This is a genomic window from Streptomyces sp. NPDC042336 (assembly GCF_055581985.1).
Map to the genome: position 1 here is coordinate 233231 of NZ_JBVJEA010000009.1, position 56695 is coordinate 289925.

54 protein-coding genes (2 of these 54 cut by a window edge) are annotated in these 56695 nt (G+C 71.5%); 35 read left to right on the forward strand and 19 right to left on the reverse strand.

Annotated elements, in window-relative coordinates:
• The 22 genes from thrC to ACZ6IM_RS21415 all read left to right on the forward strand — a co-directional run.
• Positions 1–531 carry the 3' portion of a threonine synthase gene (thrC, locus tag ACZ6IM_RS21310; RefSeq protein ID WP_052840679.1) on the forward strand. Its footprint begins 528 nt before the window's first position, so the window shows 531 of its 1059 coding nt (coding positions 529–1059); its start codon lies off the left edge, out of view; it ends in the stop codon at positions 529–531.
• A 330-nt stretch (positions 532–861) separates the two neighbouring features.
• The gene (thrB, locus tag ACZ6IM_RS21315; protein ID WP_052840678.1) at positions 862–1791 is read left to right on the forward strand and encodes a homoserine kinase; all 930 of its coding nucleotides are present in this window, start codon (positions 862–864) and stop codon (positions 1789–1791) included.
• Between the two features lie 429 nt (positions 1792–2220).
• A complete protein-coding gene (rho, locus tag ACZ6IM_RS21320) occupies positions 2221–4338 on the forward strand; it encodes a transcription termination factor Rho (RefSeq protein WP_052840677.1) in 2118 nt (705 codons plus the stop codon).
• Between the two features lie 213 nt (positions 4339–4551).
• On the forward strand, positions 4552–6342 hold the full coding sequence (locus ACZ6IM_RS21325; RefSeq protein WP_469558206.1) for a trypsin-like serine protease: 1791 nt from the start codon (positions 4552–4554) through the stop codon (positions 6340–6342).
• A 349-nt stretch (positions 6343–6691) separates the two neighbouring features.
• On the forward strand, positions 6692–7840 hold the full coding sequence (locus ACZ6IM_RS21330) for an LCP family protein (RefSeq protein ID WP_052840675.1): 1149 nt from the start codon (positions 6692–6694) through the stop codon (positions 7838–7840).
• Positions 7841–7964: 124 nt separating this feature from the next.
• Positions 7965–8189, forward strand: coding sequence for a 50S ribosomal protein L31 (rpmE, locus tag ACZ6IM_RS21335; protein WP_030672379.1), 225 nt, complete (start codon positions 7965–7967; stop codon positions 8187–8189).
• A 109-nt stretch (positions 8190–8298) separates the two neighbouring features.
• Entirely contained in the window at positions 8299–9375 is a 1077-nt protein-coding gene (gene prfA / locus ACZ6IM_RS21340; protein WP_052840674.1) for a peptide chain release factor 1, read from the forward strand.
• Between the two features lie 52 nt (positions 9376–9427).
• Positions 9428–10273, forward strand: coding sequence for a peptide chain release factor N(5)-glutamine methyltransferase (gene prmC, locus ACZ6IM_RS21345; protein WP_052840673.1), 846 nt, complete (start codon positions 9428–9430; stop codon positions 10271–10273).
• A gap of 56 nt (positions 10274–10329) precedes the next feature.
• Complete coding sequence (locus ACZ6IM_RS21350) at positions 10330–10977, forward strand: L-threonylcarbamoyladenylate synthase (RefSeq protein ID WP_052840672.1); 648 nt, start codon at positions 10330–10332, stop codon at positions 10975–10977.
• Positions 10974–11654: an arsenate reductase/protein-tyrosine-phosphatase family protein gene (locus tag ACZ6IM_RS21355; RefSeq protein WP_030187248.1), complete on the forward strand. Its 681-nt coding sequence runs from the start codon at positions 10974–10976 to the stop codon at positions 11652–11654. The genes ACZ6IM_RS21350 and ACZ6IM_RS21355 overlap by 4 nt, the downstream gene beginning before the upstream one ends.
• Positions 11655–11876: 222 nt before the next feature.
• Positions 11877–13133, forward strand: coding sequence for a serine hydroxymethyltransferase (locus tag ACZ6IM_RS21360; RefSeq protein ID WP_469558213.1), 1257 nt, complete (start codon positions 11877–11879; stop codon positions 13131–13133).
• Positions 13134–13263: 130 nt separating this feature from the next.
• Positions 13264–14568: an MraY family glycosyltransferase gene (locus ACZ6IM_RS21365; protein ID WP_052840925.1), complete on the forward strand. Its 1305-nt coding sequence runs from the start codon at positions 13264–13266 to the stop codon at positions 14566–14568.
• A gap of 271 nt (positions 14569–14839) precedes the next feature.
• Complete coding sequence (locus ACZ6IM_RS21370; RefSeq protein ID WP_052840670.1) at positions 14840–15274, forward strand: hypothetical protein; 435 nt, start codon at positions 14840–14842, stop codon at positions 15272–15274.
• A 225-nt stretch (positions 15275–15499) separates the two neighbouring features.
• Complete coding sequence (atpB, locus tag ACZ6IM_RS21375) at positions 15500–16324, forward strand: F0F1 ATP synthase subunit A (protein ID WP_469558216.1); 825 nt, start codon at positions 15500–15502, stop codon at positions 16322–16324.
• A 75-nt stretch (positions 16325–16399) separates the two neighbouring features.
• Positions 16400–16624, forward strand: coding sequence for an ATP synthase F0 subunit C (gene atpE, locus ACZ6IM_RS21380; RefSeq protein WP_007387656.1), 225 nt, complete (start codon positions 16400–16402; stop codon positions 16622–16624).
• Positions 16625–16666: 42 nt separating this feature from the next.
• The gene (locus ACZ6IM_RS21385; protein WP_210918043.1) at positions 16667–17227 is read left to right on the forward strand and encodes a F0F1 ATP synthase subunit B; all 561 of its coding nucleotides are present in this window, start codon (positions 16667–16669) and stop codon (positions 17225–17227) included.
• A gap of 5 nt (positions 17228–17232) precedes the next feature.
• Positions 17233–18048 (forward strand): F0F1 ATP synthase subunit delta, encoded by an 816-nt coding sequence (locus tag ACZ6IM_RS21390; RefSeq protein ID WP_469558220.1) that lies wholly within the window; start codon positions 17233–17235, stop codon positions 18046–18048.
• A 173-nt stretch (positions 18049–18221) separates the two neighbouring features.
• Positions 18222–19811, forward strand: coding sequence for a F0F1 ATP synthase subunit alpha (gene atpA, locus ACZ6IM_RS21395; RefSeq protein ID WP_052840668.1), 1590 nt, complete (start codon positions 18222–18224; stop codon positions 19809–19811).
• 21 nt (positions 19812–19832) lie between these two features.
• Positions 19833–20750, forward strand: a complete 918-nt coding sequence (locus tag ACZ6IM_RS21400) for a F0F1 ATP synthase subunit gamma (protein ID WP_469558222.1) — start codon at positions 19833–19835, stop codon at positions 20748–20750.
• The gene (gene atpD / locus ACZ6IM_RS21405) at positions 20750–22186 is read left to right on the forward strand and encodes a F0F1 ATP synthase subunit beta (RefSeq protein ID WP_052840666.1); all 1437 of its coding nucleotides are present in this window, start codon (positions 20750–20752) and stop codon (positions 22184–22186) included. Before ACZ6IM_RS21400 ends, atpD begins: the two co-directional genes overlap by 1 nt.
• A 131-nt stretch (positions 22187–22317) precedes the next feature.
• Complete coding sequence (locus ACZ6IM_RS21410) at positions 22318–22692, forward strand: F0F1 ATP synthase subunit epsilon (RefSeq protein WP_052840665.1); 375 nt, start codon at positions 22318–22320, stop codon at positions 22690–22692.
• A 142-nt stretch (positions 22693–22834) separates the two neighbouring features.
• Positions 22835–23284, forward strand: a complete 450-nt coding sequence (locus tag ACZ6IM_RS21415) for a DUF2550 domain-containing protein (protein ID WP_052840664.1) — start codon at positions 22835–22837, stop codon at positions 23282–23284.
• Positions 23285–23355: 71 nt separating this feature from the next.
• On the opposite strand, the gene ACZ6IM_RS21420 is transcribed toward ACZ6IM_RS21415, so the two are convergent.
• The 3 genes from ACZ6IM_RS21420 to ACZ6IM_RS21430 all read right to left on the reverse strand — a co-directional run bounded on the left by ACZ6IM_RS21420 (position 23356) and on the right by ACZ6IM_RS21430 (position 27165).
• Positions 23356–25185, reverse strand: coding sequence for a glycosyl hydrolase family 18 protein (locus ACZ6IM_RS21420; RefSeq protein ID WP_052840663.1), 1830 nt, complete (start codon positions 25183–25185; stop codon positions 23356–23358).
• Between the two features lie 145 nt (positions 25186–25330).
• The gene (locus ACZ6IM_RS21425; protein WP_052840662.1) at positions 25331–25972 is read right to left on the reverse strand and encodes a response regulator; all 642 of its coding nucleotides are present in this window, start codon (positions 25970–25972) and stop codon (positions 25331–25333) included.
• On the reverse strand, positions 25969–27165 hold the full coding sequence (locus ACZ6IM_RS21430; RefSeq protein WP_052840661.1) for a sensor histidine kinase: 1197 nt from the start codon (positions 27163–27165) through the stop codon (positions 25969–25971). The genes ACZ6IM_RS21425 and ACZ6IM_RS21430 overlap by 4 nt, the downstream gene beginning before the upstream one ends.
• 152 nt (positions 27166–27317) lie before the next feature.
• Here ACZ6IM_RS21430 and ACZ6IM_RS21435 point away from each other — a divergent pair, with 152 nt between their 5' ends.
• Together ACZ6IM_RS21435 and ACZ6IM_RS21440 are read left to right on the forward strand one after the other, a co-directional pair.
• Positions 27318–27902, forward strand: coding sequence for a hypothetical protein (locus tag ACZ6IM_RS21435; protein WP_052840660.1), 585 nt, complete (start codon positions 27318–27320; stop codon positions 27900–27902).
• The gene (locus tag ACZ6IM_RS21440) at positions 27899–28087 is read left to right on the forward strand and encodes a DUF5708 family protein (protein WP_052840659.1); all 189 of its coding nucleotides are present in this window, start codon (positions 27899–27901) and stop codon (positions 28085–28087) included. The genes ACZ6IM_RS21435 and ACZ6IM_RS21440 overlap by 4 nt, the downstream gene beginning before the upstream one ends.
• Here the strand turns inward: ACZ6IM_RS21440 and ACZ6IM_RS21445 are convergent.
• The 3 genes from ACZ6IM_RS21445 to ACZ6IM_RS21455 are packed head-to-tail and all read right to left on the reverse strand — an operon-like array spanning position 28084 to position 30252.
• Complete coding sequence (locus ACZ6IM_RS21445) at positions 28084–28656, reverse strand: cob(I)yrinic acid a,c-diamide adenosyltransferase (RefSeq protein WP_052840658.1); 573 nt, start codon at positions 28654–28656, stop codon at positions 28084–28086. The two genes, ACZ6IM_RS21440 and ACZ6IM_RS21445, sit on opposite strands and share 4 nt — an antisense overlap.
• 13 nt (positions 28657–28669) lie before the next feature.
• The gene (locus ACZ6IM_RS21450) at positions 28670–29419 is read right to left on the reverse strand and encodes an ABC transporter permease (protein WP_052840657.1); all 750 of its coding nucleotides are present in this window, start codon (positions 29417–29419) and stop codon (positions 28670–28672) included.
• A gap of 50 nt (positions 29420–29469) precedes the next feature.
• A complete protein-coding gene (locus tag ACZ6IM_RS21455; protein WP_052840656.1) occupies positions 29470–30252 on the reverse strand; it encodes an ABC transporter ATP-binding protein in 783 nt (260 codons plus the stop codon).
• A gap of 93 nt (positions 30253–30345) precedes the next feature.
• Here ACZ6IM_RS21455 and ACZ6IM_RS21460 point away from each other — a divergent pair, with 93 nt between their 5' ends.
• The 4 genes from ACZ6IM_RS21460 to ACZ6IM_RS21475 all read left to right on the forward strand — a co-directional run bounded on the left by ACZ6IM_RS21460 (position 30346) and on the right by ACZ6IM_RS21475 (position 35388).
• A complete protein-coding gene (locus tag ACZ6IM_RS21460; protein ID WP_469558231.1) occupies positions 30346–30987 on the forward strand; it encodes a TetR/AcrR family transcriptional regulator in 642 nt (213 codons plus the stop codon).
• A gap of 136 nt (positions 30988–31123) precedes the next feature.
• Positions 31124–31972 (forward strand): 3-hydroxyacyl-CoA dehydrogenase family protein, encoded by an 849-nt coding sequence (locus ACZ6IM_RS21465; protein WP_052840654.1) that lies wholly within the window; start codon positions 31124–31126, stop codon positions 31970–31972.
• Between the two features lie 189 nt (positions 31973–32161).
• The gene (locus tag ACZ6IM_RS21470) at positions 32162–32485 is read left to right on the forward strand and encodes an STAS domain-containing protein (protein ID WP_030187305.1); all 324 of its coding nucleotides are present in this window, start codon (positions 32162–32164) and stop codon (positions 32483–32485) included.
• 233 nt (positions 32486–32718) lie between these two features.
• Positions 32719–35388 (forward strand): AAA family ATPase, encoded by a 2670-nt coding sequence (locus ACZ6IM_RS21475; protein WP_052840653.1) that lies wholly within the window; start codon positions 32719–32721, stop codon positions 35386–35388.
• A gap of 81 nt (positions 35389–35469) precedes the next feature.
• On the opposite strand, the gene nucS is transcribed toward ACZ6IM_RS21475, so the two are convergent.
• On the reverse strand, positions 35470–36141 hold the full coding sequence (gene nucS, locus ACZ6IM_RS21480) for an endonuclease NucS (RefSeq protein WP_052840652.1): 672 nt from the start codon (positions 36139–36141) through the stop codon (positions 35470–35472).
• A 279-nt stretch (positions 36142–36420) separates the two neighbouring features.
• Between nucS and ACZ6IM_RS21485 the strand changes: the two genes are divergently transcribed.
• Positions 36421–36813, forward strand: coding sequence for an SCO5389 family protein (locus ACZ6IM_RS21485; protein WP_003973607.1), 393 nt, complete (start codon positions 36421–36423; stop codon positions 36811–36813).
• Positions 36814–36895: 82 nt separating this feature from the next.
• On the opposite strand, the gene ACZ6IM_RS21490 is transcribed toward ACZ6IM_RS21485, so the two are convergent.
• On the reverse strand, positions 36896–37924 hold the full coding sequence (locus ACZ6IM_RS21490; protein ID WP_052840651.1) for an LLM class flavin-dependent oxidoreductase: 1029 nt from the start codon (positions 37922–37924) through the stop codon (positions 36896–36898).
• Positions 37925–38180: 256 nt separating this feature from the next.
• On the opposite strand from ACZ6IM_RS21490, the gene ACZ6IM_RS21495 reads away from it, so the two are divergent.
• Complete coding sequence (locus tag ACZ6IM_RS21495) at positions 38181–38513, forward strand: hypothetical protein (protein ID WP_052840650.1); 333 nt, start codon at positions 38181–38183, stop codon at positions 38511–38513.
• A gap of 7 nt (positions 38514–38520) precedes the next feature.
• Here the strand turns inward: ACZ6IM_RS21495 and ACZ6IM_RS21500 are convergent, their stop codons facing one another.
• The 7 genes from ACZ6IM_RS21500 to mce all read right to left on the reverse strand — a co-directional run bounded on the left by ACZ6IM_RS21500 (position 38521) and on the right by mce (position 48485).
• Positions 38521–39390: an ABC transporter permease gene (locus ACZ6IM_RS21500; RefSeq protein ID WP_052840649.1), complete on the reverse strand. Its 870-nt coding sequence runs from the start codon at positions 39388–39390 to the stop codon at positions 38521–38523.
• A complete protein-coding gene (locus tag ACZ6IM_RS21505; RefSeq protein WP_052840648.1) occupies positions 39387–40667 on the reverse strand; it encodes an ABC transporter ATP-binding protein in 1281 nt (426 codons plus the stop codon). The genes ACZ6IM_RS21500 and ACZ6IM_RS21505 overlap by 4 nt, the downstream gene beginning before the upstream one ends.
• A gap of 134 nt (positions 40668–40801) precedes the next feature.
• Positions 40802–41572: an ABC transporter permease gene (locus ACZ6IM_RS21510; RefSeq protein WP_469558239.1), complete on the reverse strand. Its 771-nt coding sequence runs from the start codon at positions 41570–41572 to the stop codon at positions 40802–40804.
• 2 nt (positions 41573–41574) lie between these two features.
• Positions 41575–42567: an ABC transporter ATP-binding protein gene (locus tag ACZ6IM_RS21515; RefSeq protein ID WP_052840646.1), complete on the reverse strand. Its 993-nt coding sequence runs from the start codon at positions 42565–42567 to the stop codon at positions 41575–41577.
• Positions 42568–42689: 122 nt separating this feature from the next.
• Positions 42690–43622: a coiled-coil domain-containing protein gene (locus tag ACZ6IM_RS21520; RefSeq protein ID WP_052840645.1), complete on the reverse strand. Its 933-nt coding sequence runs from the start codon at positions 43620–43622 to the stop codon at positions 42690–42692.
• Between the two features lie 207 nt (positions 43623–43829).
• Positions 43830–47810: a polarized growth protein Scy gene (scy, locus tag ACZ6IM_RS21525; protein WP_052840644.1), complete on the reverse strand. Its 3981-nt coding sequence runs from the start codon at positions 47808–47810 to the stop codon at positions 43830–43832.
• Between the two features lie 234 nt (positions 47811–48044).
• Positions 48045–48485 carry a methylmalonyl-CoA epimerase gene (mce, locus tag ACZ6IM_RS21530; protein WP_030187341.1) on the reverse strand — a complete coding sequence of 147 codons (441 nt, stop codon included), beginning with the start codon at positions 48483–48485 and terminating at the stop codon, positions 48045–48047.
• A gap of 149 nt (positions 48486–48634) precedes the next feature.
• Here mce and ACZ6IM_RS21535 point away from each other — a divergent pair, with 149 nt between their 5' ends.
• From ACZ6IM_RS21535 to ACZ6IM_RS21545, 3 genes are all read left to right on the forward strand, one after another.
• Positions 48635–49840, forward strand: a complete 1206-nt coding sequence (locus tag ACZ6IM_RS21535) for an acetyl-CoA C-acetyltransferase (protein ID WP_469558243.1) — start codon at positions 48635–48637, stop codon at positions 49838–49840.
• Between the two features lie 67 nt (positions 49841–49907).
• Positions 49908–50864, forward strand: a complete 957-nt coding sequence (meaB, locus tag ACZ6IM_RS21540; protein WP_052840642.1) for a methylmalonyl Co-A mutase-associated GTPase MeaB — start codon at positions 49908–49910, stop codon at positions 50862–50864.
• 245 nt (positions 50865–51109) lie between these two features.
• Positions 51110–52381 carry an MFS transporter gene (locus tag ACZ6IM_RS21545; RefSeq protein ID WP_052840641.1) on the forward strand — a complete coding sequence of 424 codons (1272 nt, stop codon included), beginning with the start codon at positions 51110–51112 and terminating at the stop codon, positions 52379–52381.
• Here ACZ6IM_RS21545 and ACZ6IM_RS21550 read toward each other — a convergent pair.
• Positions 52339–53070, reverse strand: coding sequence for a PepSY domain-containing protein (locus tag ACZ6IM_RS21550; RefSeq protein WP_052840640.1), 732 nt, complete (start codon positions 53068–53070; stop codon positions 52339–52341). The genes ACZ6IM_RS21545 and ACZ6IM_RS21550 overlap by 43 nt on opposite strands.
• Before the next feature lie 124 nt (positions 53071–53194).
• Here ACZ6IM_RS21550 and ACZ6IM_RS21555 point away from each other — a divergent pair, with 124 nt between their 5' ends.
• Together ACZ6IM_RS21555 and ACZ6IM_RS21560 are read left to right on the forward strand one after the other, a co-directional pair.
• Positions 53195–53863, forward strand: a complete 669-nt coding sequence (locus ACZ6IM_RS21555) for a response regulator transcription factor (protein WP_052840639.1) — start codon at positions 53195–53197, stop codon at positions 53861–53863.
• The gene (locus ACZ6IM_RS21560) at positions 53860–55269 is read left to right on the forward strand and encodes an ATP-binding protein (protein ID WP_052840638.1); all 1410 of its coding nucleotides are present in this window, start codon (positions 53860–53862) and stop codon (positions 55267–55269) included. Before ACZ6IM_RS21555 ends, ACZ6IM_RS21560 begins: the two co-directional genes overlap by 4 nt.
• Before the next feature lie 25 nt (positions 55270–55294).
• On the opposite strand, the gene ACZ6IM_RS21565 is transcribed toward ACZ6IM_RS21560, so the two are convergent.
• From ACZ6IM_RS21565 to ACZ6IM_RS21575, 3 genes are all read right to left on the reverse strand, one after another.
• On the reverse strand, positions 55295–55771 hold the full coding sequence (locus tag ACZ6IM_RS21565; protein WP_052840637.1) for a MarR family winged helix-turn-helix transcriptional regulator: 477 nt from the start codon (positions 55769–55771) through the stop codon (positions 55295–55297).
• A 101-nt stretch (positions 55772–55872) separates the two neighbouring features.
• Positions 55873–56649 (reverse strand): AIM24 family protein, encoded by a 777-nt coding sequence (locus tag ACZ6IM_RS21570; RefSeq protein ID WP_052840636.1) that lies wholly within the window; start codon positions 56647–56649, stop codon positions 55873–55875.
• Positions 56646–56695 carry the 3' portion of an AIM24 family protein gene (locus ACZ6IM_RS21575; protein ID WP_052840635.1) on the reverse strand. The gene runs 601 nt beyond the window's last position, so the window shows 50 of its 651 coding nt (coding positions 602–651); the start codon falls outside the window, past its right edge; the stop codon is at positions 56646–56648. The genes ACZ6IM_RS21570 and ACZ6IM_RS21575 overlap by 4 nt, the downstream gene beginning before the upstream one ends.

The window sequence follows — 56695 nt, forward strand, 5'->3', positions numbered from 1 at the left end:
GGCGACGCGCCCGACATACACGTCCTCCCGGTCGGCAACGCGGGCAACATCACCGCGTACTGGAAGGGGTACCAGGAGTACGCCGCCGACGGGGTGAGCACCAAGAGGCCCCGCATGTGGGGGTTCCAGGCCTCCGGCAGCGCCCCGATCGTGCGCGGCGAGGTCGTCAAGGACCCGTCGACCATCGCCACCGCCATCCGGATCGGCAACCCCGCCTCGTGGGACTTCGCGCTCGCCGCGCGGGACGAGTCGGGCGGTGCCATCGACGAGGTGACGGACCGTGAGATCCTGCGCGCCTACCGGCTGTTGGCCTCCCAGGAGGGCGTCTTCGTGGAGCCCGCGTCCGCCGCGTCGGTGGCCGGTCTGCTGAAGGCCGCCGAACAGGGCAAGGTCGACCCGGGGCAGCGCATCGTGTGCACCGTCACCGGCAACGGCCTCAAGGACCCGGACTGGGCCGTCGCCGGCGCCCCGCAGCCGGTCACCGTCCCGGTCGACGCGGCGACGGCGGCCGAGCGGCTCGGCCTGGTCTGAGCGCCGCACCCGCGCCGCACTCGCGCGCCGCGCCCGTTCTGCGCGACCGGCGTAAGAGGGCGTAAGCGACGCCCGGCCGGGAACGTCACTTGTGGGGGGTGCACAGGGGGCTTACGACACGCATCGTGCGCCTCCTGTGCGCCCTATGTCGCCACAGAACCTTCCTTCGATAGGCTGTACCTAACCCGCCTGCCGCATATGCCGCGGCGCGGCGCCGTCCCCGCGGTCGCGCCCAGGGTTGGGTACGTCATCGTCATCGAATGTCATTCGACACTCACGACAGTCACGACAGCTTCGACAGTCACGCAGCTCAAGGAGAGTCATCGAGCGATGGCCGGTCCAGCCTTCCGCGCCGCCGCCGTCAGGGTGCGCGTCCCCGCCACCAGCGCCAATCTCGGTCCGGGCTTCGACGCCCTCGGCCTCGCGCTGGGTCTCTACGACGACGTGGTCGTCCGGGTGGCCGACTCCGGGCTGCACATCGACATCGCGGGTGAGGGCAGCGAGACCCTCCCGCGCGACGAGAAGCACCTCCTCGTCCGCTCCCTGCGCACCGCCTTCGACCTGCTCGGCGGGCAGCCGCGCGGCCTGGAGATCGTCTGCGCCAACCGCATCCCGCACGGCCGCGGCCTCGGCTCCTCCTCCGCCGCCATCTGCGCCGGCATCGTCGCCGCGCGCGCGGTGACCATAGGCGGCGAGGCCCGCCTCGACGACGCGGCGCTGCTCGACCTCGCCACCGAGATCGAGGGCCACCCCGACAATGTGGCGGCCTGTCTGCTGGGCGGCTTCACCCTGTCCTGGATGGAGTCCGGCGCCGCCCGGGCGATCAGGATGGAGCCCTCCGATTCCATCGTTCCGGTGGTTTTCGTGCCCGGGAAGCCGGTGCTGACCCAGACCGCGCGCGGACTGCTCCCGCGCAGCGTCCCGCACGTCGACGCCGCCGCCAACGCCGGCCGCGCCGCGCTGCTCGTCGAGGCCCTCACCCGGCGTCCCGAGCTGCTGCTGCCGGCCACCGAGGACCGACTGCACCAGGAGTACCGCGCGCCGGCGATGCCGGAGAGCGCGGCACTGGTGGAACGGCTGCGTGGTGACGGCATCCCCGCGGTGATCTCGGGTGCCGGACCCACGGTGATGGCCCTGGCCGACGCCGACACGGCCGACAAGGTCGAGGCGCTGGCCGGAGCGGACTGGGCGGCCAACCGGCTCGACCTGGACCAGCAGGGCGCGAGCGTCCTGCCCCTGGCGACCGCCAGTGACACCTGACGCGGACGGTTGCCGGATTTCGAGAGGGGGAATGTTTGTTGGATCCGGTAGTGTTAACCTCAAGTCTGCACCCGACCCCACCATGGCGAGGTGCCTCGTGTCCCCGTCCGGGACAGACATTCTTCCGGGAGCCCCCCAAGCCGCATTGTGCAGTGGATGCCGTACGTGATCAGTACGGCCGACACGGGTACTGAGCGGCCCGCCAGAGGGGGTTACCCCCTCTGGGGGAGTTTCGGAACCGGTGCGACCACGCCGCCTGACACAGACACCGGGTGCCACGGCTAGGGGAAGCGCCATCACCAGATATCTCTTCCGCCGTTCAGGCGGACCACCGCCCCGGCACGGTTCGCACAGCAAGGACCGAAGCCGGACAGCACAACCGGTCGCCGAGCCAGACAGGCCGACGTCCGCTCCAGGGAAGGACCCTTCGTGAGCGACACCACCGATCTGATGGGCGCACGTGTCGAGGAGACCGCTGCCGCGCCCGCCACGGACGCCTCCGCGCCTGCCACCGGTGCCGGCTCCCGGCGGCGCCGCGGTACCGGCCTCGAGGGCATGGTGCTGGCCGAGCTGCAGCAGGTCGCATCCGGCCTCGGCATCAGGGGCACGGCGCGTATGCGCAAGAGCCAGCTGATCGAGGTCATCAAGGAGGCGCAGGCCGCGGGGGGTGCCCCCGCCAAGGCCGCGTCCGCCGCGGACACCGCCGGCGAGACCAAGCCGAAGCGCCGCAGCACCTCTCGGACCCGTACGGGCGACGAGGCACCCGCCGAGAAGGCGGAGAAGGCCGGCAAGGCCGACAAGAAGGCGGACAAGGCGGCCGCCGACAAGGCCGCCCAGCAGCAGATCGACATCCCCGGTCAGCCGTCCCCCAAGGTCAACGCCCCGGCCGAGCAGGCCGCGCCCGCCGACGACGCCCCCTCCGAGCGCCGTCGTCGCCGGGCCACCGCCGACGCGGGCAGCCCGTCGGCCGGTACCGAGGCGGTGGCCGTCGAGACCCGCGCCGAGCCGAAGGCCGACGCGTCGGCCGCGCAGCAGTCGCAGCAGCAGACGCAGGGCCACCAGCAGGGCCAGGGCGACGCCCGTTCCGACGGCGAGGGCGGCGAGGGCCGTCGTCGCGACCGTCGTGACCGGGGTGACCGTGGCGATCGCGGTGACCGTGGCGACCGGGGTGACCGTGGCGATCGCGGTGACCGCGGCGGCCGCGACCGGCGCAACAAGGGCGACGACCAGCAGGGCGGCCGTCAGGACCGCCAGCAGCAGGGCGGCGGACGCCAGGACCGCCAGCAGCACGACGACGGTTACGACGACGACGGCAGCGGCCGTCGCGGCCGTCGCGGCCGCTACCGGGACCGCCGGGGCCGTCGCGGGCGCGACGACATCCAGCAGGAGCCGCAGATCAACGAGGACGACGTCCTCATCCCGGTCGCCGGCATCCTCGACATCCTCGACAACTACGCGTTCATCCGGACCTCCGGCTACCTGCCCGGCCCCAACGACGTGTACGTCTCCCTCGCCCAGGTCCGCAAGAACGGCCTGCGCAAGGGCGACCACCTCACCGGTGCCGTGCGCCAGCCCAAGGAGGGCGAGCGCCGCGAGAAGTTCAACGCGCTGGTGCGGCTGGACTCCGTCAACGGCATGGCCCCCGAACACGGCCGCGGTCGGCCGGAGTTCAACAAGCTCACGCCGCTGTACCCGCAGGACCGCCTCCGGCTGGAGACGGACCCGGGCGTGCTCACCACCCGCATCATCGACCTGGTCGCGCCGATCGGTAAGGGCCAGCGCGGTCTGATCGTGGCCCCGCCGAAGACCGGCAAGACCATGATCATGCAGGCGATCGCCAACGCGATCACGCACAACAACCCCGAGTGCCACCTGATGGTCGTCCTGGTCGACGAGCGTCCGGAAGAGGTCACCGACATGCAGCGGTCGGTGAAGGGCGAGGTCATCTCCTCGACCTTCGACCGCCCGGCCGAGGACCACACCACGGTCGCCGAGCTGGCCATCGAGCGCGCCAAGCGCCTGGTGGAGCTGGGTCACGACGTCGTCGTGCTGCTCGACTCGATCACGCGTCTGGGCCGTGCGTACAACCTCGCCGCCCCGGCCTCCGGCCGCATCCTGTCCGGTGGTGTCGACTCGACCGCCCTGTACCCGCCGAAGCGCTTCTTCGGTGCGGCCCGCAACATCGAGGACGGCGGTTCGCTGACCATCCTCGCCACCGCGCTGGTGGACACCGGGTCCCGCATGGACGAGGTCATCTTCGAGGAGTTCAAGGGCACCGGCAACGCCGAGCTCAAGCTCGACCGGAAGCTCGCCGACAAGCGCATCTTCCCGGCGGTGGACGTGGACGCGTCCGGTACCCGTAAGGAAGAGATCCTGCTCGGCAGCGACGAGCTCGCCATCACCTGGAAGCTGCGCCGTGTGCTGCACGCGCTCGACCAGCAGCAGGCGATCGAACTGCTCCTCGACAAGATGAAGCAGACCAAGTCGAACGCCGAGTTCCTGATGCAGATCCAGAAGACGACCCCGACGCCCGGCAACGGCGACTGAGCCACCGCCGGCCGGCACGCCGTACGGAAGTCCCGCCCCGTCACACGAGTGACCGGGCGGGACTTCCGGCTTGCGGGGCTTGTAGGATCAGCGCACTGCAGTGGGGGGGAACGTATTTTCGGATACGCCCACGGGGTGGTCAGTGCTGCCGTCAGGGGCCCGCACCCATGGGCTGTTCTCTCCTGCCTGCGTCTACAGCGACAGGAGACCTGAGTGACATCTACCCCTCGAAGAGCCCGGCTGGCTCTTCCCGCGGCCACCGCCGCACTCGCCCTGTCGGGCGCGGTCCTCGCGGCCGTCCCCGCCCAGGCGTCCGACGGGGCCCCCGTCCCGTCCCAGCCGGCCGTGACCGAGCGGCCCGCCCCCGCGTCGCCCGCCGAGCTGGCACAGCGGATCCAGGACTCCGGGGCCGCCCTCAGGAGCCACGCCGCCACCGCCCCCGGCGAGCAGCCGAAGGCCACGCCCAGCGCCGAGGCCCCGTCCGGCAAGGTCGACCCGAAGATCATCGGCGGCAAGGACGCGACCCTCTCCGAGGCGCCGTGGATGGTGCAGCTGCACTACTACGACGACAAGGACAACGACGACCCCGCCGACGACGAGGGCTACTTCTGCGGCGGCACCCTGGTCGCCCCGGCGAAGATCCTGACCGCCGCGCACTGCGTGTACGGCTTGGACTGGAGGGAGAACGGAGCCGTCCTCGGCGGCACCGCCCAGCTCCCCGACGGCGACGACCTGCACGGCGGCCGGTTCGTCGGCGTGTGGAGCCAGTGGGTCAACCCCACGTACCGGCCGAGCACCACCTCGGGCGGTGACCTCGCGGTGCTCACGCTGAGCGAGGCGCTGCCGTACAAGACGCTGCGGCCCACGACGAGCGACGACACGGCCTCCTACACCAACGGGGCCCCGGCGACGGTCTACGGCTGGGGGCGCACCAGCTCCACCAGCCAGGACATCTCGCCGACGCTGAAGAAGGCGACCGTGCCGATGCGCTCGGACGCCTCCTGCACGTCGTACTGGGGCGCCGACTTCGTGCCCGGTCAGATGGCCTGCGCCGGCGACCCGGCCTCCGGTCAGGACGCCGGGACGGTCTCCCCGTGCAACGGCGACTCCGGTGGCCCGCTCGTGGTCAACGGCCGGATCGCCGGTGTGGTGTCCTGGGGCGTCAAGGACTGCGTCGCCTCGGGCGCCTACGGCGTCTACGCCAAGGTCAGCTCCTACGTCGGCGAGGTCAACTCCCGCGTCGACGACACCGACCTCGACTTCGACGGCCTGGCGGACCTCTTCGCCCGCACCCCGGGCGGCGAGGCGTACGAGTACTACTCCGTCGGCGACCAGTCGCCCTACCTGGGCAACCGCGTCGCGCTCGACGGCTGGGCCGGCCTGAGCCTGGTGCGCCAGGCCGACCTGGACCGCGACTCCTGGCAGGACTACGTGGTCCGCGCCCCGGACGGGGTGCTGTACACCTTCGCGTTCAACGGGACCGACCGCTACGAGACGTTGCGCGTCGGCGGCGGCTGGAACGCGATGAACGACATCCGTGTCCCCGGCGACCTCTCCGGCGACGCCCTGGCCGACCTGGTCGCCAAGGACAAGGACGGCGTCCTGTGGCTCTACCCGGGCAAGGGCGACGGCACGTTCGGCAGCCGCGTCCGGATCGGCGGCGGCTGGACCAAGTACACGATCACCGGCAAGGGCGACTACGACCGCGACGGCAGGCCCGACCTGCTGGCGCGGGACGGCTCGGGCGTCCTGTGGCTGTACCCGGGCACCGGGAAGGCCGCGCCGGCGTTCGGCAGCCGGGTCAAGGTCGGCGGCGGCTGGAACGCCTACAGCGCCCTGGCCACCGCCGGTGACACCACCGGTGACGGCAGGCCCGACCTGCTGGCCCGCGACACCTCCGGTGTGATGTGGCTGTACAAGGGCACCGGCAAGCCGGGCACGGCCGCGTTCAAGACCCGGGTGCGGGTCGGCGGAGGCTGGAACGCCTTCAACCTCTTCGGCTGAGCCGGCGATCCCGGCGCGGGGCCGTCTCCACTTCGGGGGCGGCCCCTTCGCCGTGCGCGGGCCTCCGGCTGCGAGCTTCGCCACACGCGGCGGCGCGGCCGGTGTCCCGGCGGGTCCGCGGCGTCGCCCGCGGATTCCCAGGTCAGCGCGGTGCGCCCCGGGCACGCCGACCACGCTCCGTCACCGTTTCCCCACCGGGTCGCCACAGACGGTTGTGCAACCCTGTCCCGAGTTCCGCCGTCTGAGCTACGGAGGGACCATGGTGAGGTACCGGCGCCGAACGCGCCGGAGCCGACCGACCCGACCCTGAGCGCAGGGGGTAACCGACCGGACGAACACCGAGGAGCCCATGTCCGCCCAGAGCACGCCGGATCCCGCGATACCCGGCCCCGGCCAGTCCCGCACCCCCGGACCCGGCCACCGGGGCAAGGGCCGCCGCCGCAGGCCCAGAACCGGCCGGCGCAAGGCCCTGCTCGTCGCGGCCTGGAGCGCCGCCGGAATCGTGGTCCTCGGCGGCACCGGAGCGGGAGTCCTGTACTTCAAGCTCAACGGCAACCTCACGAGCGTCGACATCGACCAGGCGCTCGGCGCCGACCGGCCGAAGAAGGCCGACAACGGCTCGGAGAACATCCTGGTCCTCGGCTCCGACACCCGTTCCGGCGGCAACAAGAAGCTCGGCGGCGGCACCGACGACGGCACCGCCCGCTCGGACACGGCGATGATCGTGCACGTCTACAAGGGCCACAAGAAGGCCAGCGTGGTCTCCATCCCGCGCGACACCCTCATCGACCGCCCCGACTGCACCGACACCGACGGCGGCGAGCACCCCGCCGCCGACGACGTGATGTTCAACTCCGCGTACTCCACGGGCGGCGCCGCCTGCGCCGTGAAGACCGTCGAGTCGGTCAGCGGCCTGCGCATGGACCACTACCTCGAGGTCGACTTCAGCGGCTTCCAGAACCTCATCGACGACCTCGGCGGCGTCCGGGTCACCACCACCGAGGACATCAAGGACCCCGACAGCCACCTCGACCTCACGGCCGGCGCCCACCGGCTCGACGGCGAGCAGGCCCTCGGCCTGGTCCGCACCCGGCACGGCGTCGGCGACGGCTCCGACCTCGGCCGCATCCAGCTCCAGCAGGCCTTCGTCAAGGCCCTGGTCGACCAGGTCAAGGACATCGGCCTGCTCGGCAACCCCAAGAAGCTGTACGACGTCGCCGACACCGCCACCAAGACCGTGACCACCGACTCCGACCTGGGCTCGGTGAACTCCCTGATGTCCTTCGCGAGCGGCCTGAAGAGCATCGGCCCGGACAAGATGCACATGGTCACCATGCCGGTGATCTACGACCCCGCCGACGCCAACCGCGTCCTGGTCGAGAAGGGCAAGGCCCAGCAGGTCTGGACGGCCCTGAAGAACGACCGCCCGATCCCCGAGTCGGCCACCCGGGGCACGGCGACCGGCGAGGCGAAGGGCGTCGTCGACACCGGGGAATAGTTCACGCCGCCCCCCGGTTTTGGGGGATGGCGCCAGTCCTGGCAGACTGGTACGTCGGCTCCGGTTCACGCTCCCGCATCCCGCGGCTGCGACCCGGCGCCCTCCCGGAACAGTAGGAGACACCTTGAAGCGCGACATCCACCCCGAGTACGTCGAGACGCAGGTCAGCTGCACCTGTGGCGCGTCGTTCACCACCCGCAGCACCATTCAGTCCGGCACCATCCGGGCCGAGGTCTGCTCCGAGTGCCACCCGTTCTACACGGGCAAGCAGAAGATCCTCGACACCGGTGGCCGCGTGGCCCGCTTCGAGGCCCGCTTCGGCAAGGCTGCCGCCGGCTCCAAGAAGTAGCGAGCCCCCAACCGCCGGTCCACGGCCGCATCCCCTGCCCGGGGAGCGCCGGGACCGGCGTTTTTGGTCGCCCGCCTTCCCCTTCCCGAGCAGTAAGCAGGAGCCCAAGATGTTCGAGGCCGTCGAGGAACTCGTCGCCGAGCACGCCGACCTGGAGAAGAAGCTCGCCGACCCGTCGGTCCACTCCGACCAGGCGAACGCGCGCAAGCTGAACAAGCGGTACGCCGAGCTGACCCCGATCGTCGCCACGTTCCGCTCCTGGAAGCAGACCGGCGACGACATGGAGACCGCGCGCGAATTCGCGGCCGACGACCCCGACTTCGCCGCCGAGGTCAAGGAGCTGGACAAGCAGCGCGAGGAGCTCACCGAGAAGCTGCGGCTGCTGCTCGTCCCGCGCGACCCCAGCGACGACAAGGACGTCATCCTCGAGATCAAGGCCGGCGCGGGCGGCGACGAGTCGGCGCTCTTCGCCGGCGACCTGCTGCGCATGTACCTGCGGTACGCCGAGCGGGTCGGCTGGAAGACCGAGATCATCGACTCCACCGAGTCCGAGCTGGGCGGCTACAAGGACGTCCAGGTCGCCGTGAAGACCAAGGGCGGCCAGGGCGCCACCGAGCCCGGCCAGGGCGTCTGGGCGCGGCTGAAGTACGAGGGCGGCGTGCACCGCGTGCAGCGGGTGCCCGCGACCGAGTCCCAGGGCCGGATCCACACCTCCGCGGCCGGCGTGCTCGTCACGCCCGAGGCCGAGGAGATCGACGTCGAGATCAACCCCAACGACCTCCGCATCGACGTCTACCGCTCCTCCGGACCCGGCGGCCAGTCCGTCAACACCACCGACTCCGCCGTGCGCATCACGCACCTGCCGACCGGAGTCGTCGCCTCCTGCCAGAACGAGAAGAGCCAGCTGCAGAACAAGGAGCAGGCGATGCGTATCCTGCGCTCCAGGCTGCTCGCGGCGGCGCAGGAGGAGGCGGAGAAGGAGGCCGCGGACGCCCGGCGCAGCCAGGTCCGCACCGTCGACCGCTCCGAGAAGATCCGCACGTACAACTTCCCGGAGAACCGCATCTCGGACCACCGCGTCGGCTTCAAGGCGTACAACCTGGACCAGGTCCTGGACGGCGACCTCGACTCGGTGATCCAGGCCTGCGTCGACGCGGACTCGGCGGCCAAGCTCGCCGCCGCGTAAGCACCGCCGCACCACCCACACCGGACCACAGCTCAGCCCCCGGAGGACCAGCGTGAACCTGCTGCTCGCGGAGGTGGCCCAGGCCACCCAGCGGCTGGCCGACGCCGGCGTGCCCTCGCCGCGCACCGACGCGGAGGAACTCGCCGCGTACCTGCACGGCGTCAAGCGGGGCGAGCTGCACACCGTGCCGGACGCGGACTTCGACGCCCGGTACTGGGAGGTGGTCGCCCGGCGTGAGGCGCGCGAGCCGCTCCAGCACATCACCGGCCGCGCCTACTTCCGCTACCTGGAGCTCCAGGTCGGCCCCGGCGTCTTCGTGCCCCGCCCCGAGACCGAGTCGGTCGTCGGCTGGGCCATAGACGCGGTACGCGCCATGGACGTCGTCGAGCCCTGCATCGTCGACCTGTGCACCGGCTCCGGCGCCATCGCGCTCGCGCTCGCCCAGGAGGTGCCGCGCTCGCGCGTGCACGCCGTGGAGCTGTCCGAGGACGCCCTCAAGTGGACGCGCAAGAACATGGAGGGGTCCAGGGTCGACCTGCGCCAGGGAGACGCCCTGACCGCCTTCCCGGACCTCGACGGCCAGGTCGACCTGGTCGTCTCCAACCCGCCGTACATCCCGCTCACCGAGTGGGAGTACGTCGCCCCCGAGGCCCGCGACCACGATCCCGAGCTGGCCCTGTTCTCCGGCGAGGACGGCCTCGACCTGATCCGCGGCCTGGAACGCACCGCGCACCGCCTGCTGCGTCCCGGCGGCGTGGTCGTCGTCGAGCACGCCGACACCCAGGGCGGCCAGGTGCCGTGGATCTTCACCGAGGAGCGGGGCTGGGCCGACGCGGCCGACCACCCCGACCTCAACAACCGCCCCAGGTTCGCCACCGCCCGCAAGGCACTGCCGTGAGCGACCGCACCCCGCTGACTTCGATCCCGCAGTACGTGTACGAGGAGGCCCGCTAAATGGCACGGCGATACGACACCAACGACTCGACCGACCGAGTGACCGGTCTGCGCGAGGCCGCGTCCGCCGTCCGCCGTGGCGAGCTCGTGGTGCTGCCGACGGACACCGTGTACGGCATCGGCGCCGACGCCTTCAGCGCGGAGGCCGTCGGCGACCTGCTGGAGGCCAAGGGACGCGGCCGCAACATGCCCTCCCCGGTCCTCATCGGCTCGCCGAACACCCTGCACGGCCTGGTCACGGACTTCTCCGAGATGGCCTGGGAGCTGGTCGACGCCTTCTGGCCGGGCGCCCTGACACTGGTCGCCAAGCACCAGCCGTCGCTGCAGTGGGACCTCGGCGAGACCCGCGGCACGGTCGCCGTGCGGATGCCGCTGCACCCGGTCGCCATCGAACTGCTCACCGACGTCGGCCCGATGGCCGTCTCCTCCGCCAACCTGACCGGCCACCCCGCCCCCGAGGACTGCGACGCCGCCCAGCAGATGCTCGGCGACTCCGTCTCCGTCTACCTCGACGGCGGCCCGACCCCCGGCATCGTCCCCTCGTCCATCGTCGACGTCACCCGCGAGGTGCCCGTCCTGCTGCGCGCGGGCGCGCTGTCGGCGGAGGAGCTGCGCAAGGTGGTACCCGACCTCGAGGTGGCGAATTGACGGCCCCTGGGACGGGGCGTGGCATAGGCAACGGGGAACGCGCCGCGGAGATCACGACCACGTTCGTCGGCCTCCCGCGCGACAGCTTCCGCATCCTCCACGTCAGCACCGGAAACGTCTGCCGCTCGCCGATCACCGAGCGGCTGACCCGGCACGCGGTGCAGGAGCGGCTCGGTGTGCTCGGCGGCGGCCTGATCGTGGAGAGCGCAGGCACCTGGGGCCACGAGGGCGCCCCCATGGAGGCGAACGCCGAGACGGTCCTCACGGACTTCGGCGCCGACCCCGCCGGATTCACCGGCCGGGAGCTGCTCGACGAGCACGTGATCCGCGCCGACCTGGTCCTCACCGCGACCCGGGACCACCGGGCCCAGGTCATCTCCATGGGCCACTCGGCGGGCCTGCGCACGTTCACCCTGAAGGAGTTCACCCGCCTGGTGAACGCCATCGACCCGGCGACGCTCCCTCCCCTGGAGGACGGCGTGGTCACCCGCGCCCGCGCCCTGGTCCGCGCTGCCGCGGCGCTACGCGGGTGGCTCCTGGCGCCCACGGTGGAGGCGGACGAGGTGTACGACCCCTACGGCGCCCCACTGACGTTCTTCCGCTCGATCGGCGACGAGATACACCAAGCACTGGACCCCGTGGTGACGGCGCTGACAGGGGTTCCCGCGCGGGCGTGAGGCGGGGTGGGGCTTGCGGGGCGGTGAGTCGGTGGACGGAGTCCGCCGCAGCGTCGCGAAGGCCGGGAGGCCGGCCGGGGCCGAGTGGTGCGAGGGGCGCGTCGGGGACGGGTCCCCGTGGTGACGGCGCTGACGGGAGTTCCGGCGCGGGCGTGAGGCGGGGTGGGGCTTGCGGGCCTACATTGGTCGTACGTCACCGTCGACGCATGCCCGGAGCGCACCATGTCGGTCACCCACGACATCATCGAGGCCGATGACAGCTCGCTCGGAGTCCTGCTGCGCCAGGACCCCGAGCTGGCCGAGATCCTGTTCGCCGAAGGCCGCCGGCAGGCGACGACCCTCCAGCTGATCGCCGCCGAGAACTTCACGTCCCCCGCCGTGCTGGCCGCCCTCGGCTCGCCGCTGGCCAACAAGTACGCCGAGGGCTACCCGGGCGCCCGCCACCACGGCGGCTGCGAGATCGTCGACGTCGCCGAGCGGCTCGCCGCGGAACGGGCGCAGGCGCTGTTCGGCGCCGAGCACGCCAACGTGCAGCCGCACTCCGGCTCCTCCGCCGTGCTGGCCGCCTACGCCGCGCTGCTGCGCCCCGGTGACACCGTCCTCGCCCTGGGCCTGCCGTACGGCGGCCACCTCACCCACGGCTCGCCGGGGAACTTCTCCGGCCGCTGGTTCGAGTTCGTCGGCTACGGCGTGGACGCGGAGACCGGGCTGATCGACTACGACCAGGTGCGCACCCTGGCCCGTAGCCACCGCCCCAAAGCGATCGTGTGCGGCTCCATCGCCTACCCGCGCCACCTCGACCACGCCGCCTTCCGCGCCATCGCCGACGAGGTGGGCGCCTACCTCATCGCGGACGCCGCGCACCCGATCGGCCTGGTCGCCGGGGGAGCGGCGCCCAGCCCGGTGCCGTACGCCGACATCGTCTGCGCCACCACGCACAAGGTGCTGCGCGGGCCCCGCGGCGGCATGATCCTGTGCGGAAGCGAACTGGCCGAGCGGGTCGACCGGGCCGTCTTCCCCTTCACCCAGGGCGGGGCCCAGATGCACACCATCGCCGCCAAGGCCGTCGCCTTCGGGGAGGCGGCGACCCCCGCCTTCGCCGCGTACGCCCACCAGGTGGTCGCCAACGCCCGGACGCTCGCGGCCCACCTGGCCGCGGAGGGCCTGGTCGTCACCACCGGCGGTACGGACACCCACCTGCTCACCGTCGACCCCGCCCCGCTCGGCGTCGACGGCAAGGCCGCACGGGGCCGGCTGGCGGCGGCCGGGATCGTCCTGGACTGCTGCGCGCTGCCGCACGGCGACGCCCGCGGCCTGCGCCTGGGCACGGCAGCGGTGACCACGCAGGGCATGGGGGAGCGGGAGATGCGGGCGGTGGCCACGCTGCTCGCCGGGGTGCTCAGGGGCGACACGGAGGCCGCCGCGGCGCGGGACGACGTACGGGATCTGGTCGCGGAGTTTCCCCCGTATCCGGAATGAGGCAGGGTAGGCGCACACGGGTGCACAGCCACACGTGCAACCATCGTCGCTACCCGGAAGTCCTCATCCATATGCCTGCATCGCTAGGCTGTGAGGCCGGGAATGGCCAGCGAGACCTGTGGGGAAGCCCGTGCGTGAATACCTGCTGACGCTCTGCGTCACGGCCGCGGTGACGTATCTGCTGACCGGGCCGGTACGGAAGTTCGCGATCGTGGCGGGAGCGATGCCGGAGATCCGGGCACGTGACGTGCACCGGGAACCCACTCCGCGGCTCGGCGGTATCGCCATGTTCTTCGGGCTGTGCGCGGGTCTGCTGGTCGCCGACCACCTGACCAATCTGCACCAGGTCTTCGAGAAGTCCAACGAACCGCGGGCACTGCTCTCCGGTGCCGCCCTGATCTGGCTGATCGGTGTCCTGGACGACAAGTTCGAGATCGACGCCCTGATCAAGCTGGGCAGTCAGATGATCGCCGCCGGTGTGATGGTGGTCCAGGGACTGACGATCCTGTGGCTCCCCATCCCGACCGTGGGCACGGTCGCGCTGACCCAGTGGCAGGGCACCCTCCTGACGGTGGCGCTGGTCGTCGTGACCATCAACGCGGTCAACTTCGTGGACGGCCTCGACGGTCTCGCGGCCGGCGTGGTGTGCATCGCGGCGGCGGCGTTCTTCATGTACGCCTACCGGATCTGGTACTCGTACGGCATCGAGGCCGCGGCGCCCGCCTCGCTGTTCGCGGCCATCCTGATGGGCATGTGCCTGGGCTTCCTGCCGCACAACATCCATCCCGCGCGCATCTTCATGGGCGACTCGGGCTCGATGCTGATCGGCCTGGTCCTGGCGGCGAGCGCGATCTCCATCACGGGCCAGGTGGACCCGGACAGCCTCTTCGGCGGCTCCGAGCGCAACACCGTGCACCAGATGGTGCCGGTCTACATCCCGCTGCTGATGCCGCTGACCATCATCGCCATCCCCGCCGCCGACCTGATCCTGGCGATCGTGCGCCGCACCTGGCGCGGCCAGTCGCCGTTCGCCGCGGACCGGGGGCACCTGCACCACCGCCTGCTGGAGATCGGCCACTCGCACAGCCGCGCGGTGCTGATCATGTACTTCTTCTCGGCGCTGATCGCGTTCGGCGCGCTCGCCTACTCGGTGAACGCGGCGTCGATGTGGATCGTGCTGGGCGTCGTCTTCCTCAGCGCGATCGGCCTGGTCCTGCTCCTGCTGCCGCGCTTCACGCCGCGCGCCCCCCGCTGGGCCGAGGCCTTCGTGCCGCCGCGCTACCGGCGCCGCCGGGCGGCCACCGCCACCCCGGCCGAGGGCGACGCCGCGGTGGCGGCGGACGGGGACGAGGACGACGAGCGGGTCCGCGTCGCCGTCGGCGTCTCGGGCGTCAACGGGGCGACCGCCGTCGGGCCCCGTACGCGGGCGAGGTGAGAAGGGTGAGCGGGATGAAACCCCGCATTACCAGACAAGTGGGTCCAGTAATTGCACAAACGCGCACTGTCACTCTCACGTGTGACAGCAAGCACACCCACAGGTAAAGACCTCATCAAATAGTTTGTGATACGGTTCACGAGTATTCCCGGGGTAGAGCCCAAGGACCGTAGTGCGACGGTCTCTTGAACGTGCGGACACCGTCCGACCCGGGGCTACGCTCGTCCATGACGACACCTGCCCCCTGTGTGTTGAAAGCGGAGTTGCCGCCATGCCGTCCAATGACGTCCGGATCCTGCTTCAGGCTGCCGTGCCCACGGCTGCCGTCGGCGCTGTAGCCGCCGTCGTCAGCGCCGTGGTCGCCGGTGGCAAGGGCGCGGTCGGAGCCGTCGTCGCGACCGTGGTGGCGATGCTCTTCATGGGGATCGGCCTCTACGTCCTGCAGCGCACCGCCAAATCGCTTCCGCACCTTTTCCAGGCGATGGGCCTGATGCTCTACGCGGCACAGATCCTGCTGCTGTTCGTCTTCCTCGCCGCGTTCAAGAACACGACGCTGTTCAACCCCCGGTCCTTCGCGATCACTTTGGTCGCCGTCACGCTCGCGTGGATCGCCGCGCAGACGCGGGCGCACATGAAGGCCAAGATCCTCTACGTCGAACCCGATCCGAAGGGCGAAAAGCCCGAAAAGACGGGCCACTCGTCGTGAGGGGTAGGGCCGGGATAAAGAGGCATGTGAAGTCCTGCTATCGTCCGGTGCCAACTGCGGCATCGCGGGCGCGGGCATCTCGGCTGACGCCTGCTGAATCGCGAGGCGAGATGCCCCACAGCCGCCCCCACATCCGTAACACCAGTCCCGTGCCGAACAGCGGCCCCGCGCCGCGCCGACACAACGAGGTTGCCGTATCCATGCGCCACGCTGAAGGAGCCCGCGGTGAGTGCTGACCCGACGCAGGTGCTCGCCTTCGAGACCGACTGCCACATCTTCGACGGATGTGGTTTCCCGGCTCCCGGCCTGCACTCGTTCCTCTTCGAGCCGCTCTGGGGCAACGCAGACGGCAACGGCATGTACTTCAACAAGCCGATGCTGCTGGCTCTCCTCGGCTCGCTCATCATCGTGGGCTTCTTCTGGGCCGCCTTCAACAAGCCGAAGGTTGTCCCGGGCAAGCTCCAGATGGTCGCCGAGGCCGGCTACGACTTCATCCGCCGCGGCGTGGTCTACGAGACGATCGGCAAGAAGGAAGGCGAGAAGTACGTCCCGCTCGTCGTGACGCTCTTCTTCTTCGTCTGGATGATGAACCTCTGGTCGATCATCCCGGTCGCCCAGTTCCCGGTCACCTCGATCATCGCCTACCCGATGGTCCTGGCCCTGATCGTCTACATCGTGTGGGTGTCGCTCACCTTCAAGCGCCACGGCTTCGTCGGCTTCTTCAAGAACGTCACCGGCTACGACAAGTCCCTCGGTGCGGTGCTGCCGCTGTCGATGACCATCGAGTTCTTCTCGAACCTGCTGGTCCGCCCCTTCACGCACGCCGTCCGGCTCTTCGCCAACATGTTCGCCGGCCACACGCTGCTGCTGCTCTTCACGATCGCCAGCTGGTACCTGCTGAACGGCATCGGATTCGCCTACGCGGGCGTCTCGTTCGTGATGACGCTCATCATGACGGCCTTCGAGCTCTTCATCCAGGCCGTGCAGGCGTACGTGTTCGTGCTGCTGACCTGCACCTACATCCAGGGCGCGCTCGCCGAGAACCACTGAGTCCCCGCCCGGCCTCACACCCCAGCCGTCCGGTGGCCAACCCCCACCGGTCCGTAAAGAAAAGGAAGAACTGGCATGTCCCAGACCCTTGCTGCCGTCGATGGCTCGCTCAGCTCCGTTGGTTACGGCCTTGCCGCCATTGGCCCCGGCGTCGGCGTCGGCATCATCTTCGGCAACGGCACCCAGGCCCTCGCCCGCCAGCCCGAGGCGGCCGGCCTGATCCGCGCCAACCAGATCCTCGGCTTCGCCTTCTGTGAGGCGCTCGCCCTCATCGGTCTCGTCATGCCCTTCGTCTACTAAGACGAAGACTGACGACCGACCCTTTCGACGAAAGGCATTGATGTGACTTCCGCCCTGGTTTTCCTGGCGGCTGAGGGTGAGAAGGAGAACCCCCTCATCCCGCCGTGGCCGGAGCTCGTCATCGGCCTGATCGCCTTCGTCATCGTCTTCGGCTTCCTCGCCAAGAAGCTCCTCCCGAACATCAACAAGGTTCTGGAAGAGCGCCGCGAGGCCATCGAGGGCGGTATCGAGAAGGCCGAGGCCGCGCAGACCGAGGCCCAGAGCGTCCTCGAGCAGTACAAGGCACAGCTCGCGGAGGCCCGGCACGAGGCCGCGCGCCTGCGTCAGGAGGCGCAGGAGCAGGGCGCCACGCTCATCGCCGAGATGCGCGCGGAAGGCCAGCGGCAGCGTGAGGAGATCATCGCCGCCGGTCACGCCCAGATCCAGGCCGACCGCAAGGCCGCCGCGTCCGCGCTGCGCCAGGACGTCGGCAAGCTGGCCACCGAGCTGGCCGGCAAGCTCGTCGGCGAGTCCCTGGAGGACCACGCCCGCCAGAGCCGCGTCATCGACCGCTTCCTGGACGAGCTGGACGACAAGGCGACGACGGCAGAGGCAACCCGATGAGTGGGATGCACGGAGCGAGCCGCGAGGCTCTGGCCGCCGCGCGTGAGCGGCTCGACGCGCTGACGGACGCCACGTCCGTGGACGCCGGTTCGCTCGCCGACGAGCTGGCCGCCGTCACGGCGCTGCTGCACCGCGAGGTGTCGCTGCGCCGGGTCCTCACCGACCCGGCGCAGGCCGGCGAGGCCAAGGCCGAGCTCGCCCAGCGTCTCCTCGGCACCCAGGTCAGCGGCCCGACCGTCGACCTGGTGGCCGGCATGGTGCGCAGCCGCTGGTCGCAGTCCCGCGACCTGGTGGACGCGCTGGAGGAGCTGGCGAGCACCGCCGACCTCACCGCCGCCCAGAAGCGTGGCCGGCTGGACAACGTCGAGGACGAGCTGTTCCGGTTCGGCCGGATCGTCTCCTCCAGCACCGAGCTGCGGGCCGCGCTCACCAGCCGGTCGGCCACCACCGCGGCCAAGAGCGAGCTGCTGCGCAGCCTGCTCGGCGGCCGTGCGGAGCCGACCACCGAGCGTCTGGTGACGCGCCTTGTCACCGTGCCCCGTGGACGTAGCCTGGAGTCGGGACTCGAGTCCCTGTCCAAGCTCGCCGCCGACCGGCGGGACCGGATGGTCGCCGTGGTCACCTCGGCGGTGCCGCTGAGCGACGCGCAGAAGCAGCGCCTCGGCGCGGCCCTCGCGAAGGTCTACGGCCGTCCGATGCACCTGAACCTCGACGTGGACCCCGAGGTCCTCGGCGGAATCCGGGTGCAGGTCGGTGACGAGGTCATCAACGGCTCCATCGCGGACCGCCTGGAGGACGCCGGCCGCCGGCTGGCGAGCTGACGCTCCCGCGCGACAACAGCACAGCAAGAGCAGTAACAGAGCAGTAGCAGTACGTACTTACGACGGCCCTGGTTGGGCCGTGCAGAGGATTCACCTCTCATTGGGGGGAGTCCCGACTCGTGGAATACCCCCAAGTGAAACTTCGGGCCCAACAAGGAGAGCAGGGAACTCAGATGGCGGAGCTCACGATCCGGCCGGAGGAGATCCGGGACGCACTGGAGAACTTCGTCCAGTCGTACAAGCCGGACGCGGCCTCGCGCGAGGAGGTCGGTACGGTCACCCTTGCCGGCGACGGCATCGCGAAGGTCGAGGGCCTGCCCTCGGCCATGGCCAACGAACTGCTGAAGTTCGAGGACGGCACCCTCGGCCTCGCCCTCAACCTCGAGGAGCGCGAGATCGGTTGCGTCGTCCTCGGTGAGTTCAGCGGCATCGAGGAGGGGCAGCCGGTCTCGCGTACCGGTGAGGTCCTCTCCGTGGCCGTCGGCGAGGGCTACCTCGGCCGCGTCGTCGACCCCCTCGGCAACCCGATCGACGGCCTCGGCGAGATCGAGACCTCCGGTCGCCGCGCCCTCGAACTGCAGGCCCCCACGGTCATGCAGCGCAAGTCGGTGCACGAGCCGATGGAGACGGGCTACAAGGCCGTCGACGCCATGACCCCGATCGGCCGCGGCCAGCGCCAGCTGATCATCGGCGACCGCCAGACCGGCAAGACCGCCCTGGCCGTCGACACGATCATCAACCAGCGCGACAACTGGCGCACCGGCGACCCGAACAAGCAGGTCCGCTGCATCTACGTCGCCATCGGCCAGAAGGGCTCCACCATCGCGTCCGTGCGCGGCGCGCTGGAGGAGAACGGCGCGCTGGAGTACACGACCATCGTGGCCGCCCCGGCGTCCGACCCGGCCGGCTACAAGTACCTGGCGCCGTACACCGGCTCGGCCATCGGCCAGCAGTGGATGTACGAGGGCAAGCACGTCCTGATCATCTTCGACGACCTGTCGAAGCAGGCCGACGCCTACCGCGCCGTGTCGCTGCTGCTGCGCCGCCCGCCGGGCCGCGAGGCCTACCCGGGTGACGTCTTCTACCTGCACTCCCGTCTGCTGGAGCGCTGCGCGAAGCTCTCCGACGCCGAGGGCGCGGGTTCGATGACCGGTCTGCCGATCGTCGAGACCAAGGCCAACGACGTGTCGGCGTTCATCCCGACCAACGTCATCTCGATCACCGACGGCCAGTGCTTCCTGGAGTCCGACCTGTTCAACGCCGGTCAGCGTCCGGCCCTGAACGTCGGTATCTCGGTCTCCCGCGTCGGTGGCTCGGCCCAGCACAAGGCCATGAAGCAGGTCTCCGGCCGACTGCGCGTGGACCTCGCCCAGTTCCGTGAGCTGGAGGCGTTCGCCGCCTTCGGTTCCGACCTGGACGCCGCGTCGAAGTCGCAGCTGGAGCGCGGTCAGCGCATGGTCGAGCTGCTGAAGCAGGACCAGTACCAGCCGATGGCCACCGAGGATCAGGTCGTCTCCGTCTGGGCCGGCACCACCGGCAAGATGGACGAGGTGCCCGTCGCCGACATCCGCCGCTTCGAGAAGGAGCTGCTGGAGTACCTGCACCGCCAGGAGCAGGGCCTCATGACCTCCATCCGCGAGGGCGGCAAGATGTCCGACGACACCCTGCAGGCCGTCGCCGAGGCGATCGCGGCGTTCAAGAAGCAGTTCGAGACCTCGGACGGCAAGCTGCTCGGCGAGGACGCCCCGTCCGTCGCCAAGTGACGTAAGGAAGGGACCTGACTCATGGGAGCCCAGCTCCGGGTCTACAAGCGTCGCATCCGATCCGTCACCGCGACCAAGAAGATCACCAAGGCGATGGAGATGATCGCCGCCTCGCGCGTCGTCAAGGCGCAGCGCAAGGTGGCGGCCTCCACGCCGTACGCGCAGGAGCTCACCCGCGCGGTCACGGCGGTCGGCACCGGGTCGAACACGAAGCACGCGCTCACCACGGAGGCGGACAGCCCGGCCCGTGCCGCGGTCCTGCTCCTCACGAGCGACCGCGGTCTGGCCGGCGCCTTCAACTCCAACGCCATCAAGGCGGCGGAGCAGCTGACCGAGCGCCTCGAGCGTGAGGGCCGCCAGGTCGACACGTACATCGTCGGCCGACGCGGTCTGGCCCACTACAACTTCCGCGAGCGCAAGGTCGTGGAGTCGTTCGCGGGCTTCACCGACGAGCCGACGTACGCGGACGCCAAGAAGGTCGCGGCGCCGCTCATCGAGGCCATCGAGAAGGACACGGCGGAAGGCGGCGTGGACGAGCTCCACATCGTCTACACCGAGTTCGTCTCGATGATGACGCAGACGGCGGTCGACTCCCGGCTGCTGCCGCTGAGTCTCGAAGAGGTGGCCGCGGAGTCGGGCGCGAAGGACGAGATCCTTCCGCTGTACGACTTCGAGCCGTCGGCGGAGGACGTCCTCGACGCCCTGCTGCCTCGCTACGTCGAAAGCCGCATCTACAACGCGCTGCTGCAGTCGGCCGCTTCCAAGCACGCCGCGACGCGGCGCGCGATGAAGTCGGCCACCGACAACGCGGGCGAGCTGATCAACACGCTCTCCCGTCTTGCCAACGCGGCCCGCCAGGCCGAAATCACCCAGGAAATCAGCGAGATCGTCGGTGGCGCCAGTGCCCTGGCCGACGCGAACGCGGGGAGTGACAACTAATGACCACCACTGTTGAGACCGCGACGGCCACGGGCCGCGTCGCCCGGGTCATCGGCCCGGTCGTCGACGTGGAGTTCCCCGTCGACGCGATGCCGGAGATCTACAACGCCCTCCACGTCGAGGTCGCCGACCCGGCCCAGGCGGGCGAGCTGAAGACGCTGACCCTGGAGGTCGCCCAGCACCTGGGTGACGGCCTGGTCCGCACCATCTCCATGCAGCCCACCGACGGCCTGGTCCGCCAGGCCCCGGTGACCGACACGGGCGCGGCCATCTCCGTCCCCGTCGGCGACTTCACCAAGGGCAAGGTGTTCAACACCCTCGGCGAGGTGCTGAACGTCGACGAGCAGTACACCGGTGAGCGCTGGCCGATCCACCGCAAGGCCCCGAACTTCGACGAGCTCGAGTCGAAGACCGAGATGTTCGAGACCGGCGTCAAGGTCATCGACCTGCTGACCCCGTACGTCAAGGGCGGCAAGATCGGTCTGTTCGGCGGCGCCGGCGTCGGCAAGACGGTGCTCATCCAGGAGATGATCTACCGCGTCGCCAACAACCACGACGGTGTCTCCGTGTTCGCCGGTGTCGGTGAGCGCACCCGTGAGGGCAACGACCTCATCGACGAGATGAGCGAGTCCGGCGTCATCGACAAGACCGCGCTTGTCTTCGGTCAGATGGACGAGCCGCCGGGCACCCGTCTGCGCGTCGCGCTGGCCGGCCTGACCATGGCCGAGTACTTCCGTGACGTCCAGAAGCAGGACGTGCTGTTCTTCATCGACAACATCTTCCGCTTCACCCAGGCGGGCTCCGAGGTGTCGACCCTGCTCGGCCGCATGCCCTCCGCGGTGGGCTACCAGCCGAACCTGGCCGACGAGATGGGTCTCCTCCAGGAGCGCATCACCTCGACCCGTGGTCACTCGATCACCTCGATGCAGGCGATCTACGTCCCCGCGGACGACCTGACCGACCCGGCCCCGGCCACCACCTTCGCCCACCTCGACGCGACGACGGTGCTCTCCCGTCCGATCTCCGAGAAGGGCATCTACCCGGCCGTGGACCCGCTGGACTCGACGTCCCGCATCCTCGACCCGCGGTACATCGCGGCGGACCACTACCAGGCCGCGATGCGCGTGAAGAACATCCTGCAGAAGTACAAGGACCTGCAGGACATCATCGCGATCCTCGGTATCGACGAGCTGGGCGAAGAGGACAAGCTCGTCGTCCACCGCGCCCGTCGCGTGGAGCGCTTCCTGTCCCAGAACACCCACGTCGCCAAGCAGTTCACGGGCGTCGACGGGTCGGACGTCCCGCTGGACGAGTCGATCGCGGCCTTCAACGCGATCTGCGACGGCGAGTACGACCACTTCCCGGAGCAGGCGTTCTTCATGTGCGGTGGCATCGAGGACCTGAAGAACAACGCCAAGGAGCTGGGCGTCTCCTGAGCCCCGGCTCGCGGTGAGCCGCACGGTTCACCACCCGGAGGGGGCGGGCGCGTCCCGTCCCCTCCGGCACGCCCCTTAGACTTGTAACCAACACCCGGCTCTCCCGCCGGGTGGTGACCCGAGGAGCCACCTTGGCTGCTGAGCTGCACGTCGCGCTGGTCGCGGCCGACCGAGAGGTCTGGTCCGGCGAGGCCACCCTGGTCGTCGCGCGCACCACGTCCGGCGACATCGGCGTCATGCCCGGTCACCAGCCGCTGCTCGGTGTGCTGGAGTCGGGCCCGGTGACCATTCGTACGAGTGACGGCGGGACGGTCGTCGCCGCGGTGCACGGCGGTTTCATCTCGTTCGCCGACAACAAGCTGTCGCTGCTGGCCGAGATCGCCGAGCTGTCGGACGAGATCGACGTCCACCGCGCCGAGCGGAAGCTCGAACAGGCGAAGGCGGCGGGCGACGCCCACGCCGAGCGTCGCGCGGACGTCCGACTGCGCGCGGCGGCGGGACGCTGATCCACAGCACAGTGCGATAGCGTCGTGCCATGACGTCACTCAGCCGCGGCTGGGACCGGAGCCATCCGGACCCGGCCGCGGCTGAGGCAGATCCGGGTGTTTTTTCCGTTCCGTTACCTAGGAGACGAGGAGGTCGGTGTCGATGGCCCTCGCTCTGACTGTGTGCGGAATCGTCGTGGCCGTGGTGGTGATCGGCCTCTTCGTCTTCGGTCTGCGCCGCCGGCTGATCCAGCGCTCGGGCGGCACCTTCGACTGCTCCCTGCGCTGGGACGCCCCCAAGGAGGGCGACACCACCGACGGCAAGGGCTGGGCCTACGGGGTGGCCCGCTACAACGGCGACCGGGTCGAGTGGTACCGCGTCTTCTCGTACTCCCCCCGCCCGCGCCGCGTGCTCGAGCGCTCCGCGATCGAGGTGGCCGGCCGCCGGGTGCCGGACGGGGAGGAGGAGCTGGCGTTGCTCTCCGACGCCGTGGTCCTGGCCTGTATGCACCGGGGCACACGGCTGGAGCTGGCGATGAGCGACGACGCGCTGACCGGATTCCTCGCGTGGCTGGAAGCAGCCCCGCCCGGACAGCGGGTGAACGTGGCGTAGCCGCGTTCACCCGCTGGGTGGGGGTCCCCCCGGACGAAGTCCGGGGGAGCGTCAATGTTGCTTGACCGGTCCTACTTGAGGCCGCTGTCGATGGCGCTCACCAGTTCGCCGTTCGTGGTGTCGCCGCTGAACTCCCAGAAGAAGGCGCCGCCGAGGCCCTGCTGCTCGGCCCAGTCCATCTTGGACTTGATGGTGGCCGGGGTGTCGTAGGACCACCAGTTGGAGCCGCAGTGGGCGTACGCGGTGCCGGCGACGGTACCGGTGGCCGGGCAGCTGTTCTTGAGGACCTTGTAGTCCTCGATGCCCGCCTCGTACGTGCCGGTCGCCGGGCCGGTGGCGGTGCCGCCGGGCGCGGACTGCGTGACGCCGGTCCAGCCGCGGCCGTAGAAGCCGATGCCGATCAGCAGTTTGTCGGCCGGGACGCCCTTGGACTTGAACTTCGCCATCGCGTCGGCGGTGTTGAAGCCCTGCTGCGGGATGCCGTCGTACGCGGTCAGCGGCGAGTGCGGAGCGGTCGGACCGTTCTTCGCCCAGGCGCCGAAGAAGTCGTACGTCATCACGTTGTACCAGTCGATGTACTTCGAGGCCTCGCCGTAGTCGGCGGCGTCGATCTTGCCGCCGTCCGAGCCGTCGGCGGTGACGGCCGCGGTGATCAGGTAGTCCTGGCCGAACTCGGCGCGCATCGCCTTCATCATGCTGCTGAAGGCGTTGGGGGCGCTGGTCTCGTCACAGCTGAGACCACAGGCGTTCGGGTACTCCCAGTCCAGGTCGATGCCGTCGAAGACGTCGGCCCAGCGCGGGTCCTCGACCAGGTCGTGACAGGACTTGGCGAAGGCGGCCGGGTTCTTCACGGCGTCGGGGAAGCCGCCGGACCAGGTCCAGCCGCCGAAGGAGTAGAGGATCTTGATGTGCGGGTACTTGGCCTTCAGCTTGCGCAGCTGGTTGAAGTTGCCGCGCAGCGGCTGGTCCCAGGTGTCGGCGACGCCGTCGACGGACTGGTCGGCGGTGTACGCCTTGTCGTAGTCGGCGTAGGAGTCGCCGATGGTGCACTTGCCGCCCTGGACGTTGCCGAAGGCGTAGTTGATGTGCGTGATCTTCTCGGCGGAGCCGGAGGTGACCAGGTTCTTGACGTGGTAGTTGCGCCCGTAGACGCCCCAGTTGGTGAAGTAGCCCATCTTGACCTCGGCACCGGTGCCGGGGTTGCCGCCGTCCCCGCCGCCGGTGGTGGTGACCTTCACGGAGCCGCTGGCCGGTCCGGTCTGGTCGGCGGTGTCCCGGGCCTTGACGCTGTACGAGTAGGCGGTGCCCTTGGTGAGGCCGTTGTCCGTGTAGGTGGTGCCGGTGACGGTGGCGACCTTCGCGCCGTCCCGCAGGACGTCGTAGTTCTTGACGCCCTTGTCGTCGGTGGCCGCCGACCAGGACAGCTTCACCGAGGTGTCGGTGATGTTCGAGGCGGTGGGCGTGCCGGGCGCGGAGGGGGCCTGGTCGCCGGGGACGGAGGTGCCGTCGCAGCTGCCGCCGTTGAGCTTGCAGTTGGACGGGGAGCCGGGACCGCTGCCGTTGAAGCCGAAGGAGACCGAGGCGCCGGGGGCGAGCGTCCCGTTCCAGCCGACGTTCTTGGCGGTCCAGTGGTCGCCGGAGTTGGTGACGGTGGCGTCCCAGGCGGAGGTGACTTTGGTGCCGGCGGGGAAGTCCCACTCGACGGCCCAGGAGCTGAGGGAGGTGGTGCCGGTGTTCTTCACCGTCCAGCTGCCGCCGAAGCCCGTGCCCCAGTCCGAGGTCTTGGCGAAGGTGGCCGTCGCGCTCGTGGCCGCCTGGGCCGGGCTCGCGAGGCCGACCAGGCCGGCGAGGGGAAGCGCCAGGGTCGCTGCGAGTGCCGCGGCTTTGTGTCTGAAGCGCATGTGCGCCTCCTTATGGGGATGTTGTTGTGGGCATGACTGAGCCTCATGTCCGCAGTGCCGCGAGAATAGAAAGGTCTGGACCATAGGTCAATAGGTCTGGACCAATGTGGCGGGGCGTGGTTGAGACGGTGATCGAGAGGGGAAACTAGATCCCCAACTCCTGCGCCAGCACCGCCGCTTGCACCCGGCTGCGCAGCCCCAGCTTCCCCAGCAGACGGCTGACGTGTGTCTTCACCGTGGCCTCCGCCATGTCCAGCCGCTCGGCGACCGCGGCGTTGGACAGCCCCTCGCCGAGACACGAGAGCACCTCGCGCTCACGCCGGGTCAGGTCGCGCAGCACCGCCGGGTCCGCGGCCGGCTCCCGCACCGGCCTCGCGGCGAACTCGGCGATCAGCCGCCGGGTGACGGCCGGGGCCACGATGCCCTCGCCGCCCGCCACCGTGCGCACGGCCGCGATCAGGTCCTTGGCCTCGGTGTTCTTCAGCAGGAACCCGGCGGCACCCGCCCGCAGCGCTCCGAAGACGTACTCGTCCAGGTCGAAGGTGGTCAGCACCAGCACGTCGGCCAGACCTTCCCCGACCACGATCCGGGTCGCCGACACGCCGTCCAGGCGCGGCATCTGCACGTCCATCAGCACCAGGTCGGGACGCAGCTCCCGGGCCAGCGCCACCGCCTGCTCGCCGTCGGCTGCCTCGCCCACCACCTCGATGTCCGGTGCGCTGCCCAGGATCAGCACCAGCCCCGCGCGGACGGCGGACTGGTCCTCGGCGACGAGGACGCGGATCATGCGAGGTCTCCTTCGGTCAGGGGCAGCGTGGCGCGCACGGCCCAGATCTTGCCGCCCGCCGGGCCGGGGTCCGCCACCGCCCCGGCCTCGAACGTGCCGTGCAGCAACGCGGCCCGCTCCCGCATTCCGACGAGACCGGCGCCGGAACCGGGGACGCGCGGGGTGTCCCGCTCGCCGTACGGGCTGGTCACCTCGACCCGCAGGGCGCCCTCGTGCCGGTCGAGCCGCACCCGGACGGTGCCCTGCGAGGCGTGCTTGAGCGCGTTGGTGAGCGACTCCTGCACGATCCGGTACGCGGCCAGTCCGACCGGCGCGGGCAGGTTGTCGCCGGGTGCCGCGTCCAGGGCGACGTCGAGGCCGTTGGCGCGGGCACCGTCGACCAGCGCGCCGAGCCCGTCGAGGGTGGGCGCGGGGGCCGGTGCGGTGTCCCCGCCGCTGTCCCGCAGGATGCCGATGAGGCGGCGCATCTCGGCCAGTCCCGCCACGCTGTTCTCACGGATCACACCGAGCGCCTGCCGGGTGGTCGCCGCGTCGTCCAGGGAGAGTGCGGCCGTGGAGTGGATGGCGATCGCGGAGAGATGGTTGGCGACCATGTCGTGCAGCTCGCGGGCCATCCGGGAGCGCTCCGCCGTCACCGCCTGCACCCGGTCCATCTCGGCGAGCAGCGCGGTCTGCTCGGCCCGCAGCAGGGCGGCGTCGGCGGCCTCGCGGTGGTTGCGGACGATGAGCCCCGTGGAGGCGGGCCCGAAGGACACGATGCCGACGGCGACGCCGATGAGCAGCGCCTCGGGCACCCGCCACAGCGCGAACGGCACGACGGTGCCGGCCACGGTGAGCAGTCCGGTGATCCACGGGATGCGGCGGGCCGAGGCGGGCGAGCCGTACAGCACGGCGGCGTACATCAGGTCGGTGTACATGATCACCGTGACCAGGCTGCCCTGGGTGAGCGTGTCCGCGATCAGCGCGGCCGTGCCGATCAGCAGCCCGGTGCGCGGCGCCGCCCGGCGCAGCAGCTCGCAGCCCGCCATGACGGCGAGCGGGACCAGCAGCGGCCAGCGGCCGTCGAACAGCACGATCGGGTTGTCGGCGGGCCGCACGCCCAGGCCGATGCCCCACAGCAGCAGCCCGCCCAGGAGCCCCGCAGACGCGGCGTACGCGTCGAAGCGGCGCGGGCGGGGGAGTCGTGCGGCCATGCCACCATCCAACACGCCCCGCGCCCCGCCCGCCTGATCCCCGGGAAGGGTCCCGCGCTGCATCTTTCGATGTACCGGAGGTTCGTCACCGCCGACGACGAACGCGGCGGATTCCCACGGGAGCCTGGAAGGGTGAACGAAGGGAGTGCGTCGTGGTCGTCGCGTTGATCATCGCCTGCGAGGTCGGCTTCTGGGTCCTGCTGGCCCTCGGCCTGGGCGCCCGCTACCTGCTGAAGTGGCGGCGCACCAGCGTGGTCCTGCTGCTGTGCGAGCCGGTGCTGGAACTGGTGCTGTTCGCCGTGACGGCGTGGGACCTCAAGAACGGCGCCGAGCCCGGCTGGGAGCACGGCCTGGCCGCGCTGTACATCGGCTACACCGTCGCCTACGGCCACTACACGATCCGCTGGCTCGACGGTCACGCCGCCCACCGCCTGGCCGGCGGCCCGCCCCCGGCCAAGCCCCCGCGCCACGGTATGCCCCGGGCGCGCCACGAGGGCCGGCTGTGGCTGCGCACACTGCTCGGTGCCGCCGTGGCCTGCGCGCTGCTCCAGGGCGCCGTCTGGTACGTCGGCGACGACGGCGACGTCTCGTCGCTGCGCGCCTTCCAGTGGACGGCCCTGCGCGCCGTCGCCATCCACGGCCTGATCGCCCTCACGTACCTGATCTGGCCGAAGAAGGCCCCGGCGGGCACGCCGCAGGCCGCGGCCGACCGGCGCAAGCAGGAGGCACACCGGTGAACCGGGCATCGAAGAACCTGCTGGAAGGCGTCGTCACGCTGCTCGCCGGCCTCGCCCTGTGGCTGTTCACGGGCGACGTGGAGGTTCCGGTGGTCACCCTGACGAAGGCGGGGGTCGTACTGATGTGCGTGGGCGGCGCGCAGACCGCGTGGGGCCTGTACGGTGCCGCGCGCCGGTCGCTCTAACGCTCCCCGCCCGGCACCCACAGCACGTCTCCGACCTCCTTGTTGGCCACGCGGGCCAGGATGAACAGGAGGTCGGAGAGCCGGTTCAGGTAGGTCGCGGTGAGCGGGTTCATCGTCTCGCCGTGGGCCTCCAGGGCCGCCCAGGTGGAGCGCTCGGCCCGGCGGACCACCGTGCACGCCTGGTGCAGCAGGGCGGCGCCCGGGGTGCCGCCGGGGAGGATGAAGGAGCGGAGCTTGTCCACCTCGGCCAGATAGCGGTCGCAGTCCGCCTCCAGCTTGTCGACGTAGAACTGCTCGACCCTGAGCGGTGGGTACTCCGGGTTCTCCACCACCGGCGTCGACAGGTCCGCGCCCACGTCGAACAGGTCGTTCTGGACGCGGACGAGGACCTTGACGACCTCCTCGGACAGGCCGCCCAGCGCGATGGCGGTGCCGATCACCGCGTTCGCCTCGTTGGCGTCGGCGTACGCGGAGATCCTGAGGTCGGTCTTGGGGACCCGGCTCATGTCGCCGAGGGCGGTGGTGCCCTGGTCTCCGGTCCGGGTGTAGATGCGCGTCAGGTTGACCATGGGGCCAGCGTAGTTACGCTCCGGCGGTCCGGAAGACGCGTGTGCCCACCGTCACGGCCAGTGCGGTGAAGGCGAGGGCGACGAGGACGCCGTACAGCATGTGCGCCGTCGCGTAGGAGCCGACGTAGGCGTCCCGCACCGCGTCCACCAGATAGCGGAACGGCATCAGGTGCGACAGCACGTCCAGCCACGCCGGGCCCAGGGTCATCGGCAGCATCAGGCCGGACAGCAGCATCGACGGCATGGTGAGCGCGTTGATCGTGGGCCCGAACTCCTGCGGCGTGCGCACCTTCATCGCCAGCGCGTACGACAGCGAGGCCAGCGAGACCGTGAGCAGGACGACGAAGGCGAAGCCGATCAGCACACCGGGCAGCGGCGCGCGCAGGCCCATCAGCACGGCCGCCAGCACCAGCAGCACGGCCTGGAAGGCGAAGACGGTGGCGTCCCGCAGCACCCGCCCCAGCAGCAGCGCCAGGCGGCTGACGGGCGTGACGCGCATCCGCTCGACCACCCCCTGACCGTTCTCGATGATGATCGAGAACCCCGCGAAGGAGGCCCCGAACAGGCCCAGTTGCAGCAGCAGGCCGGGGACCAGCACCTGCCAGGAGCTGCCCCGCCCGCCGAGCGGCAGGTCGGTCAGCAGCGGGCCGAAGAAGAGCAGGTACAGCAGCGGCATCAGCACGCCGAAGAGCAGCGCGAAGCGGGAGCGCAGGGACTGGCGCAGATAGCGGCCGTAGACGAGGCCGGTGTCGTGGAGCAGCATCGGTGTTCCCAGGGAGGTCGGGGCTACGGGGTGTCGGACGGCTACGGGACTCAGACGGCTACGGGGGTGGCGTCGGCCGGCGCGGCGCTGCGGCCGGTGACGGCCAGGAAGGTGTCCTGGAGGGAGGCGTCGGCCGAGCCGCCGTACTGCAGCTTCAGGGCGGCCGGAGTGCCCTCGGCGACCACCACGCCGCCGTCCACGACCACCAGGCGGTCGGAGAGGGCGTCGGCCTCGTCGAGGTAGTGGGTGGTCAGGAAGACCGTGGTGCCCTGCTCGTCGCGCAGCCCGCGGACCAGCTCCCACAGGTCGGCGCGGCTGCCCGGGTCCAGGCCGGTCGTCGGCTCGTCCAGGAAGAGCACCTTCGGGCGGTGCGTGAACGCCATCGCGATGTCCAGCCGGCGCCGCTGCCCGCCGGAGAGCGCGCCGCACTTGCGGTCGAGCAGCCCGGTCAGGTCCAGGTCGCGGGCCAGCTCGGCGGCGCGCTCGACGGCCCGCTCCTTGGACAGCCGGTACAGGCGGCCCTGGGTGACCAGCTCCTCCCGCACGGTGATCTGGGTGTCCACCCCGCCCGACTGCGCCACGTACCCGCACGCCGCGCGGACCCCGGCAGGGTCGGCCGCCAGGTCGTGGCCGGCGACGGTGGCCGCGCCGCCGGTGGGGGCGAGCAGGGTGGTGAGCATCCGCAGGGTGGTGGTCTTGCCGGCGCCGTTGGGGCCGAGGAAGCCCAGGATCTCGCCCTCGCGGACGGTGAGGTCGATGCCGCGCACCGCCTCGATCTCACCGCGCCTGGTCGCGAAGGTACGGGCCAGCCCGGCCGTACTGATGATTGCCATGCGTCCCAGAAAAACAGAGTCACTGAAATTTTGCAACGACACCAAGTTTTCAGCGGCCCCAGGCAGTGGTGCCGGCGCGGCTAGGATGCGGACATGGCCGAGGGACTCAGGGAACGGAAGAAGCGGCAGACCCGGCAGTACATCTCGGATGTCGCCACGGGGCTGTTCCTGGAGCGCGGCTTCGAGGCCGTGACGGTGGCGGAGGTCGCGGACGCCGCGAACGTCTCCGTCAACACCGTCTACAACTACTTCCCTGCCAAGGAGGACCTGTTCCTCGACCGCTCCAAGGGTGTGGTCGACCGGCTCTCGCGCTGGGTGCGCGGGCGGCACGAAGGGGAGTCGGCGGCGCACGCCGTCCTGCGCGAGCTGCGCGAGGAGGTCGAGTCGGTGTCGCCGCGCGTCGGCCTGATGGACGGATATGCCGAGTTCATGAAGGTCGTGCACGAGTCGCCCGCCCTGCGGTCCCGGATGTGGGCCATCGGCCAGGAGATCCTCGTCAACCTGGACACGACCCTGAGGGAGGAGACCGGCACCCCGGCCGAGGATCCGCTGCCCTCCCTGATGGCCGGTCAGATCAACTGGCTGCACGGCACGGTGATGATGGAGATCGGTCACCGCATGGTCGCCGGGGGCAAGCCCTCCGAGGTCTCCCGCGACGTGCTCCTGCTGCTGGACGAGATGGAGGAGCTGTTGAGCGAGAAGGTGCTCAACTACGCCGTACGAGGCGCGCAGTGACACCCGGACGGCACGCCTCGGTGTGACGTCCGTCATTTGAGACGTGACGCGCGTTACTAACCGGTCACACAGCGCCTCACGCCCGCTAATCTCCGGCCGAGAGACGAGAATCAGCGCGTATCAGGGGAGTCGCACAGTGGCACGGAAGCTCGCCGTCATCGGAGCCGGTCTCATGGGGTCCGGCATCGCCCAGGTCTCCGCGCAGGCGGGCTGGGACGTCGTCCTGCGCGACGTCACCGACGAGGCGCTGCGGCGCGGCACCGACGGCATCAGGGCCTCCTACGACAAGTTCGTCGCCAAGGGCAAGCTCACCGCCGACGACGCCGAGGCCGCCCTCGGGCGCATCACCGCGACCACCGACCTGGACGCCGCCGCCGACGCCGACGTCGTCGTCGAGGCCGTCTTCGAGAAGCTGGAAGTCAAGCACGAGATCTTCCGTACCCTGGACAAGCTGGTGAAGGACGGGGCGATCCTCGCGTCCAACACCTCCGCCATCCCGATCACCAAGATCGCGGCCGTGACGGAGCGCCCCGAGCGGGTCGTCGGCACCCACTTCTTCTCGCCGGTCCCGATGATGCAGCTGTGCGAGCTGGTGCGCGGCTACAAGACCAGCGACGAAACGCTCGCCACCGCACGCGAGTTCGCCGAGTCCACCGGCAAGACCTGCATCGTCGTCAACCGCGACGTCGCCGGCTTCGTGACCACCCGGCTCATCTCCGCCCTCGTTGTCGAGGCCGCGAAGCTGTACGAGTCGGGCGTCGCCACCGCCGAGGACATCGACCTCGCCTGCAAGCTGGGCTTCGGCCACGCCATGGGACCGCTGGCCACCGCCGACCTGACGGGCGTCGACATCCTGCTGCACGCCACGGGCAACATCTACACCGAGTCCCAGGACGAGAAGTTCGCCCCGCCGGAGCTGATGCGCCGGATGGTGGACGCCGGTGACATCGGCCGCAAGAGCGGGCAGGGCTTCTACAAGCACTGAGGTCACATCAGCCCCGGCAGACGTCACACGCCGGGGTGAATTCGGTATCGGTTCGCTTACAGGCGGCAACCTCCGGTCGTTCCGGCCAGTCAGAGGGTGCAACACCTGATACCGCCGAGACCACACCGCACGGAACGCAACGCTCAAGACGAAGAAGACGACGAAGAAGACGCACGCCGGGGAGCGCATATGCACATCAGGGGCGACCACGTCGAGCTGGTCGTCGGGGGCCGCCTCGACGTCCGCAGCGCGGCGGACGCCCGTACGGTCCTGCACTCGGCCGTCGACGACGGAGTCGGCGACCTGGTGCTGGACCTGTCCGAACTGGACTCCTGGGACGCCACCGGACTCGGCGTGATCATGGGAGCCCACCGGCGGGCCGGGCGCTGCGGGCGGCGACTGGTGCTGCGCGACGTACCGCCGCAGATGCAGCGCCTGCTGGTGGCCACCCGGCTGCACCGGATCCTCGCCATCGAGGGCGGCATCGGTGTGGAGACCCTGCCCCGCGTGTAAGTGAAGGTTCACACCTCCGACACACGCAATCCTCACGAGACCGTGACCTCTCGGGCGGTCCGGCACCCCGGACTGTCGGCGATACTGGGCGAAGGTTTAGGGTCTGGCTGCCCGCTGCCTTTGCAAACCCGCCGGCGGGCCCGGACCAGAAGCGACAGCGCGGTGTGCGGCAAGGCCGGGAGGGTGGTCCCTGCCGGGGCCCTGCACACGACGCTTTTGGGGGGCTTGAACCAATGGACCCGACCAACCGGGGCCCTGAGGAGTACGGCCAGGACGGCGACCACCAGGCGCCGCGCCCGCGCCCGCACCGGGACCCCATCACCTCCGACTTCGGACAGCACGCGCCCGCGCTCGCCCGCACGGTGCAGCTGGTGTCCGGCGACTTCCTGCTCACGGTCAACCCCGTCGACGGCAGCGAGATCGAGGTCTGCCCGCCCACGGAGCGGCCCGCCCGGCCCGAGAAGCTCACCGCGGCCGAACGCGCCGAGGCGGAGCGCGCCGCGCGGCCGCCCGTCCCGCCGGGACCGGTCCGCACCGTCCTGGGCCTGCTGGCCCGCGAGGACGAACGCGAGCGCCTGGTGCGGTTGCTCGCCCGCGGCCGGTCCGTCCGCCTCACCGGCCCCGCCGGCTCCGGCCGCACCAGCCTCCTCGACGTCGTCGCCGAGGACTGCGCGGGCCTCGCGCCGGACGGCGTCGTCCGGCTGAGCGGCCACCACCGCACCGCCGACGACCTGCTCCACGACCTCTTCTACGCCGTCCACCGCGCCCCCCTGCACCGCCCGGACCGGGCGGAACTGCTCGGGTACCTCCGCGAGGTGGGCGCGGTCGTGGTCCTCGACGACGTCGATTTCGGCGGCACCGCCCTCGACGAACTCCTCGACGCCACCCCCGAGTGCGCCTTCCTCATCGCCGCCACCCCGGAGGTGGCCGCACCCTCCGCCGACTCGGCCGTCGAGGAGGTCTTCCTCAGCGGCCTGGACCGCTCGGACGGCGTGGAGCTGCTGGAGCGCGCCGCGGGGCGTCCCCTCACCGAGGAGGAGGCCAACTGGGCCGGAGACCTCTGGTTCGAGTCCGAGGGCCTGCCGCTGCGCTTCGTCCAGGCCGGTGCCCTGCTGCGCCGCCGGGACCGGGAGCGGGCCGGCGCCGACGCCGTCGACGAGTTCGGCGTCTTCGCCGACGCCCGCCCGGCCGACGACACCCCCTACGACGCCACCGAGGCCGACGACGTACCCCTGCCGTCCCTCGGCGAGGCCGCCGCGCCCGCACCGCTGCTCGCCTCCCGGCTGAGCGCCTCCGCCCGCGCCACCCTGGAGTTCGCCGTCGCGCTCGCCGGCGAGGTGCCGCACCAGGCCCACCTGCCCGCCCTGGTCGGCGACACCCACGCGGACGCCGCCCTCGGCGAGCTGACCGACTGCGGACTGGTCTCCCCGGTCGGCTCCCGCTACCGGCTGGCCGCCGGGGTGCTCACCCAGCTGGAGAGCGCCGGGTACGCCGACGCCGTACGGGAGCGGGCGCTGGCCGCCGCCCAGCACTACGCCTGGTGGGCCGGGCACCCCTCGGTCACCCCGGAGCGGGTCTGCGCCGAGGCCGACGCCGTCCTGGCCGCCCTCGCCGTGCTGGTGCCGACGACGACCCCGCCCGCGGACGACGCGGAGAGCCCCGCCGTCCAGCTGGCCCGCACCGCGGCGCCCGCGTTCGCCGCCGGACTGCACTGGAGTGCCTGGCAACGGGCGCTGCGCTGCGGCACCGAGGCCTCCCGGCTCGCCGGCGACGTCGCCGAACAGGCCTACTTCCACCACGAGCTCGGCATCCTCGCGCTGTGCGAGGGCCGGCTGGACCGGGCGCGCGCCGAGCTGGAGGCCTCCATCGGGCTGCGCGGCGCGCTCTCCGACAAGCGTGGCGCCGTGGCCGGCCGCCGCGCCCTGGCGCTGGTCGCCGACCGCACCGGGGACACGCCGGGCCTGGGCAGCGGCGCGGGCGCGTTCGGCGCGGCGGCGGTCGCCTCACCGCCCGCCGCCGGACCCGGTTCCCTCGGCACCGGGCTCGGTCCGACGGTGGGGGAGGAGGTGCCCGACGCCCGCAACGAGGAGTCGGCGTCGCCGTCCGCGGGCGTCCCCGCGCCCTTCCCGCCGCTGAGACCGCGTCCGCAGTCCCCCACCCTCGTCACCCGCCGCGAGAGCGAGGAGGAGCCCTCCCGCACGGTCGCCGGCGGCATCAAGGGCTTTGCGCGGCGCAACCTGGTGGCCGCCGGAGCGGGCGCGCTGCTCGTCGCCGTGCTCGGCACGGTGGTGACCCTGGGGGCCACCTCCGAGAACGACCCCGGCGACCCCTCCAACGAGGTCGGCGTCAACCCGTCGGCCAGCCAGGGCATCGACGACGGCAGCCTGGGCGCGGACCGGCCCTCGGACGACGGGCAGGGCCAGGGCGCGACCGGCAGCCCGACCGACTCCGGTCCGGACGGCACCCCGGGCACCTCGGACGACCCGGCACCGACCCGGTCCGGGCGGCCCTCGGACGCGCCCAGCAGCACCGGCGACGCCACCGAGCCCGGTGACGACGAGAGCCCGGACGACCCCGGTTCGCCGGACCAGCCGAGCAAGTCGCCGAGTGCGCCGACGACGAAGCCGACGTCGCCGAAGCCGACGGACACCGAGCCGACGAACCCCGGGACGCCCACCGAGACCGGCGGCACCTCCCCGGCACCCTCCGAGAGCCAGACCACCTCGCCGTCCACCCCGGAGACGTCCGACACCGTCAGCGGTGCCGACACGCCTCCGGCCACCGTCTCGCAGAGCAGCACCGGGGGCACGGACGGCACCGGGGGCACGGACGGGACCGGGGGCACGGACGGGACCGGTGGCTCCCCGGCCGGCTCGGACCCGGCGGCCGGTCAGGTCATCTGACCCCGCCGGACGGGCGACAGCACAGAAGGGCCGGGTCCGCCGCACGGACCCGGCCCTGCCCACGTCGTACGTGACGCGCCCTCAGAACAGCCGCAGCTTGTCGTCCTCGATGCCCCGCAGGGCGTCGTAGTCCAGCACCTGGCAGCCGATGCCGCGGTCCGTGGCCAGCACGCGGGCCTGCGGCTTGATCTCCTGGGCGGCGAAGACCCCGCGCACCGGGGCGAGATGCGGATCGCGGTTCAACAGCTCCAGGTAGCGGGTGAGTTGCTCCACTCCGTCGATCTCGCCGCGTCGCTTGATCTCGACCGCGACGGTGCCGCCCTGGGCGTCCCGGCACAGGATGTCGACCGGACCGATGGCGGTCATGTACTCGCGCCGGATGAGGGTGTAGCCCTCGCCGAGGGTGTCGATGCGGTCGGCGAGCAGCTCCTGGAGGTGCGCTTCCACGCCGTCCTTGATCAGGCCCGGATCGACGCCCAGTTCGTGCGAGGAGTCGTGGAGGATCTCCTCCATCGTGATGATGAGCTTCTCGCCCGCCTTGTTGACGACGGTCCAGACGCCCTCCTCCTCGCCCGTGCCCTCCTTCAGGGTGCAGGGCGGCGACATCCAGTTGAGGGGCTTGTAGGCCCGGTCGTCGGCGTGGATCGAGACGCTGCCGTCCGCCTTGACCAGGATCAGCCGGGGGGCCGAGGGCAGGTGGGCGGTGAGCCGTCCGGCGTAGTCGACGGAGCAGCGGGCAATGACGAGACGCATGGTCGGCAACGCTACTCGACGGGCCCGGCCCGACGCGATTCGCCCGGACCCGGGCACCGCGTGCGCTGTCCCACTTCTCCCATTGGCCCCGTCTTGCGCACTGGCCGATTGTGGGCCTACCGGATGGTGTCCATCTGGGCATTCTCCTGGTGCGGTCACGATCGGTTGCTTACGGTATTGAACGGGAGGTCGCGAACTGTGTACGCAGCGTGTTCGGAATCGCGCACTCCCTTCACTGTCCGGCAACCCCTGCTGGTCGGGGGTGCGAGAGGAGAACCCATGTCGCTCGACGTCTCACCGGCCCTACTCGAACAGGCCGAGCGAGGCGAGGTCGACGAAGCAGACTTCGTCGACTGCGTCCGGACCTCCCTGCCCTACGCATGGGAGATGGTCAGCTCCCTGGTGGCACAGCTGAAGGTCGACGGCGGAGCGTTCGCCGACAACCAGACGCCCCCGCCGGACGAGCAGGCGCGCGGTCAGCTCCTGCGTGCGCTCGCGAGTGACGCCATACGCGGTGCACTGCAGCGGCACTTCGGGGTGCGGCTGGCCTTCCAGAACTGCCACCGGGTGGCGGTGTTCCCGTTGGACTCCTCTGTCGACGAGACGCTGACCAAGTTCACCTCGGTGCGCAGCCAGTTGCTGAACCAGTCGCCGGAACTGCGCGACTGCTGACGGCCCCTAGAGCGCCCGCTTGCCGCTCCGTACGCGGGAGGTGCAGTTCTGTACCGGAGCGGCAAGCTCCCCGCCCGCCGGCTCAGCGGAGCTGGGGGAGCACCTCGGCCCCGAGCCGCCGTACGTTCTCCTCGGTCGCCGCCAGGTCGCCCGAGCCCTCGACGAGCAGGGCGAAGCGGGAGATGCCGGTGCGCTCGGCGGTCGCCGCGAGCCGGTCCGCGCACAGCCGGGGTGTGCCCACCGGGTGCAGCCCGCAGAGCAGTTCGGTGTACGCGTGCGGGTCGCGCATCTGCCGGGCCCGGCCGTCCACCGTGACATGGGCGCCCAGGCCCTGCCGCAGCCAGCCCGGCATCGACTTGAGCAGGATCTCCGCCGCGTCGGTGCGCCGGTCCGCGATCTGGCAGACGCCGGCCGAGACGTGTGCCGCGCCGTGGATCTCCGCCGCCGGACGCCCGGCCGCGCGGGCGTGGCGGCGCCACAGGGCGACCATCTCCGCCTTCTCCTCGTCGCCGACGTGCATCCCGAGGAGCATGGGCAGCCCCCGCTCGGCCGCCAGACGCACGCTGGCGGGCGAGGTGCAGGCGACGACGACCTCCGGGCCCGGCTCCTCCGCCAGGGACTCCGAGGGGCGCGGCACCACGGGCACCTCGCGGAACCGGAAGCGGTCCCCCGAGGCGCCGACGGCCGGTTCGCGCAGCCAGCGCAGCAGCAGGTCGAGCGACTCCGGAAAGCCCTTCTCGTACGCCTCCAGACCCGCGCCGAACACCTCCAGGTCCACCCACGGCCCGCCGCGGCCCACGCCCAGCGAGAAGCGGCCGCCGCTCGTGAGGTGCAGCAGCGCGGCCTGCTCGCCGAGCGCCACGGGGTGGACGGTGGGCAGCACACTGACCGCGGTGCCGACCCTCAGGCGCCGGGTGCGGCCCAGCAGCAGGGCGGCCAGGGTCACGGCCGACGGGCACGTGCCGTACGGCACGAAGTGGTGTTCGGCCAGCCAGGCGGTGTCGAGCCCGGCCTCCTCGGCGACCTCGGCCGAGCGGACCGCGCGGTGCAGCGCCTCGCCCTGACCCTGGCCCGGGAACTGGGCTCCCAACACGAAACTTCCTACGCGCATTGCCTTTTCCAACTTCCTCGGCCCCGACGTGGAGCTCCCCCACACGGCATAACCGCCTGACACGTGCCGAGGACACGGCCGGACGGGGGGATTTGCGGATTGTCTGCAGAATCGGCCGTTGTGGGACGGCGCACGGGCCCGGGACGGAAACCCCCGCACGGGGGAGTCGCGGTGTTCGGCGGCGTCCGCGTACCCGTGTCCGTGCCGCGTAGGCTTGATGCCGCCCTGCTTCCTGTATAGCTCCGTGAGGTGTCCCGTGTCCCCGCGTCGCAACCGACCCAAGGGAGCCGGTCCGTCCGGCCGGAGCGCCGAGGAGGACGGCTCCGGCCGTTACGGCGGCTGGCAGTCCGCGGAGGACTGGCGGGGCGAGGAGTGGAGCGTACGGCACGTGGCGGGCGCGAGCGCGCAGGGCAAGTCGTACCGCTGCCCGGGGTGCGACCAGCTCATTCCCGACGGTGTCCCGCACGTGGTGGCCTGGCCCGCCCACTCGGGCGTCGACGACCGCCGGCACTGGCACAAGGCGTGCTGGAACGCGAAGGACCGCCGCACCACGCGGGTGCAGCGGTCCCGAAACGCGCCGAGGTTCTGAACGCCGTCTACACGTCCCGCTTCTCCAGCAGGGCGAAGGCCGCGGCGAACGCGGCCGCCGTCACGCCGAGCACGATCCACAGCGGGTCCCAGCCCGAGGGCCCGGACTCGGAGAGCGAGTTGGCGTAGAAGATGCTCATCTGGTTCGGGATCGAGTACTCGAACAGCGCCTGCTGCACGTCCTTGAGCGACTCCGAGAACATGAACAGGGCGATCACCAGCGGGGCGAGCAGGACGCCGATCATGATGGTGATGGCGCCCGCCGAGTGCCGGATGATCGAGCCCATGGCCAGCGACAGCAGCCCCAGCAGCGCGATGTAGAGCGAGACGCCGACCGTGCCCTTCAGCCACTCGGCGCCGGTCGGGTTCTCGGCGCCGTTGCCCTCCAGCATGGACACGTGGGCCAGACCGACCAGCGTCGCGGAGACCAGGGTCACCACGAACGCCACCAGGAAGAACACGATGCCCTTGGCCGCCAGCACCCGGCCGCGGCTGGGGCAGGCGGTCATCGTCGTGCGGATCATGCCCGTGCCGTACTCCGAGGCGGTGGTCAGCACGCCGAGCGTGATCACGCACATGCTGCCCAGCAGCAGTCCGAAGAAGCCGAGGCTCAGCGCGCTCTCACCGGCCAGGTCGGAGGAGGAGTTGGCCACGATCACGCCGGTCAGCAGCCCGATGCCGAGGACCAGCAGGACGAACACGCCCAGCGTCCACATCGTCGAGCGCACCGACTTGATCTTCGTCCACTCCGAGGCCAGCGCGTGCACCAGGTTCGTGCGCACCACCGGGATCGGCGACGTGTAGGTCGGGTACGGCGAACCGGGCGCCGCGTGCCAGTCGGGCGCGGCCTGCTGCGTCGGGGGCTGGGGCGTGCTCATCGGGCGTCCTCGGGCTTGGTCGGGTCGGTGACGGGCGCGGAGGCGGGCGCGGGTGGTGCGGGGGCGGCCGCGGGCGGCGCCGGGGCCGCGACGGGAGCCTGCGGCACCGGCGGGGCCTGGGGAGCCTGCTGCGCCGCGTACGGGTTGGCCGGCTGACCGCCCGGCACCGGCCCGGGCGCCACCGGGGCACCGTACGGGCCCGCCGGAGCCTGGCCCGGCGCGCCCTGCGGCGCGGCGAAGGGCTGACCGCCCTGCTGGGGCGGCGGCGGGGCGTACCACCCGGGCTGGCCCTGGCCCGGTACCGGCATCGGCGGCTGCGCGCCGGGCGGCAGCGGCTGCTGGAGCCCGGCCTTCTGGTCGGCGGTCGACCGGTAGTCCACGGCGCCCTGCGTCATCCGCATGTACGCCTCCTCCAGCGAGGCCTGGTGCGGCGACAGCTCCCACAGCCGTACGTCGGACTCGTGCGCGATGTCGCTGATCCGGGGGAGGGGGAGCCCGGTCACGCGCAGCGCGCCGTCCTGCTCGGGCAGCACGTGGCCACCCGCCTCGGTCAGCGCCGAGGTCAGCTTCTCGCGCAGCTGCGGCTCGGTGTCCGGCGTCCGCACGCGCGCGAAGTCGGCGGAGTTGGCCGAGATGAAGTCCGTCACGCTCATGTCGGCGAGCAGCTGGCCGCGCCCGATGACGATCAGGTGGTCGGCGGTCAGCGCCATCTCGCTCATCAGGTGCGAGGAGACGAAGACGGTGCGGCCCTCCGCCGCGAGCGCCTTCATCAGGTTGCGCACCCAGTGGATGCCCTCCGGGTCGAGGCCGTTGACCGGCTCGTCGAAGAGCAGCACCTGCGGGTCGCCGAGGAGCGCGGCGGCGATCCCGAGCCGCTGGCCCATGCCGAGGGAGAAGCCCTTGGAGCGCCGCTTGGCGACGTCCTGGAGGCCCACCACGCCGAGCACCTCGTCCACCCTCCGGGCCGGGATGCCGGACAGCTGGGCGAGGCTCAGCAGGTGGTTGCGGGCGGACCGGCCGCCGTGCACCGCCTTGGCGTCCAGGAGCGCCCCGACCTGGCGCGCCGCGTTCGGCAGCCTGCGGTACGGGTGTCCGCCGATCGTGACGTGCCCCGCCGTGGGGTTGTCCAGGCCCAGGATCATCCGCATCGTCGTCGACTTGCCGGAGCCGTTGGGCCCCAGGAAGCCGGTGACGGCACCCGGCCGCACCTGGAAGGAGAGGTTGTACACAGCGGTCTTGTCGCCGTATTGCTTGGTCAGGCCGACAGCCTCGATCATGCTCCGCACCCATCGGAAGGTTCAGGGACAGCAGGGCACACGCCCCCGTAAGGGTTAGGAGGATATCCACGCGCTGACGGTTCCGTTCAAGCGCGGGCAAAATCCGACACCCTACGGAGGCGCCCCCAGCCGTTCTAGGCGTCCCGCCGCTTCAGGACCGCGTACCCGCCCAGGAGGGCCGCGATCACCCACAGCGCCATGATCCCGAGGCCGCCCCACGGTCCGTACGGGACGTCGTCGTCGATCGGCGTGACCACCTGCATGATCTTGCTGCCGGCCTGGTCCGGCAGGAACCGGCCGACCTTCTCGGTCGCCGGGACGTTGCCCAGGATGTTGGAGATCAGGAAGAAGAACGGCATCAGGATGCCCAGCGACAGCATCGGCGAGCGCAGCATCGCGGCGACACCCATCGAGAACATCGCGATGAGGGTCATGTAGAGGCCGCCGCCGAACACCGCGCGGAGCACGCCCGGGTCGCCGATCGACGCCTTGAGGTCGCCGAGCATCGCCTGGCCCAGGAAGAACGTGGCGAAACTGGTGACCATGGCCACGATCAGCGCGAGGGCGGTGGCCACCGCGATCTTGCTGAACAGGAAGGTGCCGCGCTTCGGCACAGCGGCCAGCGAGGTGCGGATCATGCCGGAGCTGTACTCGTTGCCCACGACCAGCACCCCGAACACAATCATCGCCAGCTGGCCGAGGCTGGTGCCGGCGAAGCTGATGAAGGTCGGGTCGAAGGAGAGCTGGTCCCGCCGGCTCATGTCGCCGAACTCGTTCTTCGACAGGGCCGAGATCAGCATGCCGAGGGCAATGGTGACGACCACGGCGAGGCCCAGCGTCCACACCGTGGACGCGACCGACCGGATCTTGGTCCACTCGGACCGGACGACCTGTGTCGCCGCCATGCTCAACCCCTCTTCCAGTCGCTGCCCCACGGCTGCTGCGGAGGCCGCCCCGGTGGCTGTTGCTGCTGCGGCACCGCGCCGGGCGGCTGCCCGTCGTGCGCGTGGTACTCCACGGACTCCGCGGTCAGCTGCATGAACGCCTCCTCCAGCGAGGCGCGCTGCGGGCTCAGCTCGTGCAGCACGATCTGCTGCCGCGCCGCCAGCTCACCGACGGCCTCCGACTTGTCGCCGTCCACTTCCAGCACCCCGTCGCCCGCCTCGACGACCGTGACACCGGCGCCGTGCAGCGCGTCGAGCAGCTGCTCGCGCTGCGGGGTGCGGATCCGGACGTAGCTGCGGGAGTTCTCCGCGATGAACTCGGCCATCGAGGTGTCCGCCAGCAGCCTCCCCTGGCCGATGACCACCAGGTGGTCGGCGGTCAGCGCCATCTCGCTCATCAGGTGGGAGGAGACGAAGACCGTACGGCCCTGGGAGGCCAGCGTCTTCATCAGATTGCGGATCCAGTGGATGCCCTCGGGGTCCAGGCCGTTGACCGGCTCGTCGAACATCAGGATCCGCGGGTCGCCGAGCAGCGCGCCGGCGATGCCCAGTCGCTGCCCCATGCCGAGGGAGAAGCCCTTGGTCTTCTTCTTGGCGACCGCCGACAGCCCGACCGTGTCCAGGACCTCGCGCACCCGGCTCGCCGGGATGCCGTTGCTCTGCGCGAGGCACAGCAGGTGGTTGTAGGCGCTGCGCCCACCGTGCCAGGCCTTGGCCTCGAGCAGCGCGCCGATGTACGTCAGCGGGTCCTTGAGCTGCTCGTAGCGCTTGCCGTCGATCCGTACGTCCCCGGCGGTCGGGCGGTCCAGCCCCAGCACCATCCGCATGGTCGTGGACTTGCCCGCGCCGTTCGGGCCGAGGAAGCCCGTGATGATGCCGGGTCTGACGGTGAAGGAGAGATTGTTGACCGCCACCTTCTCGCCGTACCGCTTGGTCAGCCCCTCGAGCTCGATCATGGCGCCCACGCTAGAACGGGACGAGGCCCACTGCCACCCCAGTGACAGAAGGCCTCATCCTTCCTCGTACGTATTCAGCAGGCGTTCGCCCGCTCGGGCCGAACCGGGCCGGCGGAACGGCGTCAGCGGGACTGCTGGGCCGGCACCCCGCGGGAGACCGACTCGTCCTCGACCGACGGAGCGGCGGCCACCGCGGCACCCGTGAGGGACGCCAGCATCTCGCGCACGTTGGTCAGCTGCGCGTTGATGGAGTCGCGGCGGTTGGTGAGGGCGGCCAGCTCGCGCTCCGACTCCGAACGGATCCGGTCGGCCTTGGCGTTGGCGTCGGCCACGATGTCCTCGGACTGGCGCTGCGCCGTCTCCACGGTCTGGCGGGCCCGGCGCTCGGCGTCCGTGCGCAGCTTCTCCGCCTCCAGGCGCAGCTGCTCCGCGCGGTGCTCGATCTCCGCGAGCCGCTTCTCGGCCTTGGCCTGACGGGAGGCCAGGTCCCGCTCGGACTGCTCGCGGCGCTTGGCGAGGTTCGTCTCGAAGTCGGCGGCGGCCTGCGCGGCCTTGGCGCGGGTCTCCTCGAAGAGGGCGTCGGCCTCGTCGCGCTTGGACTGCGCGTCCTTCTGCGCCTCGGAACGCAGCTGGGAGGCGTCGCTCTTGGCCTTCTCGACGATCCGGACGCCCTCGTCCTCGGCCTTGGCCTTGCGCTCGGCGGCGTACGACTCCGCGTCGTTGCGCACCTGCTGGGCGGCCGACTCGGCCAGCTCGCGGTGCTGCTCGGCCGCGCGCCGGGCCTCCTCGCGCAGGTCCTTCGCCTCTTCCTCGGCGAGCCGCAGGATCTTCTCGACCCGGGCACCGAGACCGGCGTACGACGGCTCGGCGTCGTTGACCTGGGCCTGGGCGTTCTGAGTCTCGAGGTGGAGCTCCTCGATGCGCTTTTCCAGAGCGGTGATGCGGGCGAGAGCGCTGTCACGGTCGGAGACGAGCTTGGAGATACGTTCGTCCACCTGAGCGCGGTCGTACCCACGCCGCACAAGCTCGAAGCCGTAGGGGGAAGTGTCGCTCATGGGGTTCCTGTCGAAAGAGACCGGGTGAGGTGATAGAGGGAATCCTAGGCGCCAATGCGGTGTGTCATCGAGCGGATGCACGTTTGATACGGAGAATGACACCTCTTTTGAGTGGCTGACCCTCGGATGGCTTGCCAAAGCCTCGGGCAGGAGTCCCGTCGGGACTCGGCCAAAGATCTCCAGCAGACACCCAAATCACCCCGAATGCTAGCCGTCTGACGACTTGCCACCCGAACGTGGGGCGCCCACCGTCGCTCCGGCCTTCACCCCGTTGTCCTTCGCGCCCCCGGGCGCCTCGAACGACTCCAGTGCCTCCAGCACGTCCTGCACCCGGGAGATCTCCGCGTTGATGTCCTCGCGGCGCCGGGCCAGCACCTCCAGCTCGCGCTTGCCCTCGTCGACCGTGCGCCGGGCCTCGCGGACCGCCTCGGCCTTCAGCTCCTCGGCCTCGCGGACCAGGGTGGCCTTCTTCTGCTCGGCCTCCTTGAGCAGCCCCTCGGCCTTCTTGACGGCGGCGATGCGCACCTTGCCCGCCTCGGAATTGGCCTCCGACACCAGCTCCTTGGCCTTCGCCTCCGCCTTGGCGAGCTGCTCCTCGGCGGCCTTGACGAGCGCGTCGCAGCGGTCGCCGGCCGACTTCATCGTCTCGGCGGCCTCGCGGCGGGCCCGCTCGTGCAGCTCCTCGATCTCGGAGGTGAGGCGCTCGCGCAGCTCCTCCGCGCGCTCCCTTATGGCGGTCGCGTCCCGGCGGGCGCCGACCAGCAGCTCGTCCGCGTCCGTACGGGCCTTCTCCACCCGGGTGTTGCCCTCGACGGTCGCCTCCGAGACGATCCGGTCGGCCTCCGTGCGGGCCGCGCCGACCATGGTGTCGGCCTGCGACTCGGCGTCCGCGGTGGTCTTCTGCGCCTGCTGCTGCGCCTCGGTGAGCAGCTTGTCGGCCTCGGCGGTGGTCTCCGTGATGAGCGTGTCGACCTGCTCGGCGGCCTCCGAGCGCCGTTTGTTGGCGTCCTTGCGGGCCTCGTCGAGGGTGCGCTCGGCCTCCTCGCGGGCCGCCGTGGTGACCCGCTCGGCCTCCGCGGCCGCCTCGCGGCGGACCCGGTCCGCCTCGGTGCGAATCCGCTCGGCGTGCTGCTGGGCCGAGCCGACCGTGTCGGCGGCCTCGGCCCGCAGCCGCTCCGCCTCCCCGGTGGCGTCCGAGACCAGCTGCTCGGCCCGGGCGCTCGCCTCGGCCCTGACCCGGTCGGCCTCGGCGATCGTCTCGGTGCGCAGCCGCTCCGCCTCGGTGGCCGCCTCGGTCCGTACCCGCTCGGCCTCGCTCGCCGCCTCGGCGGTGACGCGCTCCGCCTCCGCGAGCGTCTGAGTGCGGATCCGCTCCGTCTCGGCCGCCGTCTGCGTGGTGAGCCGCTCCGCCTCCGAACGCGCCTCGGTGATCAGTGTGTCCGCCTGCGTCGCTGCGTCGGACCGGATGCGGTTGGCGTCCTCGCGGGCGTCCGCCCGGGTGCGGGCCGCGGACTGCTCCGCCTCGGCGATGGCGTCGGAGGCCTCCGTGCGTACCCGCTGGGCGTGCTCGGAGACGTCCGCGCGGATCCGGTCGGCCTCGGTGATGGCCTCGGACACGGTCCGCTCGGCCAGCGTCTTGGCGGCCTCGGTCTCCTCCTGCGCCTCACGCCTGAGCCGCCCGGCGTCCTCGCTCGCCCGCTCGCGCTCCGCGTAGGCGTCGGCGCGGACCCGGTCCGCCTCCTCCTCGGCCTCGCGCCGGGTGCGCTCGGCGGCGTGCTCGGCGGCGCTGCGCAGGCCGGTGATCTCCTCCTGGGCCTGCTCGTGCAGCCCGGCGACCGACTCCCGCACCTGCGTCGCGTGCTGCTCGGCGGCCGACACCATCTCGGTGGCGCGCCGGTCGGCCTCCTCGACCAGCCGGACCGCCTCCGCCTGGGCCTCCTCCACGCGGTTGCGCGCCGAGGCCAGCAGCTCCTCGCTCTGCTCGCGGGCCCGCTCGCGCTCCTGGTCGGCCTCCTGCCGGGCGGACCCGAGCAGTTCCTCCGCCTCGCGGCGGCGCCGGGCGGCCTCCTCCTGGGCGGCGGCCAGCGCCTCGGACGCCTCGGCGGCGATGCGCTCGGCGGCGGTCTGCGCCTCCGCCCGCACCCGGTCGGCGCTCTCCTGCGCCTCCGTCTTCAGCCGCTCCGCCTCGCTCGCGGCCTCCGTGCGCAGCCGTACGGCGACGGCCTCGCCCTCCGCGCGGGAGGCGGACGCGTCCGCGGCGGCCTCGGTGCGCAGCCGCTCGGCCTCCGTCTCGGCCTGCTGCTGGAGCGTACGGATCCGCTCCGCGGCCTCGGTGCGCAGCCGCTCGCTCTCCTCCGCGGCCTCGCGGCGGATCCGCTCGCCCTCCTCGCGGGCCTCGCTCAGCGCCTGCTCGGCGGCGGTGCGGCGCTCCTCGGCCTCGGTGTGCAGCCGCGTCAGCTCCTCGGCGGCCTCCGCCTGCCGGGCCTCGACGGCGCGCTCGGTCTCCTCGCGCAGCTCGCGGGCGGCCCGCTCGGCCTCCTCCTGGAGCTCCTCCACCCGCTCGGCGGCCTCCGCGCGGTGCCGCTCGGCCTCCGCACGGGTGCGCTCCAGGGTCTCCTCGGCCTGCCGGCGCAGGGTCGTCGCCCGCTCGATGGCCTCGGTGCGGACCTTCTCGCTGTCCGCCGTCGCGGACTGCCGCAGCTCGTCCGCGTCCGCCTTGGCCTTGGCGAGCAGCTCCTCGGCGGTCTTCGCCGCCTCCTCGATCTGCGCCACGGCCTCCTTGCGGGCCTCGGCGCGGATCTTCTCGCCCTCGGCGACCGCCTCGGCCCGCAGCTGCTCGGCCTCGCCGCGCAGCCGGCGCGCCTCCTCCTGCAGCTCGACCGTCTTGGCGCGGTACTCCTTGGTGTCGTCCTTCGCCGCGCCCTTGAGCTGCTCGGCGATGTCGTGCGCCTCGGCGCGCAGCCGGTCCGCCTCGGCCTCGGCCTCCGTGCGGATCCGCTCGGCCTCCTCGGTGGCGGCCTTCGTGGTCCGCTTGGCGTCCTCCGACGCCTTGTTCAGCACGTCCTCGGCGGTCTTGGCAGCCTTGGACAGCTGCGTGGCCGACTCCTCGGCCGTGATGGTGCGGGCCTTCTCGGCGGCCTCGGCGACGATCCGCTCGGCCTCGGCACGGGCGTCCGCGACCACCTGCTCGGCCTCGGACCTGGTGTTCTCCGCGTCCTTGGTGGCCTCGCCGACCAGCCGGGCGACCTGCTCCTTGGCGGTACGGGTGCGCTGCTCGTTGGTGGCCTCGGCGCTCGACAGCGCCTTGGCCGCGGCCTCCTCGGCCTCGGCGACCACCTTCTCGGCCTCGGCCTGCGCCTTGCGCAGCGCCTCCTCGGCCTCCGACATGCGCTGCTCGGCGGCCCGGCTCAGCTCCTGGACCTCGCGGCGGGTGGACTCCGACTCGGTGACGGTGGAGCTGCGCAGCTGCTCGGCGTGGTCGGTGGCCTCCTGCGCCTGCGTCGAGGCGGCGTTCAGCAGCCGCTCGGCGTCGGCCCGAGCCCGGCGCAGGATCTGCTCGGCCTCGGCACGCGCGCTCTCCGCGTCGCTGCGCAGCCGCTGACGGGCCTCGGCGGTCAGCCGCTCCGCCTCCGCGCGGGCCGCGGCCATCGCCTGCTCGGCCTCGGCACGGGACTCGTCGAGCAGGCGCCGGGCCTGCTGCTCGGTGCGGGCGCGCAGCTGCTCGGCCCAGGCGACGTTCTCGTTGACGTGCGACTCGACGGTCTGCCGGCGCTCGGCCAGCTCCTGGTCCAGCTGCTGGCGGCGGGTCACCGCCTCCTGGTGCAGCTCCGCCTGGAGCCGGGCGGCCTGCTCGGCGTGCTCCTGGAGGATCCGCTGGGTCTGCGCCCGCGCCTGGCTCAGCTCGCGCTCCGCGTCGGCGCGCAGCTGGTCGGCCTGCGTCTGCGCGTTGCGCAGCAACTGCTCGGCCTGGTACCCGATGTCGCCGCCGTCGAAGGCGGGCCGGGACATGATGGTGCGGCGCGCCTCGTGCAGCTTGGCGCGCAGCACCTCGACCTGGTAGCCGAGGTCCTCGGCGTGCTGGATCGCCTTTTCCCGCTCGGTCTTCAGCCGCTTCATCTCGGCCTCGAACCGAGAGAGGTGGTCGACGTCAGCCGCCGGCTCTCGCTCCTGGCTCTCGTAGCCCCGCACTGCGCGGTCCCATCCGTCCCCTGGTCGCAAATCTTCCCGAACGGGCTCCGTCCGTCCGCCGGACGGGGCCCCCGGGGAATGGTGTCAGATCAACGGCGGAGCATGTGCTGCTGCCCCGTCGCCGACCCCCCGAAACACGACCCCGGCGGTCCCGTCGTCGCACGATGACAGGACCGGGTCACCCTGGATCGAGCGGCGACCGCACCCAACCCTACCGGCCCCTATGTACGAGGGTCAGTGCTCAGGTGACTCAACGGCCGCCGATGTGACCAGTTCTGTCAGGACGCCATGGCAGTCCTTGGGGTGCAGGAAGGTGATCCGCGACCCCATGGAACCGCGCCGGGGCTCGTCGTACAGCACACGAACGCCCTTGCCCCGGATGTCCGCGGCGTCCGCGTCCACGTCCGCCGTACCGAACGCGATGTGGTGGACGCCCTCGCCGTTCTTCGCGAGCCACTTGCCGACCGCGGAGTCCTCGCGGGTGGGCTCCAGGAGCTGGAGGTACGAGGCGCCGCCGTCCGACGTATCGTTGATCTTGAGCATGGCCTCGCGGACCCCCTGCTCCTCGTTGACCTCGGTGTGGAACACCTCGAAGCCGTAGGTGGCACGGTAGAAGTCGACGGTCGCGTCGAGGTCGTGGCAGGCGATTCCGATGTGGTCGATTCGCGTCAGCATGGTTTCAGTGCAGCGCTCCGGAGGTGGTTACGCAACGTGCGCGCGATCACACCGACAGCCCGGTGACGGGCGGGATACCGCTCAGTACATTCGAGTAAACCCTCGTTCACTCCTCGGCCTGTGCGGGCCGGAAAAGGGGATCGCAGCCCATGTCTTCTGCATCGAACGGCACGACTTCCGTCATCGTCGCGGGTGCCCGCACCCCGATGGGGCGGCTGCTCGGCTCCCTGAAGTCCTTCTCCGGGGCCGACCTCGGCGGATTCGCGATCAAGGCCGCGCTCGACCGCGCGGGGATCGGCGGCGACCAGGTCCAGTACGTGATCATGGGGCAGGTGCTCCAGGCGGGCGCCGGGCAGATCCCCGCCCGCCAGGCCGCCGTCAAGGCCGGCATCCCCATGAGCGTCCCGGCGCTCACGGTCAACAAGGTCTGCCTCTCCGGCCTCGACGCCATCGCACTCGCCGACCAGCTCATTCGCGCGGGTGAATTCGACGTGATCGTCGCCGGCGGCCAGGAGTCCATGACCAACGCCCCGCACCTGCTGCCGGGGTCCCGCGAGGGCTACAAGTACGGCGCGGTCCAGATGATCGACGCCATGGCCCACGACGGCCTCACCGACTCCTTCGAGAACATCGCCATGGGCGAGTCCACGGAGAAGCACAACACCCGGCTCGGCATCGAGCGCGCCGCCCAGGACGAGATCGCCGCCCTGTCCCACCAGCGCGCCGCCGCCGCCCAGAAGAACGGCGTCTTCGACGCCGAGATCACCCCGGTCGAGATCCCGCAGCGCAAGGGCGACCCGGTGCTGTTCAGCAAGGACGAGGGCATCCGCGGCGACACCACCGCCGAGTCGCTCGGCAGGCTCCGCCCCGCCTTCGCCAAGGACGGCACCATCACCGCGGGCTCCTCCTCGCAGATCTCCGACGGCGCGGCGGCCGTGGTCGTCATGAGCAGGGCCAAGGCCGAGGAGCTGGGCCTGGAGTGGATCGCGGAGATCGGCGCCCACGGCAATGTCGCGGGCCCGGACAACTCTTTGCAGTCGCAGCCGTCGAACGCCATCCGGCACGCCCTGAAGAAGGAGGGCCTGGAGGTCGGCGACCTCGACCTCATCGAGATCAACGAGGCCTTCGCGGCCGTCGCCGTGCAGTCAATGAAGGACCTCGGCGTATCCACCGAAAAGGTGAACGTCAACGGTGGTGCCATCGCCCTGGGCCACCCGATCGGCATGTCCGGCGCCCGGCTGGTGCTGCACCTCGCCCTGGAACTGAAGCGGCGCGGCGGCGGCGTCGGCGCGGCGGCACTGTGCGGCGGCGGCGGTCAGGGCGACGCGCTGATCGTGCGGGTCCCCGGGGCCTGACACCCCACAGACACGGGATCTCAGCAGGGACACGAGATCTCGCAGAACGGAGCTGAACGGAGCTGTGATGCAGGACGTCTCCTCACTGGTGGCCCAGGCCCGAGAAGGCCGGCCGCGGGCCGTGGCCCGGCTGATCTCCCTGGTGGAGGGGGCGTCCCCGCAGCTCAGGGAGGTCATGGAGGCGCTCGCGCCGCTCACCGGCAACGCCTACGTGGTCGGCCTGACCGGCTCCCCGGGCGTCGGCAAGTCGACGTCCACCTCGGCGCTGGTGACGGCGTACCGCAAACAGGGCAGGCGGGTCGGCGTGCTCGCCGTCGACCCCTCCTCCCCCTTCTCCGGCGGCGCCCTGCTCGGCGACCGGGTGCGGATGTCGGAGCACGCCTCCGACCCGGGCGTCTACATCCGCTCGATGGCGACCCGCGGCCACCTCGGCGGCCTCGCCTGGGCCGCGCCGCAAGCCATCCGCGTCCTGGACGCGGCCGGCTGCGACGTGGTCCTGGTCGAGACGGTGGGCGTCGGCCAGTCGGAGGTCGAGATCGCCTCCCAGGCCGACACCTCCGTCGTCCTGCTCGCCCCCGGAATGGGCGACGGCATCCAGGCCGCCAAGGCCGGAATCCTGGAGATCGGCGACGTCTACGTCGTCAACAAGGCGGACCGCGACGGCGCCGACGCCACCGCCCGCGAGCTGAACCACATGCTGGGCCTCGGCGAGGCCCGCGCCGCCGGCGACTGGCGCCCGCCCATCGTCAAGACGGTCGCCGCGCGCGGCGAGGGCGTCGACGAGGTCGTCGAGGCGCTGGAGAAGCACCGCGCGTGGATGGAGGAACGGGACGTGCTCACCGAGCGCCGCCGCGCCCGGGCGGCCCGCGAGGTCGAGACCATCGCCGTCACCACCCTGCGCGAACGCATCGGCGACCTGCACGGCGACCGGCGGCTGGGGGCGCTGGCGGAGCGGATCGTCGCGGGGGAGCTGGACCCGTACCGGGCGGCGGACGAGTTGGTGGCGGGGCTGACCGAGGGCTGAGTGGGCGCGGGGCGGCTTTCCGGCGTACAGCTTCTTTCGTCCCCGCCGCCCCTTCCCGTCCCTGGGGGCTGCGCCCCCAGACCCCCCTTTCGGCCTGAACGGCCTCGTCCTCAAACGCCGGACGGGCTAAACTCACCCGCGTGTTCCTCCTCTTGGCCTAGGACCCGCCCCGCACGCGACCGCCGCATCCGGCCGTCGCGCGCATCGGCGTCCCCTAGTTGCCTTCCTGCTGAGGAACCCTTCGCGTGTCCACGCCCCTTCCGCGGCCCTCGTACGCCGCCGTGCTCCGTGTCCCCCATGCCCGCCGCACCTTCGCGGCCGCCCTCGTCGGCCGGCTGTCGTACGGCACGGTCTCCCTCTCCCTGATGCTCTCCCTGACCCGGTCCACCGGGTCCTACGCCGTGGCCGGCCTGGTCATGGCGCTCTTCGGCGCCACGAGCGTCTTCCTGTCCCCCTGGCGCGCATCCCTCGTCGACCGGCACGGTCCGCGCCGGGCCCTGCCGCCCATGGCCCTGCTCTACGCCGTCCTGCTCTGCGTGCTGGCGGCGGTCTGCCGGCGTCCGGGCACCTCCGAGACCGTCCTCGCGGTGACCGCCGCGCTCGCGGGCGCCTGCACGCCCCCGCTCGGCCCCGTGATGCGCGCGGTGTGGGCCGAACTGCTCCCGGACCGGCGGATGTTGCAGCGGGCCTACAGCGTGGACGGCGTCGCCGAGGAACTGCTCTTCGTCTCCGGCCCGCTCCTGGTCGGCGGCATCGTCGCCGTTGCGTCGCCGGTGGTCGGCGTCGTGCTCAGCGCGGTGCTGGTGGCGGTCGGCACCCTCGCCTTCGTGACCTCACCGGCGACCGCGGCGCTGCGCCCGGCGGGGCGGGGGGAGAGCGACGGCCCCGCACCCGGTCGGGGCGGCCCAGGGCAGGGCCGGGCACTGCTGCAGCCCGTCGTGGTCGCGGCGGCCGTCGGCGTCTCGGTGAGCGCCGTCGACCTCCTCGTCGTGGCCTTCGCGGGGGAACACGGCCTCGGGGACGGCGCGGTCGCCTGGGTGCTCGCGGCGCTCTCGGTGGGCAGTGCGGTCGGCGGGCTCGTCAACGGCGCCGTCGCCTGGAGTTCGCCCACCCGGGCGCGGCTCCCGATCTTCGCGGCCGGGGTCGGTCTCTGCCTCGCCGCCGCGGGCCTCGCGCCCGGACTCGGCACGCTGGTCCTGGCCGTCATGTGCGCGGGCCTGTTCGTGGCCCCGGCGCTGACCACCGCGTACCTGATCGCCGACGAGAGCGTGGCACCCGGTTTCCGGGTCCGGGCGGGCGCGTGGTGCAACACCGCCGTGAACGCCGGGATGTCGGCCGGCGCCGCCGCGGTGGGCCTGCTGGTGGAGCGGTTGCCCCTGCCGGTGTGCTTCGCGGTGTCCGGCGCGGTCGCCGCGGCGGCGGCACTGGTGCCGGGGTACCGCCGCCGTGGTCGCGCCCGGTCGGGCGGGGCCGGTCAGTCGTCGTCGAAGCCGTCGTCGGCGTCGTCCGAGTCGTGAGAGCCGTGCGCGTCGTCCGAGCGGTCGGCCGTGACCTTGCCGGTCGCCGGGTCGACCCGCCAGTCCTGCTCGCCCTTGCCGGAGGCGTGCGTCTGGGCGTCCCAGGCGGTCTTGCCGTCGCCGTGGTGGCCGTCCTCGTCCAGCTCGACGGAGGTGACGGTCCCGTGTCCCGCCGCCGCCTTCGCCGCCTCGGCGGCGTCGACGGAGGCACCCTTGAGGGCCGCGCGCACCTCGGCTGTGTCGTCCTCGTCGTCGTCCCGCTCCGAGCCCATCACCTTGCCGGTGGCCGGGTCGACCCGGACGCTGTGCCAGGTGCCGTCGCCGGAGAGCACGTCGACCTCCCAGGCCGCGCGCTCCCGGCGGTCGTCGCCGTCGTCGCCGTCGGCGTCCTCGTCGTCCAGCTCGGCGGAGACGGCGGTGCCGGGGGTGTCCGCGAGGGCGGAGGCGATGGCGCCGGCCGCCGTCACCTTCGGGGAGGCGGCGCCGTCGGAGTCGTCGCGCCGGTCGTCGCCCCGGTCGTCGTCGCGGTCCCCGGCCTCGTCCCGTACGCCGCCGTCGTCCGACACGCTCACGTCCGCGCGGGGCGCCGTGCCCCGGTCGTCGTCCCCCGTCGTCGCCAGGGCCGTGGCCGTACCGCCTCCGATCAGTGCGGCGGCGGTGACGGCGGCGATCACGATGTTGCGCTTCATGAGGTTTCCTCCGAGTCGTCCAGAGTCCAGCGGGTTTCGGTGACTTCACTGTCGCGGACCGACGCTGAGGCCAGGCTGAAGCCGCCTGAAGCGATCTTCAGCTCCGTTTTGGGACCCTCTACACATGCGCCTGTTGATCGTGGAGGACGAGAAGCGCCTCGCCGTGTCGCTCGCCAAGGGCCTCACCGCGGAGGGATACGCGGTGGACGTCGTCCACGACGGCTTGGAGGGACTGCACCGGGCGGGCGAGGGCGTGCACGACCTCGTCATCCTCGACATCATGCTGCCCGGCCTCAACGGCTACCGGGTCTGCGCCGCCCTGCGCGCCGCCGGGCACGACGTGCCGATCCTGATGCTCACCGCCAAGGACGGCGAGTACGACGAGGCCGAGGGCCTGGACACCGGCGCGGACGACTACCTCACCAAGCCCTTCTCCTACGTCGTCCTCGTCGCCCGCGTGAAAGCCCTGCTGCGGCGGCGGGCGCAGGGCGCCGGTGCCTCACCCGTGCACGTCCACGGCGACCTCCGGGTCGACACCGCCGCCCGCCGGGTCTTCCTCGGCGAGGACGAGGCCACCCTCACCGCCAAGGAGTTCGCCGTCCTGGAGCAGCTCGTGGTGCGGGCCGGAGAGGTGGTGTCCAAGGCGGAGATCCTGGAGCACGTCTGGGACTTCGCCTACGACGGCGACCCGAACATCGTCGAGGTGTACGTCAGCGCGCTCAGGCGCAAGCTGCGCGCCGGGCTCATCCGGACCGTGCGCGGCGCCGGCTACCGGCTGGAGACCGGGCGGTGAGCCGCCTCTTCGGCTCGGTGCGGGCCCGTGCCACGCTCGCCGCGACCCTCGTGGTCGCCGTCGCCCTCGTCGCGGCCGGTACCGCCGTCCTGCTGTCCCTGCGCTCCAACCTGCTCGGCGAGGCGGGCACCCAGGCGGAGCGCTCGGCGCGGGACGTGGCGACCGCACTGGCCGTCGGAACGCGCTACACCGAGCTGAACCTGGACGTCGACGACCGCCCGGTGCAGGTCGTCGACGAGGCGGGCACCCTGGTGGCCGCCAGCGAGGACCTGGAGCGGATCACCGGCACCGGCGTCGACGCGGTGCAGCCCCGGCCGGCCGCCACGCGCGACGACGGGGAGGACGCGGACGACGACGACTCCGACGCGTCGCTCGAAGCCGGGGAGATCGGCGAGCCGGCCACCGTCGGCGACGGCACCGCGACCGTCGACGGCGACACGGAGGACTACCGCTTCGTCACCGTCCCGGTGGAGACCAGGGGCGGCGAGCAGCTCACCGTCTACGCCGGTGCCCCGCTCGCCGCCGAACACGGCGCCGTGAACACCGCGCTGACCGTGATGCTGATCGGCTTCCCGCTGCTGCTCGCGGTCGTGGCATGGGTGACCTGGCTGGTCACCCGGCGCGCGCTGCGCCCGGTGGAGGGCATCCGGCGGGAGATGGCCGCGATCACCGCCAGCGAGGACCTGGCCCGCCGCGTCCCCGTGCCGGGCACCCACGACGAGGTGGCCAGGCTCGCCACGACCACCAACGAGACGCTGGCCGCGCTGGAGTCCTCGGTGGAGCGGCAGCGCGGCTTCGTCGCGGACGCCTCGCACGAGCTGCGCAGCCCGATCGCGTCGCTGCGCACCCAGCTGGAGGTGGCCGCCGCCCATCCGGAGCTGCTCGACCTGGAGGGCGCCGTGGCGGACACCGTACGGCTCCAGCGGCTCGCCGCCGACCTGTTGCTGCTGGCCAGGCTGGACGCGGGGGAGCGGCCCGCGGACGCCCGGGTCGACCTCGCGGCGCTCGCGCGGGAGGCGGCCGAGGGCCGGACCGGGGTGAGCGTGCGGGACGAGGGCGAGGTGCGGGTGGCCGGATCGCGGGGGCAGCTGGGGCGGGTACTGGCCAATCTGCTCGACAACGCCCAGCGGCACGCCCGCTCGGCGGTGGAGGTGTCCGTACGGCGGGACGGGGACGCGGTGGTGGTCGCGGTGGCCGACGACGGCGAGGGCGTGCCGGCGGCCGACCGGGAGCGGATCTTCGAGCGCTTCGTCCGGCTCGACGACGCCCGCAGCCGAGACGACGGCGGCGCCGGTCTCGGGCTGGCCATCGCCCGCGACGTCGCCGTACGGCACGGCGGCACCCTCACGGTGCACGACGCACCGGCAGGCGGCGCCCTGTTCGAGCTCCGCCTGCCGGGTGCCTAGGCCTCCACGGCCGTCGAGGACGTGGTCAGGGACGTCCGCGCTGCCCGCGCAGGTGTTCCGCGATGGGCTTGAGCGCCTTGTCCAGCTCCGTCAGGTCCTCCGGGGCCAGCAGGTCGATGAAGTGCCTGCGGACGGAGGCCACATGGTGCGGCGCGACCTTCCGCATGGTCGCCAGGCCGTGCTCGGTGAGGACGGCGAAGAGTCCGCGGCGGTCGGACTCGCAGTTCTCCCGCCGGACCAGGTTCGCGTTCTCCATGCGGGTGATCTGGTGGGAGAGGCGGCTCTTGGACTGCATCGTGGCGGTGGCCAGGTCGCTCATCCGCATCCTGTCGCCCTCCGACTCGGAGAGGTTCACCAGGATCTCGTAGTCGTTCATTGTCAGGCCGAACGGCTGCAGGTCCTTCTCGAGCTGGTGCGTCAACAGCCTGTTGACCTCCAGGTGGGTGCGCCAGGCACACTGCTCCGTATCGGTCAGCCAGCGAGTGGCCGTCTCGGTCTCCATGAATGAAGTCTACCTAAAAGGTTGAAAGGTGAACTAGTGAGGGGTTTTCCGTGACGGTGACGGTGCGCACGCGTTCGATGTCACACTCCGCAGATTACCGCTCACAGCCCGAAGCGGCGCTGGAGGTCCCCCAGCTGTCCGGGAAGCCCCGGTGCCCCCGACCGGCCTCCCGGCGCACCGGAGGTGCCGCCTCCGGGCACTCCGGCCTGCTGCGGCGGAGCCCCCACGGCCTGCTCCGCCATGAGTACCTCGCTCGACTGGAGCAGCACCGTGCCGGCCCCCACGAACTCGAACTGGTGCTCCTCCCCGGAGGCCCCGCCGAGCCCCGTCATCGCACGTAGACCGCCCAGTAGGCCGGTCATGTACCCGTGGTCGTAGTGGTGGCACGGGGACGGGCAGTCGGCCCAGCCGACCAGGGCCTGCGGGTCGACCCGGACCGGCGGTTCCACGAACACCACCGGACCGTTCGACGCGGCCACGAACTTTCCGGTTCCGATCAGCGTCAGGAAGCCCGGCACGATCGACTGCTTGAGCGCGAGGCTTGGCTGAAAAGCGAGCAGATTGCCGGAGCGAATGGTCAGGTTGCCGTCCTCCAGGTCGTACGAATTCACGTCGAAGGCCCGGTCGGCGAGGAGCATCTTGCCCGAGCCCTCCGCCACGACCCAGTCGCTCGCGTGCAGAGGCGAATGGAAGGACGTACGCACCAGACGGTCCAGCCGGCCGTGCCCGATCCCGTTGAAGTCGATCGTCCCGTAGTAGGCGATCATCTTCCCCTTCTGCAGGAACCACTGGCTCCCCTTCAGCTCCACGCAGAAGGTGTACGCGTTGACGTTGTCGTCGGCCGGCAGCGACGTCGGGTCGTGGTGGACCGTGCTCACAGCTTCTCCTCCGACGCCTGGACGAACACCGTGCCGCTGCCGCTCA

Coding starts and splice junctions, on each gene's coding strand:
- ACZ6IM_RS21550 (WP_052840640.1), bottom strand. CDS start 53,070: ATGAAGCGCAACATCGTGATCGCCGCCGTCACCGCCGCCGCACTGATC.
- ACZ6IM_RS21390 (WP_469558220.1), top strand. CDS start 17,233: ATGCACGGAGCGAGCCGCGAGGCTCTGGCCGCCGCGCGTGAGCGGCTC.
- ACZ6IM_RS21350 (WP_052840672.1), top strand. CDS start 10,330: ATGGCACGGCGATACGACACCAACGACTCGACCGACCGAGTGACCGGT.
- ACZ6IM_RS21425 (WP_052840662.1), bottom strand. CDS start 25,972: ATGATCCGCGTCCTCGTCGCCGAGGACCAGTCCGCCGTCCGCGCGGGG.
- ACZ6IM_RS21470 (WP_030187305.1), top strand. CDS start 32,162: ATGCACATCAGGGGCGACCACGTCGAGCTGGTCGTCGGGGGCCGCCTC.
- atpD (WP_052840666.1), top strand. CDS start 20,750: ATGACCACCACTGTTGAGACCGCGACGGCCACGGGCCGCGTCGCCCGG.
- ACZ6IM_RS21420 (WP_052840663.1), bottom strand. CDS start 25,185: ATGCGCTTCAGACACAAAGCCGCGGCACTCGCAGCGACCCTGGCGCTT.
- ACZ6IM_RS21510 (WP_469558239.1), bottom strand. CDS start 41,572: ATGGCGGCGACACAGGTCGTCCGGTCCGAGTGGACCAAGATCCGGTCG.
- ACZ6IM_RS21415 (WP_052840664.1), top strand. CDS start 22,835: ATGGCCCTCGCTCTGACTGTGTGCGGAATCGTCGTGGCCGTGGTGGTG.
- ACZ6IM_RS21500 (WP_052840649.1), bottom strand. CDS start 39,390: ATGAGCACGCCCCAGCCCCCGACGCAGCAGGCCGCGCCCGACTGGCAC.
- ACZ6IM_RS21370 (WP_052840670.1), top strand. CDS start 14,840: ATGCCGTCCAATGACGTCCGGATCCTGCTTCAGGCTGCCGTGCCCACG.
- ACZ6IM_RS21555 (WP_052840639.1), top strand. CDS start 53,195: ATGCGCCTGTTGATCGTGGAGGACGAGAAGCGCCTCGCCGTGTCGCTC.
- ACZ6IM_RS21400 (WP_469558222.1), top strand. CDS start 19,833: ATGGGAGCCCAGCTCCGGGTCTACAAGCGTCGCATCCGATCCGTCACC.
- ACZ6IM_RS21430 (WP_052840661.1), bottom strand. CDS start 27,165: ATGGCCGCACGACTCCCCCGCCCGCGCCGCTTCGACGCGTACGCCGCG.
- ACZ6IM_RS21445 (WP_052840658.1), bottom strand. CDS start 28,656: ATGGTCAACCTGACGCGCATCTACACCCGGACCGGAGACCAGGGCACC.
- ACZ6IM_RS21565 (WP_052840637.1), bottom strand. CDS start 55,771: ATGGAGACCGAGACGGCCACTCGCTGGCTGACCGATACGGAGCAGTGT.
- ACZ6IM_RS21485 (WP_003973607.1), top strand. CDS start 36,421: ATGTCGCTCGACGTCTCACCGGCCCTACTCGAACAGGCCGAGCGAGGC.
- ACZ6IM_RS21475 (WP_052840653.1), top strand. CDS start 32,719: ATGGACCCGACCAACCGGGGCCCTGAGGAGTACGGCCAGGACGGCGAC.
- ACZ6IM_RS21515 (WP_052840646.1), bottom strand. CDS start 42,567: ATGATCGAGCTCGAGGGGCTGACCAAGCGGTACGGCGAGAAGGTGGCG.
- ACZ6IM_RS21455 (WP_052840656.1), bottom strand. CDS start 30,252: ATGGCAATCATCAGTACGGCCGGGCTGGCCCGTACCTTCGCGACCAGG.
- ACZ6IM_RS21330 (WP_052840675.1), top strand. CDS start 6,692: ATGTCCGCCCAGAGCACGCCGGATCCCGCGATACCCGGCCCCGGCCAG.
- ACZ6IM_RS21490 (WP_052840651.1), bottom strand. CDS start 37,924: ATGCGCGTAGGAAGTTTCGTGTTGGGAGCCCAGTTCCCGGGCCAGGGT.
- atpA (WP_052840668.1), top strand. CDS start 18,222: ATGGCGGAGCTCACGATCCGGCCGGAGGAGATCCGGGACGCACTGGAG.
- nucS (WP_052840652.1), bottom strand. CDS start 36,141: ATGCGTCTCGTCATTGCCCGCTGCTCCGTCGACTACGCCGGACGGCTC.
- meaB (WP_052840642.1), top strand. CDS start 49,908: ATGCAGGACGTCTCCTCACTGGTGGCCCAGGCCCGAGAAGGCCGGCCG.
- ACZ6IM_RS21520 (WP_052840645.1), bottom strand. CDS start 43,622: ATGAGCGACACTTCCCCCTACGGCTTCGAGCTTGTGCGGCGTGGGTAC.
- ACZ6IM_RS21360 (WP_469558213.1), top strand. CDS start 11,877: ATGTCGGTCACCCACGACATCATCGAGGCCGATGACAGCTCGCTCGGA.
- ACZ6IM_RS21505 (WP_052840648.1), bottom strand. CDS start 40,667: ATGATCGAGGCTGTCGGCCTGACCAAGCAATACGGCGACAAGACCGCT.
- ACZ6IM_RS21460 (WP_469558231.1), top strand. CDS start 30,346: ATGGCCGAGGGACTCAGGGAACGGAAGAAGCGGCAGACCCGGCAGTAC.
- ACZ6IM_RS21535 (WP_469558243.1), top strand. CDS start 48,635: ATGTCTTCTGCATCGAACGGCACGACTTCCGTCATCGTCGCGGGTGCC.
- ACZ6IM_RS21450 (WP_052840657.1), bottom strand. CDS start 29,419: ATGCTGCTCCACGACACCGGCCTCGTCTACGGCCGCTATCTGCGCCAG.
- atpE (WP_007387656.1), top strand. CDS start 16,400: ATGTCCCAGACCCTTGCTGCCGTCGATGGCTCGCTCAGCTCCGTTGGT.
- thrB (WP_052840678.1), top strand. CDS start 862: ATGGCCGGTCCAGCCTTCCGCGCCGCCGCCGTCAGGGTGCGCGTCCCC.
- prfA (WP_052840674.1), top strand. CDS start 8,299: ATGTTCGAGGCCGTCGAGGAACTCGTCGCCGAGCACGCCGACCTGGAG.
- mce (WP_030187341.1), bottom strand. CDS start 48,485: ATGCTGACGCGAATCGACCACATCGGAATCGCCTGCCACGACCTCGAC.